This window comes from Vibrio sp. E150_018 (assembly GCF_053544035.1).
In genome coordinates this window covers 1-57,671 of sequence record NZ_JBHGNY010000007.1, presented here as the reverse complement: position 1 = coordinate 57,671, position 57,671 = coordinate 1, and the positions used below count along the sequence as shown (strand labels likewise).

Here is a 57,671-nt window from a genome sequence, read left to right as displayed (position 1 = left end):
ATGAGCGCCTTTGATTTTCAATATACCATCGCCAAACAAAGCTTCTTGTTTGGCGATGAATTGTTATTTATCTATACCTAAGTAACTCTTTCAGTTGATCGACTTTCCAGGTAAGCCCATCTAAACGTTGCTGTAAGATAGCCAATTCTTTTACCGCTTTTTCATTGTCTCCAGCTTTAAGCAATTGTTCAATATATCCAACACGAGCATAAATTGGCGACAAGCTTTTACCTACTTTGGTCACTGAATTCATCTCATCTTTTAAGTTATTTAAGTTGGTTTTCTGAATGCCTAAATTAATATTTGATAGGTGGGTCCGCACGGAATCAAATTTATTCACCATATCATTAACTGATTCAATACTCTCCTTTCGCTCTACCAACCATTGCTGCCTCAATAAAGCAACCAGCTCCTCATCACCAAGCAAAAACTCAAGCTTTTTTATACTTTCATTTTGTCGACTAGGAGTTTCACCTAGCCAAGCTAATGAATTATTAGCCATATTAGAAATATAATAATTTAGCGCTTCTCTTTGCTCTTGATCTAATGGCTTCTCTGGTAAGACATTTGACTGAATATAGCGAGTCGGATCCAATCTGTTCGATGGCAATAAAAACTGATAAGCAACAAAGAAGGTAAGCAATAAGGCTAAAACATAGTAATGCCATTTTACTGTCACTTTTTGTTCACTAGGCGGTGGAATTGCAGCGACCTTTTGTTTGCTTCTATATTGAATTTCTAATCGATCAATATGTTCAAAAATCACATAAGCAATTCCGTCCATATTGGCTACGTATTCAGGTTGCTTTTCTATAAAAATTTGATCTATTTGCTCACAGTAACGCTCACATCGATATAAATGTCGAAGCATTTCATAGTTAGGCTTAAGCAGTTTGATTTCTTTAATAATACAACTATTAACCCAATCCATAAGCTCTTTGCGTTTGTTGGCATTCTTTAGATCTTTTGTAGATACCATCAGTGAAGATAACAGCAACTCTAAACCGTTAGCCAATCCAACGATACCATTAAGTCTTGTCGTAGCGACTGTGTAATAACAACAGAGCAATAAGTCTATTCCCGATTTTTCAGCAAGCAAGGTGCACTTTGTTTTAACCGTCTCCCAATCTGTCCCTCCTGAAAATAGGGAATTTTGCTTATTTATTTCCTCTTTTACATCATCATAAATATGACTTTTTCTAAGAGCACTCGAGTCGCTAACAAGGTTAAAAACACGGTGTTCAATATATACGCAGCTCGACATAATCCACATCCAAAGAAATCAGAGTGAGGCTTCCCTCACTCTCTTCTAGTCAAATAAATATTAAAAATTTATTAATTCGCTAATATAAATTTTCAGATAGCTTAAATGTCCTAAATAAATTATTCGTAAATGGATTGCTATCGTTATTCGAATTCAACCGATATACCATGCTTCCATTATCGACTGAAAACTTATAGTCCACTGATTTTGAACTCGCAGAAACCACTTTTGCCTGATCCAATAAACGGAAGAATGACCAAGATCCTTGAGTGGTGATACTTCTCGGGGAATACCCAGTCTGTGTCGGTACTAATGTCACTTTTGACGATGCCGTTTCTCTTAAGGAATTAGGCCAAATCAATTCAACTACATCTCTCTGCCCATGACTGTAGGTTAAGTACTGACCATCAACATCAATCGCACTACGTCGCTTATTCCCACTGAGAACTATCGGCTGTAATGAGAACTCAATATCAAGAACGCCTTTTCGATTAAAAAATGCTTCCTGTATTTTCTTTGCTTTAGCCAACTCATCGATAACTTGCTGATTAACAATAGAGTTATTGCCATTCTCAGCATCGTCGATAAACACGTTTTCATGAAGAAATAAATCTAGCTGATCATTATAAAAAGTATTTAATATTCCATCTGGAGCAAAAAAGGCTTCAAAATCAGACAGAGATACCTCTTTTTTAGCCGTTAAGGATAATGGATATTTTCCAGCTAATTTTTCTTTATAAGGCTTATATACATCTTCTTTCCAGCGAACCTCTAAGTAACGAATCGCCTCTTTCTTCACCACATACCAGCTTTGATCAGATAGCGTTCTCATCATCTGATTCAGCGGGCTTGGCAAGCCGCTAGACACTCGACGTAATGTATAAATAGGATCAATGCTCTGCAATGTCACCCGCTCTTTTGTGGCACTTAAGGCTGACATTCCGACATTCGGTGAATCTTGCATCGCTTTAAGATAATCACGTAACTGCCCTACAACATCTAACACTTCTGTCATATACGCTGGATTGTCTCCATTAGGGTAACTCAGTGCATTTAGCTCAGAAAAAGGCTCATCAATCTTAGAGGCTACTTTAAATTTAGGGCTTTTCAATAAAGCTTCTTTTGCTGCCTTATCACCTTCTGACGTAGAAGAATTAAATAAATGAGTATTAGCATCAACCGTTCTTAGAAGCCTCTGGATTGGCTCTAGATTGCCCATAATGCTATCAGTAACCGTTACCGCCTCATTGATATCATTAAACTTTTTAATATTAATGTTATTTAAAGCATGACGCCAAGTACTGGTGTAGTCTGCAATATATAAGTTCCGAATTTTTTCTCTTAATACGCGCTTATCTTCTTCACTAAACTCTGCGGTTGAAGATTGGCCTAGTACCCAACTATCAATTAACGCTAACTTAGAAACAGACTCAGATTGAGGCATAAAGTAATTATCAAAGCCTTCTTTAGTGAGTAATTTAGGGATATAAAGTGACTGATCACTTCTTTTTCCTTTTTGATAAATAATATCAAAAACAGGTCCAATTAGATTACGTAGGCTGACAGCTGGACCTAATAAACTTTGTGCGCTTAATTTTAAATTTCGGTACACCCTTTCTTCGTTTGGCATACGACCAAGTTCATTTTGAGCTCGACTAATCAGCAAATCATAAGGACGCATCAATTGATCGGCTAATTCATTACCATTGTTTCGATCTGTAGCGAGATTTGTATGCTCCATTGCATAATCTAGGTGCGCCAATAATTGCTTTTGAATTTTCTGCTGACCTGAAAATTGACGCTGCCAATATTTTGAAAAATAATCTAAAACGAACTCTGAGTGCCGGCCACTCGCATCCACTATCATCCGGTAAACTCTTAATACCGCTAATTTTTTCTCATCTGATTGGGCCAGATTTAAATCATGAATGGTATCAGCCATGAGCAGTGGCAAAAATTTATACTCAAGTAAATTTAAGTACGTTTCTTCAACTTTAGGCCCAATGGTATGTCCTTGATACAGACCTAAATCAGATACATATTTCAACTTATTCCGAAAGAAACCGAATTCTAAGGTTGCTTCACGAATCTTGTTTAAAGGCTCTAATATATCTTTCTGCGACAACATTCCATTATTACCTGAAATGAGCACCTGATATTCATTAACCTTCTGTAAAACATTATCCGCTTGAGTAACATTTATCGAATAGTATCGCTGCCAAGCTGTAATCAATAATAAACTCGCAACACTACAAGCAATCACTGAGGTATATATGATCTTCTGCTTCTTTTTGGCAACTTTAAAATTATCAGAGGCAAGCCCTGCTTCTGGGTAAATAATTTTATTAAATAACTTTTGAGTAAAGTATATTGTCGAGGTTTTTGCATGTTGTGCACTATTGATGGCATGTCTTAATCCATAGCGACGTGAGGTTGCATTATCAAAGGCATTAATGGCAACACCCTGCTGAAATACTGAATTAAAATAGACACCACGAACTAATGCCGAGGTTGAGAATTGATCGCTTCCCAATGTTTCTTCTAGTAATCGGTAAATCGTACCTTGTAAGCCGGCTAATTGACGAGAGAAGCTATAAACCGCATTACGGTCTTCGTTATCCGTCAAGTTCACCATAATATGAGGGATTGCTTCATTAATTCGTACAATAAACTCTTTATAGCTAGCGGTGTACTCGGTTAGCCAATGATCCAAGTCATCCACTGAATCTAATGAGAAAGTGAAACCAAGGACTTCTTCACGCTTTTCTTTGGTGTAATTACGAAAAAAAGGTTCAAAGCCGTGTAACAGATCAAACTTCGTAAAAGAAACGTACACAGGAAGCCGAGTCGATAATGTTTCCATTAATTCGCGTAAACGAGTACGCAATAAATTCGCGTAGACTTTACGCTCCGATTCTGTTGATTTGGCTAAATGTGCAATATCAATCGCTAAAACAATACCATTCAATGGCCTGCGACTACGTGTTTTTTCTAACCAGCGAGTAAAATGGACCCACAAACGACGTGATAACTCAGGATCAACATCATTTCCTAAGCCACCCTGAGTTAATAATTCACCGTCAGGATCAATTAATACTGACTCATCTCCAATCCACCAATCAAAACTATATGGGTTTTCACTTTTAAGATGAGAAGCTCGCATTACCGACGAAAAAACGAAATTTTGTCCCGATCGGTTGATTAAACTGGTTTTTCCCGCATTTTCTAAACCAAACACTAAATACCAAGGAAGTGAGTAAAGATAATTACTCTTGCTTAAGTTCACCTTCATCGTCTGCATGACTTGGTTTAATTCCAGTTCTTGACGTTCTTCAAACTGAAGCAGAGGATCGGTTTTCAATTCAAGTGCTCGTTTCTCTTCATCTCTTATTCGTACCAATTTTCTCCATTGCCATACTCCCCATAAGGAGAAGCAAACTAGCGAAAATAATACGCAAGCAACGGTTCGAGCAGTGAGAGACGACAATGGCTGACTTTTATCTATCGTTAACCAAGGTCCCATCCACCAGATCGCAACATTAATGAGGACAAAAAGGCTAAATAATAAGATTGGCATTGCCGCGGTTAACGCTGGCTTAAGCTTTTGGCCAATCCCTGTTATCATTTTCCACATATAATCACTACCTTAATTATTTAATATTATTAATATGCTTAAGCTTTTCTACGAGTGATGGCTCCCAGTCACTCAAACTCATAGACATAAATTGCTCATACAAACCGCGATATTGTTCACTTGCCACCGCCGTCAACCGACTATCTTCCAACAGATCGGCTAACAAACATTGCCAATAAAACTTGTCTCTTGGATCTAAGGCTCTTTCCAAGCCATCATTAACACTCGATATGGCAACAGTGACGCCCGCTTCTTTTGCCAGCTGTTTAATTTGCTCATATTTTTCCTGCCAGTTACTTACGCCACCTTGAGATTGAGATTTCGCTGAAAATTCAATCCATTGCTGAGTTTCATCGGAAATAAAAGGGGCACCATCTTTAAATTTCAATTCCAGCAACTTAGGTAACCGAGAGATGAATTGTTTCGTCTCATCATGTATCGCTTTTGCCCATTCAGGTTGGTCAATAGATTCAGCAATTCTGGCACTTAAACACTGCCCATCAATCCAATAAGGTGCCAAAGTTAAGCTCTTTTCAACTTTACGCCATAACGCAAGATCAGGATGAGACATTCCATCTGTGTACTCTTTTAGACGCTCACTTTGTATCCCGCGTAACTGGGTTTCACCTACGTTGTTATGCTCTGGGGGCGAATCAATGCCTGCCCATACGGCATAACGTCGAGTCCTGATAGAAAGCGGAGTACCGTAGTCTTGCTCAGATAAAAAATCCGATACTTTTAAAAGCGTCTGCTTCACGGACTGGTCGCTTGAAGTATCAAACGTTAATGGGTTATTCGCTTGAACATTCACAACCGTGGAATGACCAACATCGGAGGTGACAGCAGCAGAGCTTTTCGGTTGTTCATAAAATGAAGATCTTTCTTCACAATCTTTAAGTTTGGTTTTTATTCTTTGCACAAAATACTGTACAGAATCAGAATCTAAGTCATTTTTTATCGCCGCTGCGTGCCAATCTGTCAGCGCTTGCAACAACAAATCTCTTCCTTTGGCATCAAAAAGAGAGAAGTCATACTTATCAGCAAGTAAATCAAACCTCTGCAGAAGTAAGCTAAAAAATTTACGGCGGGGTAACTTTCCTCTCTCTCCTGGAGAAGGGTAACTATCACTCCAGAATTCACGCATGAAATCACCAAAAACAAACAAAGAAAGAGTTAACCTTTCTGGGGTTGCTTGGTGATGCAAACACTGTATAAGGTGAATTAGCAACTTAATATCTTTCGTTTTTTCTTTAAAAATCTGAAGGATACTTTTTTCAACTTCACTCCATTGCACGGAAGCATGCGATAGAGAACCAACCTTCATCATTTGATCATCGATAAACTCGTATAAGGGATCATCGTATAAACGCTCACCTACATGAGATTCTTTAGATATGGGTGTTATGATGGTTTGGCGATATTCTGTGGTATTCATAAAATCCCTTACCAACCACAGCTTTTACGTAACGGAATTAATACGTTTGATAAATTTTCAGTATTAAATTTAAGACCATTAACAAGATCTATATCTGAGCGTAATTGTAAATTGGAAGATGATGCTATTTTCTTCATCATATCAATAGCAAAAATCCCCCTAGAACTGCTGACGACAAAGCCAGAATCATCGGTTCTCCATAAGCTAGATTCGAATGTATTGGCTGATATATTAACTCTGGCTTGCTCAATATTTTTATGAAGTAATAGGTCCAAATGACTAATATTATTGATACAACTCATCATTAGGACAGCACCCTGTCCATCATTACTATGACTTGTCGTGGGTAAAGTTACCCAGATATCAGAATCAGCACTTCCATTTCCGCTTGAAATTAAAGGGAGTAAATCACCTTTTACTCGCTGTTGTTCAACTGCCATACCCCGAGACCAGAGTTCTGGTTTTATTTCTTTTAATAAAGCGATTTCTGGTAAAGATGTTTTGAAAATACGATCAAAACAATCCAAGCGCTCCAGCCGAGCTGTAATATTAGTGCATGCTTTAGCTTCATTTAAAAGTGAACTTTGTTCAGCTCGAACATCACTAATAAAAAACAACTGGAACAAAATCACAGTAAAAATAACGATGCTAAATTGATAATTCATCAAGAAATCTCCAGTTTCTGGCATTTGTAAGTCAGAGTTCTAAGAGGTATTCCTAAGCTTTTTGCAGCTTTCGTTTTATTCCCAGAGTGTTTATTTAATCGCTCTTGGATAACTTTAAATTCAAACTCACCAAGGAGCTCTGTTAAGTTTCCAATATGATTAACACCTTCGTTAAAATCGAATAGCGACAATGCATTTGAGTTGTCTGAAATATAAGATAACGAAATTGGTTGCCCGTCCTCAACTTGAGAACAAGATAATTCAATCATGCTTTTTAACTCTCTAACATTACCTGGAAAATCTAATTTTTTTAAATGCTCCAAAGACTGCTTCGTCAGGGACCCAACATCCCTTTGATAGCTTTCATTATATTGCTCAATAAAATACTCACTCAATAACTCAAGATCTTCTTTTCTATCCTTTAATGCTGGAAGTAATACCGGACATTGCATTAATCGATAATATAAATCTGGACGAAATTCTTTTGATTTAACTTTCTCTTTTAAATTTATATGGGTTGCAGAAATCAACCTAAAATTTGATGTTAGTTCTTTCTTTCCCCCAAGAGGACGAAAGCTTTTTGTCTCAAGTACACGTAACAATTTAGATTGGAGGTGCGTTGGCATATCACCAATTTCATCAAGAAATAATGAGCCACCATCCGCCTGCTCAATCAAGCCTGCATGGTAAGAATTAGCACCAGAAAATGCCCCTTTTTCATAACCAAACAGCTCACTTTCCAATAAGTTTTCAGGTATGGCGGAACAATTAATCGCGACAAATTGCCCTTTGTTATAATCGGATATCTGATGGATCGCTTTTGCAGCAACTTCCTTCCCTGTCCCCGTTTCACCATGGAGCATAACCGACAGTGGTGATTCAGCCGCCACTACGATTTTCTTTTTTACATCTAACATTGCCGAAGAATTACCAATCAATGTCTTAGACAAACTTAATAATTTTTGCCCCCTCTGATTCACCTTCCTTTCTGTCGTCAATGTTTCAGATAAACTTTCTTTTTCCAAGCCTACCTTTTGGAGATCTTTTAATAACTCCCATTGCGTTGCATATGCTTCAATATACAATTTGAATTCAGGTACTACGGCTAATTGCTCTAACTTGATTGCATCACCAAATATAACTAATAAAGAAGGACATGATTCTTTAGCGCATGGTAAAGGATAAATTAAACATGCCTCTCCATTGCCTAATGACGATGTCAATATTTTAAAGTCTTGATTGTTTTGCCAATAAACAAGATCAGATTGAGGTATAAGCTTATACCTACCTTCTTGTAACACATGAGAAAAAGGCACATCAAAATCCACGACTGACCAGTTGGAAATATCATCATTCTCACTTTGATAAATCAATTCTCTACCACTGTCGCTTAATTCAACCGTTAAACACTTGGCTATATTCAACGTTTTTGTTAATGAATTAATAAAAGTATTCGATAGCGTCTTAGCATCTCTCAACTTCATTAATTCTGTTATAGAGATTAACCATGAGTTCATCTTATTCAACCTCACCAATAAACTCACCATCTTGTACTGACATCGAAACATGAGTAATCGCATCTTTGTCGACTAGTTTATTTAACAACGCTAATGAGATTGGTGGTAATAATTGACCATCAATGATCGCCTCTAACATACGCGCACCATTTTCTGAACGGTTAGCACGATTTAATATCTCATCAAATAACTCATCCGCAATCGTAACTTTCGCTCCATAGCGTTGCTTAAATAAATTTTCTAAACGAGATAATTTACCTTTAATGATTTCAGACAGGACCGCTCGAGATAGTGGTAGATATGGAATGGTCTCCATTCTTGCCAATAGTGCGGGTTTAAAGAATGCAGCAAGCTCAGGATATAGCTTCTGATCTAACTCTTCTGGATGATCGGCATAGTCGACAATCGTCTGATAACCTAAGTTAGAGGTTAGAAAAAACACCACATTCTGACAGTCAATTAAGCGGCCTTCACCATCGGCTAACTCACCTTTATCGAAAGCTTGGTAGAAGATATTTAGCACCTCTGGATGCGCTTTTTCTACTTCATCGAGTAACACTACCGAATATGGCATCTTACGAATTGATTCGGTTAAAATCCCACCTTCACCGTAGCCTACATAACCAGGGGGAGAACCAATTAAGCGTGATACGGCATGTTTCTCTTGGTATTCAGACATGTTAATGGTGGTTAGGAATTGCTTCCCACCATAAAGTTGCTCCGCAAGCTGAACCACGGTTTCTGTTTTACCCACGCCACTCGGACCAACAAGTAAGAAAGCGCCTTTCGGACGCCCTGCTCGTCTTAAATCGGCTCGAGCAGTTAGTAAATGCTTATGTACCTGCTTAATCGCGGTATCTTGGCCTTTAATGGTTGCTCCCAAAATATCGACAAGGTGCGTAATTTTATACAGCTCATCTGAATTCATTTGGTTAACAGGAACTCCCGTCCAGTCAGCAACCACTTCTGCAATTTGTTGAGCCGTAACATGTGGATGAACTAAACGGTCATCATGCTCAATAAGATCTAACTGCTGGTATTTTTGATTAAGGCTTGCTTTTAACTCGAGCAGTTCTTCAGCGGGTAACTCGTCTGAAGATATAAGCTGGGTTCGTAATGATAAAATGTCATTAACTAATGCCTGCTGAGTCTGCCACTTATTTTCTAATTCGCTTTTCTCAGCATTTTCAATTTCTTGTTGTGTTAGAAGCTCATCAAGGCGATCTTTATCTGGCTCTTGACCTAAATAAATGGAACGCTCAATCATTTCAATTTCAAGCTGTCTTTGATGAGCAAGCGTAGCAAGAGCAGAAATGCGTTTAGGTGGAACCGCTAAGTTAATCGCAATTCGAGCACATGCGGTATCTAACACATCAATTGCTTTATCTGGCAGCTGACGACCCGAAATATAACGGGCAGATAACTCAGCTGCCGCTTTTAATGCGTCATCAGTAATTAATACTTGATGCGACTTTTCGTAAACCGAGTTTAACCCGCGTAAAATATCAACCGCTTGGTCAATGGTAGGCTCATCCAACTTAACCAATTGAAAACGTCGAGTTAAGGCAGGATCTTTTTCAAAGTACTTTTTATATTCTTTCCATGTCGTCGCAGCAATAGCACTGAGCTCACCACGAGCAAGTGCGGGTTTGAGTAGATTAGCTGCGTCGCTTCCCCCTTCTTGATTCCCCGAACCAATCAAGGTGTGGGCTTCATCAATAAAAATGATAATAGGCTTACTCGATGTTTTCACATCTTCAATCACGCCTTGAAGACGTTTTTCAAACTCACCTTTAACCGAAGCGCCTGCTTGCAATAAACCTAAATCCAAAGACCAAAGATCGACATTTTTTAACTGCTCGGGGACTTGACCACTAACAATTCTCAATGCCATCCCTTCAATAATGGCACTTTTACCTACCCCAGCATCGCCAACCACAATAGGGTTGTTTTTGCGACGTCGGCATAGGATATCAATCATCAAATTAAGCTCTTCATCGCGGCATAACACCGGATCCAACTCACCATTGCGAGCGGATTCAGAGACGTTTTTACAATATCGAGATAAATAATCCGAAGTGGATGAAGTGGCCGATGATGCATTACCTGATTGCGGTGAAACAACGTCCGTCTCACCCGAATTAGCTAAAAGTACATCGAAATCTTTTTTTAAGGTCTCTCGATTAATCGCTTCAAACACAGGAATAATATTCAGTGCTAGGTATCGGTCTTTACGTAAAAGCGCGGCTAAAAACATCGCACCAGAGCGTAATTGATGCTGATTTAACTCAGTAGTAGAAAGTAGCCAAGCTTCTTGTAGTAATTCTACTAAAAGAGGTGAAAAGGCAGGGTAAGTATCTAGTCCACTTTCCGTGTGATAGCTTAAACTGAGCTTTTCTTTTAAAGATAAAGTATCAATATTGGCTTGCTTTAAAATCACTCGTAAATCAGAAATAGGGTTATCAAGTAAAACATTAAAAAGGTGCTCGATCGTGATTTCAGAGCTTTGCTTTTCAATACATAAAGAAGCCGCCTGTTCTAAAGCAAATTTAGTTTGTTCATTTAACTTAGAAATGAGCGTTGATAATTCAATTCGGAGCATAATGATACCTTTAAAGTAACTGATTCAATTGGGTTAACACATCGGAAGACTTATTATTTAGTACGTATAAATACCCAGAAAAAACAACGCACAAGCCCAGAAGAAACATCGCAAAAACAGACCAAACTGGAATTTGTCGACCTAATTTATATTTAGAGTGAACAACATGCTCGGTTGCTTTAGAAAGAGATCTCGGCTCTGAATCGTTGAGCGATTTTAATAATTCATGTAGCTTAATAATCACCCTTTCTCTCTCAGCAAAGCCATTGGAAACCACCTTGTACTTGCCTTCAAAACCCAAGTTCAAGCAGTGAAAAATAAATTCCAAAAGATCTTTATATCTCACAGGATCATTTTCTAAACGAGTGAGAATAGAAAAAACCTTCTCACCACCCCATGTTTCATCATGAAAACGAGAAAGCAGTGAATGTTGCGCCCAAATACTTTTTGCCCCCCATGACGTGCCCATTACCGACTCATCAAGAAAAGCGCACAATACATATCGGTAAGCCATAATGACCGAATGCTCATAGCCATTTTCAGCTAATTCCATTTCAATCGCCGTCACTTCTTTAACCACTTGATGGTAAATATCAGCAATAGACGCGCATTCCGAAAGCTGCTTTACTCTGAGTGCTAAACCAAATAATGGTGTGGCAACATCTATCAATAAGTTTGGATTATCACCACGTAAGGGAAACCAAAAGTCTTGATCTCGGTCTATATTCTCACTTCCCTCATACAGCAACTCATCGACTGCAACATTGGTATTATTGGTTTTCATCATTAACTCCTAATTGCCCAAAATTGCAGGTCAAGATCTTCAAATGCTCCTGCTACATGAAATGCAAACCCGGTTGAATGCTTTAAGCTTTCCCATGCAGGGCTAGTCTTATCAAGCTGATAGTAGGTGTAACCGGCGTGATACGGTAATTGACGCGGAGCAACCGGTAATGCGTTAAGAGGAACACCAGGTAATTGAAGAGAAATAAGCTCTCGTATTTTTTCAACCGATGACACTTTCGTTTGCTGAATAAATAAACGGCGTAACTCATCAACTGGCATCTTAGCCTTCACCGCAATAATAAATTCGGCTTCTTCAATCAATTGAGGATCTTGTACTGGAGCAACCATCAAACCGTATTGACGTTTGTGTAATTGTATTGAAACCGCTCTTGGCTCAAGCACAATGCTTAAACTCTGGCGCAAATGGTGCACAACAGGCCAAAACGATTCAGCTGGATTATCATGGTTATAAGCTGAGATTGAGGGTGGTAAGCGGCTTTCGTTGGTAAACGTTGCTAATTCCCCTGCTATAGAGCTTAAACATTCAAATAATCGTTCAGGGTGCAAACCTCTTAATTCAGATAAATGCTGTAATTGTGGCTGAATTTTATTTAACGCCTGCAGTAGCATGAAATCAGACACATCTGCCACACCACCTTGTGTCGGCGAGGAGATTTGTTGAGCGATATTTTTAGCTCTTTCGCGTATAAGCCCAGCGATTTCACCTACCACACGATGTAAGCCCGCATGACAGAGCACATTGGTATGGCAAGGAATAAAACTCTCATCAAGCATAATGCTGCCATCTGGTCTTTTTTCTCGAATCCGGGCGATCGCCATTGATGCATAAGAGGTTCTGTCTTCCTTTTCTAGCATCAATTGAATTTTAAGCGGTGCAACACTTACGGGCGTTGAGCTCCCCTGTATTGAATGAATATCGCGCTGCTCTTGAATTCTCTGTTGATAACGCCCTGTGCCTTTTTCTTCTGGCCAGTCAATTTCTAACAAAGAATCACTGCGTAAAGGGATCGCCAAATAAATGATTTGGTTGGCTAAGCTGGCGTCTTCAATATCAAGAGGATCAGGTAACAAGTCTTCCTGTGGAATACAAAATATTGAGCCATCGGGCATAATGCCAACCGCTCTCTCAATCGCGATTCGACCAAATGCTAAATACTCAGGATTAAGAGATAGCTCTGTTACCCCGTATAAGTATGGGCTCACAGCCTTTGAACGTTCATCCGCATAATACTCAAGATAACGTTGCTGTTGCTGAAAGTGTTGAGGCTTCATAAAAAGCCCTTCACTCCAAATAACACGGTTACGTGTAAACATGAATTACTCTACCTTTTCTAAGATGACTTCGTAGTCGCGGAAATAAACCAGTAAATGATATAAATGATCTTTATTTATAATTTTTACTGTTTTTTTCCATTCACTATTATCGGGGTCTGAAAAATGGACAACCACGCCGATATAATTAGTCTCATCACTAATTTCAAAATCACTTATAAATTTAAATTGTCCGGGCGTTAAAGCGTAGTCATAGCTTTTTACAAAATTGCTTTTGAGCGCTTTTTTAAAGTCATCTCGAATTTGATGATAATCGGTCGATAACAACATGGAATCATCAACAAGCTCGAAGAGTTGTATCTCAACAGGAGATGCAACCCCTTCTACGTTTGGGTTTACGCCATGATCTGCAAACATGCTAATAGTGATTTTTGTCGGCTCTGGCTCTGGTTTTGGATCAGAACTACATCCCGATAAAAATGCCAACATGATGAGTGCGGAAAGAATAAACTTCATGCTTATTTCTCCAGTTGCATCTCTCGGATCCGGCGATCATAAGACTGTTCAAATATTTCCCAGAATAACTTATCAAAGCCTCGCTGACGGTTTGAGGTTAACTCTGAAAAATAATTCTGATACATATTCCATGCCCAAGACTCGGGAGCATTAGTATCCGTATCCCCTGTACGCTTATAACTATTAAAACGTTTAAGTAATACTTCTGGAGAAAAGGCCATTAAAATATGCTGCAACGCTTCTGATGTTGCTTCTTGCATGGCTTGATTGTGATTGCGAATATTGTTAAGACTTTCCTCAATCGCGGCAGGAGGAGATAAGTGCACCATGCTTTTCTTATTATCGAAGAGAGTTCTCATCGTCTCGGTATAGTTAAGACCAAGCCTTAATGGGTTATCCTCAATAGGCTGTAAGTTGCGGTTAATCACACCAAAACGTCCATTTTCTACTTCGCTATGAATATTCAAGATCCCTTGAATACACGCTTTTAGACTTTCACCAAGCTCTTCTCCCAATTTATGGACATCTTCTATTCCAGAACTATTACCTACTTGAAGTTCTAACCCACTTAACAATGGTCCCATTACCAAATGGCTACTCACCTCGGCGCTTTTATCCTGCATAGAAGTTTGAGCTAATTCTTGCTCTAAAATTTCTAGGTTATTCTCATCCATATTAAAGCTCTCAATATTTTTCGGGTTATCTAAAATAGGGTCACTATTTCCGTTAATATGATTTTCTGAATTCAAGTCCATTTTTTTCTTTCGAACAAATCCCAATATTCTTTTCAATCTCATTGAGGACGTCAGTTCAAACTCACTATCCGCTTGAGGTGTAAGGTCGGATTCTTTTTTAGTTTCATTTTTATTAATTAAAACTTCTAAGTCATTACCAATATGATCATCAGATTCGTTACTGATATTCTTTTCTCTATCTAGCTCTTTAATAGGGTCTAGAAATTTCTCATCATCACATTTTAATTCCTCGGAATTTGGTCTAATATCCATGGACACTTCATCATCTAATAATATATTTCTACTTTTATTTATAAACTCTTCCAATGAATGGCTATCCGATAATTCATCATCTTCCATTAACTTAACTCGAATATAATAATATCCAACCTTTAACACGTCTTTATGTTGTAATTTGGCTTCATTATCGGAACCTAATGGCATATCTGAATCATTAATATAGGTCTGCCCACATAAGTCTCTTACGCAGTAAGCGTTATCGGTATGGAAAATTTCAAAATGATTTTCATAAATATTATTTTCATCATCATATAACGTCCAAACAGAGCGATCATTCGATCCAACAATGCCACCGTCAGCATCAAAGATATGGCTAGGATTCAAACCTGGCTGTAATATTTTCACATTAGAAATGGTTAAAAATAATTTGTTACTTCCTAAAGCCATTTTATTGCCTTCCTTGAATTAACACGCTGCCATTTCTATTATTCTCACCTAAGAAAGAGGTCCATCCCAAAAACATACCTGATGAGCTATTAATCGTTTTTAATGCTTCGTCATCCATAACCAGCTCAATATCATAAGCAAGCTGATCTCGAACTATGAATTCAATAAGCTTTCTTAATGGTTCAAAATTCTCTCCTGATGGCAAAAACTCAGAAAATTTCTCTTTGGTTAAATGAGAAATACAAATCGTAAACTTCCCACTAGCATCTTCAATAAAGCAACCTAATACGGTATCTACCCCTAAGGTCATATTTTGCTTTCCTAAAAATCCCCTTTGCTCTTGCGAAATTCTGACGTCACGAATATTCCACTCTTTGATTTCAACTTTCGATAAATCAAAGCAATGTGCAATAATTCCCTCAACAACTTGAGGTGACCGGCTTCGACTTGCTAATAATCCAGAATAAGAAAGCATCTTACTCCAGTTAATTGGTGTATCTCCTCGTAAAGACACATCAAATAGCCCTATTAAAGCAAAAACTTGAGATGAAAAATCATCTTCTGCACCTGGTCTAAAACGTACGTGATATCGATATTTTCGCCAAATCCGATAAGATAAATTTACAATTCTATTATTAAAAAAATCAAAAAATGGTCTACGAAGTCCACCAGGTTCCTCATTAACAAGTTGTTCCAATATATAACCGGGAAGTGGTGATGATCCGCCAGACAAACCAAGAAAGTTAGTCTCTAAACTCAACTTGCCATCAGGAAAATAGGTTAATTTAGTAATATCTGAAGGAGAAAAGCCTAAACTAGGATTACCAGAAAAAGAGAGTCGACACTCCCTTTCCCAATCACTTTTTTCGGGTATACTCCCTTCAAATAAATGAACCAACTCAATTAATTGATAAAAACTAAAGTCATGCACAGATTCTGATAATCGATGCACCTCTAATTTTTCTAAATCAGTGGTTGCATCCCTACCTGTAAATTCCATGTATATTTCTCATTATTGTTCGTATTAATTACTGTTAATTGATGAAAAGAATTAATACTTGCATATAAAGCAAAAAATCGACTGAGTACGGTTCCAAATAAATACAATTCACCTTCAGAAGAAAATGCACTTTGATTAAGGTACAGCACTGACTCTAAACCTCTAACTGATCGACCACGTATAATTTTATCAATAGGATGAGATTCAATTTTTTCAATTCCATCCAAACGCTTCTGACTTATCTTTTCTGCTTGTCTATCGACTAAAGCTTTAAAGTCATACGCTCTGAAAATACTGCATAGCGCATCTTTCGATAATAGAGATAAATAATTAAGTGATAAATTTGAAATCAATGTCCAAAGTAAGCTCCCATCAAGCACGGGCCTTAATGTCTGTGTAGGAATTGTGATGTTCTCAAAAGACGCAAATATTGGTGATGTATCCGTAGCTTGATCAATATCCCCGATGCTTAACTCAATCGGCAATAATCTATTGGTACAAGTCAGCTTTATTGATACTGTTTCATTGCATTGAATAACTTGCTGCTCATCGCTGCGAACAAAAGACAGCCAATTATCAAAGCCATCATTGCTAAGACTGTCCCTGACTCTTACTCGGTAGTAATTTGCAGAGCGATGATTCGTTCGTTCAATTTCATGCTGAAAACTTTCAAAAGCTGAATACTTTCTTCGTTGCCCTCTGATTCTTCCTTGGGCTTCTTCTTTCGTTTCCAACCAGCCATAAACTTCATTGACACTAAACACTTCATAATGAGAAGTAAGGCGACTAGATGGCGTGATTTTGTACTCTGTAGATTTGCCAGTTAAATCAATAGGATCTGAATCGTGATCGAACAGGTTAATAACCGGTGAACAATACAATTGAAAATGATCATTCGTTACTCGAACATCAGCAGGTAAGGTTTTTGAAAAAGCGATTTTCAGCTTGAAGCCATCTACAATATTTTTAGGTAATGCTTTGTCTAAGCCGTTCAAATCAAAGAAATAAAAAGCATCTTGAAATGTTAAGTACTCTTGTAATATCCGGTAGCCTGAATAAGCATTCTTTGGATACGGGAGTAGCCCATCATCATCAGAAAAACCCACTGAACTCAACGACTCTAAAGGTATATTAAACTCTACACCTTTCGCTTCAACCGTAATGGAATCAATATAGTGATTGAGCCATAAGTAAATCATCTGCGAACTATATTGGTCCGAGCCTAGAAAAAACCGAATACTAGATAAGTTAATGTCACCTAAACTCATCGTTCCCTGAAGTTGGAAATCAAGTTCAATTGTCGTAGCTTTACGCGTGTGATGTGGGAGCACTTTTTCTATCGTCATTGGATAAATAGTAAAATCACGACAAGTCTTAAATTGGCATTGCGTACCATTCACCTCTCGGCTATTAATACTCGTACCTGCAGAGATAATTTGGCCATCGGTTAAATTCTTTTTAGGACAGAATTTAACGATAGACATACTAGGGATAGGCCTTAAGTAATTAGGCCAAAGCATGTTAATAATAGAATGTGTAAATTCAGGAAAGTCATCTTCAACTTTTTCACGTAAGCGCGCCGTTAGAAAAGCAAAACCTTCTAATAATCGCTCAACATCTGGATCAGTATTTTGAGCATGTAAAAAACGTGATAATTGAGGATATATATCGGTGAAATTTTTTCCTTGCTCTTTTAAAAAAGTAAGCTCTTCCCGAAAATATTTATCATGTGCCATTATTAAAACACTCTGTATTTTTTATTATGATCTAGCATTAAATCAAGTTTGACTTTTTTATGTATTGCTTGGTGGTCAAGCTCAGCTAAGATCTGAAAACGTAAAGAAAAAACATCAAAGTTATCAAGTGATGTATACACTGAAATATTCTTTAATCTTGGCTCATATATATCTAAACACTTCTTTATTGCTAATCGGATTGTCATCGAAAGATCGGTAACTTCTAACGTCGCATCATTAAAATCGATTAACCCTAACTGTGGACTACTCTGAGAATCTCCCATTCTAGTATTCAGAATATTTGAAATATTATTTCTGACAGAATTAAGGACCTCACTTAAATTTGGAGCCTGAATAATATTTAAAGGCTTAGCATCAGCTTCCAAACGCTCAAGGAAACTGATACCAAACGCACTATCTTCTGGTGCTATATAGGCCATTACTACGCTTGGTCCAGACGACCGACAAGAGATAGCTCAAAGCTTGCTCCCATATACTTGAAGTGAGGTCGTACAGACATAGAAACCTGATACCATCCAGGATTCCCTTCAACATCTGACACTTCAATTTTGGCTGCACGTAATGGGCGACGACTACGAACGTCTGCTGGCGGATTTTCTTGGTCAGCTATGTACTGCTTGATCCAACCATTCAATTCACGCTCTAAATCTTGGCGCTCTTTCCAAGAGCCGATCTGCTCACGCTGTAATACTTTAATATAGTGAGCTAAACGGTTAATAATCATCATATAAGGTAACTGCGTACCTAGTTTATAATTAGTCTCTGCTTCTTTGCCTTCTTTAGTATTTGGGAAAATCTTAGGTTTTTGGATTGAATTAGCAGAGAAAAATGTCGCATTATCGCTACCTTTTCTCATCGTTAAAGATATGAATCCTTCTTCAGCTAGTTCAAACTCTTTGCGATCCGTCACTAACACTTCTGTTGGAATCTTAGCTTGTAGCGCACCCATTGATTCAAAGACGTGAACAGGTAAGTCTTCAACCGCACCACCACTTTGAGGCCCAATAACATTTGGACACCAGCGGTATTTCGCAAAGCTATCAGTTAAACGGCTAGCAAAAGCAAAAGCGGTGTTACCCCATAAATAATGACTATGAGATGCCGTTACGCTCTCTTTATAATTGAACGATTTGATCGGGTTCTCTGTTGGGTCATAAGGGACTCGTAATAGAAATCTTGGCGCAGTTAGGCCAATATAACGAGAATCTTCTGAATCACGTAATGAACGCCACTTAGTATATTTAGGGCTTTCAAAAATTGATTTTAAGTCTTTCAAGTTTGGTAGTTCTTCAAAAGAATCAATGCCAAAGAATTCAGGGCCGACACTTGAAATGAATGGAGCATGAGACATGGCGCCAATGGAAGCCATATATTGTAATAAGCGCATATCTGGCGTTGATGGTGTAAATGCAAAATTACCAATTATCGCGCCTGTTGGTTCTCCGCCAAACTGACCATAGCCTGATGAGTAAACATGCTTATACAATCCAGACTGAGTGGTTTCTGGCGAGAATTCAAAATCTTCTAGCAGCTCTTCTTTCGTCGCATGCAAAAGATCTATTTTATTGTTCTCTCTGAAGTCAGTTCGGTCGACAAGAAGCTTTAAACCTTTCCATGATGATTCCATCTGTTGAAATGTTTCATTATGAAGAATCTCATCCATTTGAGAGCTGATTTTCTTATCAAGCTCAACCAACATCTGATCCACTAATGACTTATTAACTGGCTCTTCTGTACGGTTCGCACTCACAAGATTTTCAATGAAAGCCGCAATACCTTTTTTGGCAATATCATAGCCTTCTTCATTTGGAGTAATACGAGTTTGTGCCATCACTTCATCTAATAAGCTACTACGCTCTAATGTTGTATTATTAAGAACCTTTTCAACTGTAGACATAATCTTTCCCTAATTAATAGCTTTATATAATTGATTAAACGTCTTTATTAGAACTATCAACAAGCTCTAACTCGGAAAGTAATCGATTACGGTCTTCTTCAGAACCTAACAACTCTTGCATACGTTCACGGAATGCAGGAATATTTCCTAAAGGACCTTTTAGTGCAACAAGAGCCTCACGTAATTCAATTAGCTTATTTACTTCTGGCACCTGCGAAACAACAGAGTCTGGGGAAAAATCTTCAAGTGATTTAAACTGTAATTTAATTGATAGGTCATCACCTTTATCAGCGGATAATTTATTATCTACAGAAGTATTAATACTGAGATTATTTTCTCGCATTACAGATTGAAAATTATCTTTATTAATTGAAATGGCTTTTCTTTCTTCAATTGAAGTATCTTCTGCATGCCCTTTAAAGTCACCAACCACTAAAATTTTAAATGGCAATTCAATTTCAGACTGGGTATCACCAGTAGCTGGAATATACTTAATGTTAATTCTCTCTTTAGGAGCAACACTTCCTTCCTTTGACATAATAACCTCAATCATGGTTTTAAATTAAAACTAAAAACTGCTAGACAGCAGATAATGGCGATCATTATGTATTATTTGAATCAGGAAAAAGGTTAAAAACAAATATTTGAGATTAATATCAAAAATTAAATAGCAACAAATGAAATATTTATATTAATTAATAACATGCAAAGAAAATATCTAAAGGACAGGCAGGAATAAATTTACAAAATAAAGAGGGTTGAATTTATATTCATATCATTAATAGGGTAATTATAGTTGCTAATTTAAAATATGCGTTTAAAAACCATCAATACGTGAACTATTTAAGTTTAAATCGAAAGGGGATGACAAACTATAGGGAACTAATATTTAAGAAAGGAACCTAAACAGATTGTTTCTAGTTCTAATCGTATGGTTGCAAAGAGATGAATACCAAAGTAACTTAAAGTGAAGAATCAGGTGAGTAAAACGGTGAAAATTGAGAATAAATGGGAAGTCGGTAACCTTAAAAAATCAGACATAAAAAAAGAGAGCCTAGGCTCTCTTTTTCTTAATCTTAAAGACTGGTTCTAATTAAAGAGCAGCTTTTGCTTTTTCAACTAGTACTGCGAAAGCAGCTTTGTCGAATACAGCGATATCAGCAAGGATCTTACGATCGATCTCGATAGATGCTTTCTTAAGACCGTTGATGAAACGGCTGTAAGATAGACCATTTTGACGAGCAGCAGCGTTAATACGAGCGATCCATAGTTGACGGAACGTACGCTTTTTATTGCGACGGTCACGGTATGCGTATTGACCAGCTTTTGTAACTGCTTGGAAAGCTACGCGGTAAACACGTGAACGTGCTCCGTAGTAACCTTTAGCTTGCTTTAGAACTTTCTTATGACGTGCACGAGCTTGTACACCACGTTTTACGCGAGGCATTATGCTTCTCCTAAACTATTTGATTAAACTAAAAAATTAAGCGTATGGAAGCATACGAACAACACCTGCTACTTCACATTTTGGAAGGATGGCATTTGGACGAAGCTGACGCTTGTTTTTAGTAGTACGTTTAGTCAGGATGTGACGTTTAGTTGCGTGCTTGAATTTAAAGCCGCCACCAGTTTTTTTGAAACGCTTCGCAGCGCCTCGGTTTGTTTTCATCTTAGGCATGATGAATAACTCCGCATTGTATGTATTAATCGTTCTACGTGCTAAGTAAATAGCTTTTAAGACGCAGTGTTAATAAACATATCGGTTAATATTATGTAATTAGGGCGAATAAAACCTCATCAATCACTGCATAACAGCGAATGACGAGGTTGTATTACTTGTAAGGCCGTTAATTACTTCTTTTTAGGGGCTAGCATCATGATCATTTGACGACCTTCTATACGCGTTGGGAAAGATTCAACCACTGCTAACTCTTCAGTGTCGGCTTTCAAACGGTTTAGAACGTCAACGCCAATTTCTTGATGCGCCATTTCACGGCCACGGAAGCGAATAGTTACTTTCACTTTGTTGCCGTCTTCAAGGAAACCAGTCAGGTTGCGTAGTTTTACCTGATAGTCTCCGATATCAGTCCCAGGACGGAATTTAATTTCCTTAATCTGGATCTGCTTTTGCTTCTTCTTCTGCTCTTTAGCAGCTTTGCTCTTCTCAAAGAGGAATTTACCATAGTCCATAACACGACAGACAGGTGGTTCAGCGTTTGGACTGATTTCTACCAGGTCCATACCAGCTTCAAGAGCCGCTTCCATAGCTTCATTGATTGAAACAACACCTACGGCTTCGCCGTCTGCACCTGTTAAGCGTACTTCTTTAACGCCTCGAATTTCATCGTTTAAACGATGCTGGTTTTGCTTGGCCGGTTGTTGGCCTTTTCTTCCGCCTTTAATAGGTTATTCCTCCAGATTGAGCTTACGGCTTGAAACATCGGCTTGAAGATAAGAAATGAAATCTTCAACTTTGAATTTACCGAGGTCCTTACCTTTACGTGTACGTACTGCAATTTCGCCAGCTTCCATTTCTTGGTCGCCACAAACGATCATGTAAGGCACACGCTTTAAAGTATGTTCGCGGATTTTAAAGCCAATCTTCTCATTTCTCAAGTCCGCTTTTACTTTAAAGCCAGATTTTTGCAATTTTTGTGCAACTTGTTGCACATAATCGGCTTGTTTATCTGTGATTCCGGTAATAACAGCTTGTTCCGGCGCTAACCAAGTAGGGAAGAAACCGGCATATTCTTCGATTAAAATACCGATGAAGCGCTCTAGTGAACCTAAAATTGCACGGTGAATCATCACTGGAACTAAACGTTCGTTATTTTCACCAACATAAGTTGCACCTAAACGGCCTGGTAAGTTGAAATCAAGCTGAACCGTACCACATTGCCATGCACGATCTAGACAGTCGTATAATGTGAATTCAATCTTAGGTCCATAGAACGCCCCCTCACCTTCTTGGATTTCGTATGAAATATCCATCGATTCCAATGCCAGTTTTAGATCGCTTTCTGATTTATCCCAAATTTCATCACTACCTACACGCTGTTCAGGACGAGTTGACAGTTTCACAACGATATTTTCAAAACCGAACGTGTTATATACATCATAAACCATCTTAATGCATTGCTTCACTTCGTCTTGAATTTGATCTTCTGTACAGAAAATATGCGCATCATCTTGAGTAAAACCACGAACACGCATAATGCCGTGTAAAGCACCTGATGGCTCATTACGGTGACATGAACCAAACTCAGCCATACGTAGTGGCAGATCACGGTATGATTTCAAACCTTGGTTAAAGATTTGCACGTGACCTGGGCAGTTCATTGGCTTAATTGCATATTCACGGTTTTCAGAAGAAGTCGTGAACATCGCATCAGCGTACTTATCCCAATGACCAGAGCGTTCCCAAAGCACGCGGTCCATCATTAGTGGACCTTTTACTTCTTGGTAGTCGTATTCTGTCAATTTCTCACGTATAAACACTTCCAGTTCACGGAAAATAGACCAGCCATTATGATGCCAGAACACCATACCTGGTGCTTCTTGTTGCATGTGGAATAAATCTAAGTGTTTACCAATTTTACGATGGTCACGTTTCGCTGCTTCTTCTAAACGAACAAGGTGCTCTTTTAGTTGTTTTTTATCAGCAAATGCTGTGCCGTAGATACGTTGCAGCATTTTATTGTCGCTGTTACCACGCCAGTATGCGCCCGCTACATTCAATAGAGTGAAATGTTGGCAGAAGCTCATATTTGGTACGTGTGGACCACGACACATGTCAATATATTCTTCATGATGATAGAGACCCGGACGATCGTCACGTGCCACATTCTCATCTAAAATTTCGATTTTGTAACTTTCACCACGTGATTCAAACGTATCACGCGCTTCTTGCCAACTAACGTTCTTCTTGATGACTTGATATTTGGTTTTCGCAAGTTCTTTCATACGCTTTTCAATCGCGTCTAAATCTTCTTGCGTTAAAGAATGCTCAAGATCGATGTCATAGTAGAAGCCTTTATCGATCGTTGGACCAATCGCCATTTTAGCTTCAGGGAAAAGTTGCTTAATCGCATGACCAAGCAAGTGAGCACATGAGTGGCGAATGATTTCTAAGCCATCTTCATCTTTAGCAGTGATGATTTCTAAGCTCGCATCATTTTCAATAAGGTCACACGCGTCAACACGGTTACCATCAACACGGCCTGCGATGGTTGCTTTCGCAAGACCAGGACCGATTGATAAAGCAACATCCATAGTTGAAACAGCGTTGTCGAATTGGCGAGTACTGCCATCAGGAAGAGTAATTACAGGCATGATATATCCTATTTCCAGTGGTGCCACATACCAAGTAGCACATGAGTTTAAATTTAACCTACATAATCAGTAGGTTATAAGAAGAGAGTAAATTGTTTTCAAAGATTTGGTACAAGTTTTAGTACTAATTCAAACTTTTCCAAATATGAAAGTAAGTATTCTAAAGAAATTCACTGGAATTGAAAGATTACAACGCAAAATAATATCCATTGGCTAAAGTTAAGGTGTAGGCCTGTTATTTGATATTACCTTTACAAACTTATGATCTATCCGCAACGATACACATTTGCCGTGGAGTCCATATTCAAGAAAAGCTGTGAGGAATTACACTATGGTCAGCGCTAAAGATTTTGCCTCGTGGTTAAAGGATAAATTTATCAATGAGACACAAGGCGTCACGTTAACTCGACGTGATATTAACCAACTGACAGGGCGTCAGGGCTTTAACCTTGGGTTCGTGCACGATACTCATTACGAGCTGATGCGATATGGTATTGCCTTCGTCACAGATACGGCACGTGAAAATTTTTATCTCATCCCAGTCAATGATTGCAAGCACTGGCGCTCAGCACTTGAAAGTCAATTTGAGAAAGAGCTTTACTGCAATATCTACCCTATTGAGCGCTCTTCTGGTTAAGCTTTAATCTACTAACCTTATAACATGCAAAAGAAAAGCAATTTATTTTCACTGGACTGACCAATTATGTTCGATTGTCATATATAATCTCGGCTGTTTTTTCTATTAGTAGTGAATTATGTTTCTAACACCTTATTTCTCAACTCAAGATAGCGCTTTCCAATTTACTCGTCAGCAAGCAAGCCATTTTGCTAAAAAAGTGGCGGGTGACTTTAACCCTATTCATGATGAAGACAGCAAACGTTTCTGTGTTCCTGGTGACCTTTTATTTGCCGTTTTATTGCAACAGGAAGGTATTAGCCAAAAAATGAGCTTCCGTTTTTCTGGCATGGTCTCTGATGGTGTTGCTTTACATATAGAAGAGAAAGGGCCTCAAGACAGTGCTTTAGTTGATGAAAATGGTAAAGAATACCTACTCATGCATCACGAAGGCGAAAAAAGCCAAAATCAAAACTTTATTGAACATGTCGTCACAAACTACGTTCAGTTTTCTGGTATGAATTTCCCCCACATCATGGTTCCTCTAATGGAAGAAGAACAGATGATGATTAATACTCAACGCCCTCTCGTGATCTACGAAAGCATGGATGTTGAGTTCTGCCGCTTAGATCTCTCTCATCCAGAAGTCGAGTTTACTGGTGCGACGTTTGATGTCACAGGTAAGCGCGGTGTAGTAACGTTGAACTTTGCTTTTAAAGAAGATGGTGAAGTCGTTGGTAAAGGTGTGAAAAAAATGATCGCGAGTGGCTTGAAGCCCTATCAACAAGAAGATATTGATGAATTCGTCAATCGCTTTAATGCATGTAAAGCCGCTTTTACTGCCGAATATAATTCATAATTTTTCAGCTCAGCAGTCACTCCTTACTACAGCCTATACATAAAAAAAGTGAAGCCCTCTGAGCTTCACTTTTTTATGTTTAAAAGACTATTTCAAACCGATATAAACTCAAAATCTATATCAACTCATCGCTTTAACGGTTTCACTAGGCTATCTAACCCTTCCACTTTTAACGCTAAGCATAATTTCAATAAATCCCCTAACTCTCCTTTAGGAAATTCCGCTTTATTTTGAAACCACAGCAGATACTCTTCAGGCAAATCAATCAACATGCGCCCAGCATACTTACCAAATGGCATGGGCATACGAGCCAGCTTTATCAGGTTTTCTTTTTCTAACACTGTGAGTTCCATCTAAGATAATGAAAATACTAAAAAAACGCCTGCAACTAAAAGGCAGCGTTTATTCAGTCGTTTAACTCAAAGCAGATTAATGCACTGGACGCGTATCATTATCATTAAACTTACCAAAGTGCTCTTCAAGAACTTCAGGAGTTAATTTACCTTCTGCTTCTAGCTGCTTAAGTTTTGCAACAATTGCTTTTTGCTCTTCAATGCTTGGTAATGGTGTTTCTGGAGCTTCTGTCATCTCCGCCGACATTTGCTCTAGCTCTTTTTCAATATCATTACTCATGATCTAATTCCCAAGGTTACAATTTATAAAATCAATTGCATTAATTCTAACGATTTTGGCTCACAACTGCCAGAAAACCATCTTGAAATGACAATAGCGAACCTTATTTATACCCAAGTGACTTCAAGGTGCAGAATTCAGATATATCATCCAAACCTTTATACTTCGTTAAATTGAACACAAATAGAATGACTATGATCATATTCAATTTGTCTTGCCCAAAGCTTGTTTTATTCTTGCTGAAACTCGCACCTTAAAGTGATTTGGGTATATAGCTTACTTTTAATTTGTCATTAGAGAGAACTTTTTCACTCTCTCATGGTCATAGAACTCAAGTTACAAATTGTCACATTTGACGACATTTCATAAACGTATTAATCAGACACATCAGGAGATATTTTGACCATGCATTCGGACACTTTTGCCCAGCTCCAGCAATATTTGAATTCTCAAGTGATTGGCCAAAATGAACTAGTTAAACAATTATTAGTGGCACTACTCGCCGATGGACACATTCTAGTGGAAGGTCCTCCAGGACTGGCTAAAACCCGTGCAGTTAAAGTATTAGCCGATTGTATTGAAGGTGACTTTCACCGCGTGCAATTTACTCCCGATCTTTTACCAGCTGACTTAACGGGTACGGATATCTTCCGCCCTGAAACCGGAGAATTTACCTTCCAAGCGGGTCCAATATTTAACTCATTAATCTTAGCCGATGAAATTAACCGTGCACCAGCTAAGGTACAAGCGGCAATGCTCGAAGCGATGGCAGAAAAGCAAATTACGGTTGGACGAGAATCTTATAAATTACCCGACTTGTTCCTAGTGATGGCCACCCAAAACCCGATTGAACAAGAAGGCACTTACCCTCTTCCTGAAGCGCAGTTAGACCGTTTCTTGCTGCACCTTGAAGTAGACTACCCAAATGCGGAAAGTGAGTTAGATATTTTGCGCCTTAACCGCGGTGAAGCTCAAGGCCAGCTTGCCAGTCAGCCGGTGAAGCTATCTCAACAAACCATTTTTGATGCTCGACAAGCAGCACTTTCGATCCACATGGCAGAAAATGTTGAGCAATACATTATTCGTTTGATCATGGCCACGCGTCAGCCATCACAATACAACCCACTGTTAGCAGAATGGCTACAAATGGGAGTGAGCCCTCGCGCCACTATCGCACTTGATCGTTGTGCTCGTGCGCATGCTTGGTTGGCAGGTCGCGATTTTGTTAGCCCTGAAGATGTTCAAGCAATGGCCTTCCCTGTTCTACGTCATCGTTTATTACTTAGCTATCAAGCACAAGCAGAAGGCATAACTTCTAACCGCGTGATCGCAGAATTACTGGCACAGGTTGGCAGTGCATGATGGAGCAAAAGTTACCCCCTTTTGCCACGGGCGTAGAATTAAGCTTAAAAGAATTGCTGTACTACAAAAGCCATACCGTGCATTGGCAGCCGCCAAGTAAAAGCCTATGGTCACAACTGAACGGCAGTCATACTAGTAGCCAGAAAGGTCGTGGTATGAATTTCTCAGAAGTTCGTCAATATCAAGCGGGCGATGATATTCGATCTATTGATTGGCGAGTCACTGCGCGTACCGGAAAAGCGCATACCAAACTGTTTACTGAAGAGCGTGAACAGCCCGTGATCTTATATTTAGATCTCAGTGCAAGCATGCGTTTTGGCTCACAATTGTTATTTAAAACGGTTCAATGTGCGCATCTCGCCAGTTTATTAAGCTGGCTCGCAGTAGAGCAAAAAGATCGCATTGGCGCCGTGATTGATATGGGAGACCGTTTGATTGAGCTAAAACCGACCGCGCGTCAACAAGGTGCATTACATATTAGTCATCAATTAGTTGAGCTTAATAATGAGTCAATTAAACAGCTACAAGCCCAGCAAAAAACCAATACAACACCAACTAAAGAATTACCATTCCAACAAGTACTTCAAACCCTGCACCGTATGTGTCCGAAAGGCAGCGATATCGTTTTCATTAGTGATTTTAAACGCTTAAATTTAGACGGAAAACCACTACTGAATCAACTCAGACAACATAATCGCTTGCAGTTTATCCATATATTCGATCCTCTAGAAATGGGGAATACTGATTTTCGTGGCAGTGAATATGTCAGTAATGGTGAACAAACTCGCTGGTTGAACTTTGGGCAAAAAAATACCCGAACACAACTAAAAAACCGCTATATTGAACATCTCAATCAAATAGAGAAAATCTGTAAAAGCCTCGCTATTCCGATGCGTTCTTTATCATGCTCAGAACCTTTATTATCTCAACTAGGTGCACCTTCATCATCCGCACCAAATTCAGGAAATATCAATGAATAACGCTCCATTATCCGCGGTATCACAAGCTCAACCGGCGTTGTCTGAGTCAGGCTCTCAAACGCTTTCTTTAGCACCGTTACATTTACCAACAGAACCCGGTTTGTGGCCTATTGCTTGGGGATGGTGGGCTTGTGCGGCCATCATTATTCTGGCGATCATCATTGCGCTAATTATTGCCTCTCGTTATAAAAAACGCCGTTTAGCGAAAAAGGCTGCCCTGCGGTTACTGGCGCAAAACAGTAGTAAACAGCAAGGCCAGAAAAAAGTCGCCACAGCCAATGACCTACTTCGCCAAGTCTGCTTCTCTTATTATCCAAGACCGATGCTTGCCAGCTTACATGGTGAACGTTGGTACACATTTTTAGATGAACAACATCCATCGAATAAAAACAACTTCCAATCCAACCAGAAAAACTGGCAGACTGCTTTATATGAAAAACAAGATGTTTCACAAGATCTTGCAAACCAACTTTACCAACAAGTAGAGGAATGGATCACCCAATCACTACCGCCAAGCAAAAAGAAAATCAAAGCCGCTCAACAAGCATTTAAGCAATCGGCCAATGCTCTGAATGATGGTATGGTTTCAGCGGCTCGCCCGGCCAACCCATCACCAAAAGTACGACAAGCTCCAAAGTCATTAATTGAAAAAGAACGAGTTCTCAACGAACTTGAGTCCAAAGTTCAAAACCCAACAGATAAAGGTTCCAAAGACGATGTTTGAGTTTCATTGGGTGTGGGTGTTTCTCGCCTTACCACTGCCTTTGATTGTTTATTGGTTTGCTCCAGCTCATAAACCTAGGGCTGCCATTATTTTACCTACCTTACCAACAGAAGATAATGTCCAACAAAAACAACATATTGGACTTAAAGTTCTCGCTATCATTATCTGGTTATTATTAGTCACCGCTGCGGCAAGACCAATATGGTATGGCAAACCTGTCGAATTCCAACCGAAGCATCGCGATATGATGTTAGTCGTCGACTTATCCGGTTCTATGGCACAAGAAGACATGAATTCACCTTCAGGCTATATCGACCGTTTAAGCGCGGTAAAACAAGTATTAACCGATTTCATTACCAAGAGAAAAGGCGACCGTTTAGGATTAGTGTTATTTGCTGATCACGCTTATTTACAAACCCCACTGACGCTTGATCGCACCACTGTTTTGCAGCAATTAAACCGTGCCCAATTAAATATGATAGGGACTCAAACTGCGATTGGTGAAGGCTTAGGTATTGCCACTAAAACCTTTATCAAAAGTAAGGCTGAGCAACGCGTTATCGTACTACTCAGTGATGGTAGTAATACCGCGGGCGTCATTGATCCAATTGAAGCGGCTCATATCGCCAAAGAAAATCACGCCATTATTTATACCGTTGGCGTGGGTGCAGGTGAATTACAAATAGATAGCTTCTTTGGTAGCCGTACCGTAAATACCGCTCAAGACTTGGATGAAAAAACACTCACTCAAATTGCACAAATGACTGGCGGAAAATATTTCCGCGCTAGAGATCAAAAAGAATTGAACGAAATTTACGACACCATTAACCAATTACAACCGGTCAGCAATGCGACTCAAACATGGCGTCCACAAACTGAATGGTTTACTTATCCACTCGCTTTAGCGTTGATTTTGTCATTTATCCTTGCCGTATTAAGGAGACGACATGTCTAATTTCCAACTTCTTAATCCTACTTGGTTATATGCGATCATTCCTGCCCTATTACTTAGCGTATGGTTGTATCGAAAACCGAAAACTACCAGCTTAATTGCTAACCACCTAAGTCAACAATTAGGGTTAGACCAAACCAAAACACACAGCTCAGTAATTGGAGTATTACTCTCTGCTTGGCTGATTGCCATCATCGCTCTAGCAGGGCCAAGCTTTCAGAAACAGCAGGTTCCAAGTTTTGGTGTAAATAATGCACGAGTGATAGTGATGGACATGACTTTATCTATGTACGCCACCGATCTGGCTCCAAATCGTTTAACCCAAGCTCGCTACAAAGTCATGGATTTACTACCAGCATTGAAAGAAGGCACCACCGGGCTCGTCGCCTACTCGGCCGATGGTTATATGATTAGCCCATTAACCCATGATGCCAACACGCTGAAAAACTTAATTCCAAACTTATCTCCCGATATCATGCCGACTCATGGCAGTAATGCGGGTGCTGGCGTGAAAAAAGCCATTGATATGTTGACTCAAGCTGGCCACCAGCAAGGTGACATTATTTTAGTTGCCGATGGGTTAAGTTCTGCGGAATCAGACAACATCGCGACCCAACTTAAAGGTACGAATTGGAATTTATCTGTAATGTCAGTTGGCACAGCACAAGGCGCACCGATTCGCCTACCAAGTGGTGATATGTTTACTCATGATGGTGTCACCGTGGTTGCGAAAGCCGATCTCAACGCACTGCAATCATTAGCCCAAACGGGACATGGTGTTTATACCGCGCTTCGCACTGATGATGTCGATATTCAAACGCTTGCCCAAGCCCTCAATCATGTGGAATTAAACACCAGTAAACAAAATAAAGGATCGCCAGAATTGGAAGTACATATTAATAATGGTTTTTGGCTATTACCTATCTTGCTTATTTTTGCTCTTGGTTCGTTTCGCCGTGGTGGAATTTTCAGCCTAGCACTTTTAGTCAGCCTACCCTTGCTGCAACCTCAAGATGCTTTCGCGGCACAAGAAGCCCAACCAAAGACGACGCTTGAATCTAGTTTTGACATTACATCAGCATTTAAAACACCCGACCAGCAAGGTTACCAATCTTATCAAGCCAAAGATTATGCAAAAGCCGCCACGCAATTTGAAAACCGTGCATGGCAAGGCGCGGCTCAATATCAGGCAGGCAATTACCAAGCGGCGATTCAATCTCTACAAGGCTTAAAGGATGAAGACTCTCGCTACAACTTAGCCAATGCACAAGCCCAAGCAGACCAGTTAGAACAAGCTAAACAAGGTTATAAAGACATCTTAAAAATCAATCCAAATCATGCGGATGCGAAAAAGAATTTAGAGATCGTCAATAAAGCTTTGCAGCAACAAAAGCAGCAGAACAACCAACAACAAAACCAAGACAATAAAAATAACAAACAAGACGATCAGCAAAAGAACGACAAAGACTCGCAAGAACAGCAGTCTAAAGATCAACAAAGCCAAGACTCGAAGGGAAATAACGCTCAAGATAACTCGTCTCAAAGTGACCAATCTCAAAAGAATCAGTCACAAGACTCACAATCGCAAAACAACCAAAACAAATCTGCTCAAAAGCAAAAGCAAAAGCAAGATTCTCAACAAAATCAGAATCAATCTGAGCAAAATGAGCAAGAGCAAGAGCAAGATAATAAAGATCAGCAACATAACTCTCAGCAGAACAGCGAAGAAAAGTCTAAACAGCAGCAGGCTCAAGCCCAACAACAAGCAGAGCAATCAAAACAAAAAGAAGATCAACAAAAACAACAAGCGATGGCTGCGAGTCAGCAAGATAACAACAACCCAGCAGGTAACACGGTCGCGGTTGATCCAAAACTCAATAAACTAGAACAGATCCCTGATGATGCAAGACGCTTACTACAAGCTCAAATGGCGCTTGAAGCCCAGCAAAATCCGCAACCAGAATCTAACGGTCAGCAATGGTAAATCGACGAATGGAAAACACAATGTATTCAATCTTTTCTCAACTATTGTCTCAGTTAAGCGCCTCAAAACTAAAGCGTGCTTGCCATAAACAATTCGCCCTATTAAGCGCTGTTTTAATGTCACTTGCGATAAGTCATAGTGCATTTGCCAATGATATACAGGCGACCGCTTCCGTCTCACAAACCCGTTTAAGCACCAATGAAGTATTTAATCTACAAGTGGCGTATATGGGCGCAGCTCACCGAGAAGATTTCGACCCAAGCGCACTAGATAAAGACTTCACTCAAGGAGCGGTACAATTTGGTTCATCGCGTTACAGTGTCAATGGCAAAGTCACATTAAGAAGTGAATGGAACATCAGTCTGGCGACCAATAAATCTGGTAACGTTATCATTCCGAGTTTTGAAATCAATGGCGTTAAAACCGATCCCATTACCTTGCATGTCAGCAACGATCCAAGCACGCCAAAACAAAGCGACCTAATTAGCTTTGATGACAGCATTTCAAAAACCACTTTATACCCAAAAGAGATGGCGACTTTCACTTCTCGATTATTGGTGAAGACCGACCCCCGTGGTTTGCAAAACACTAAGCTCACGCCACCTTCAGGTGATGGCTTAAGCATCAAGCCGATCGGCCAGCCTAACCAATATCAAAAAATCATTAATGGCATTGAAACGACGGTTGTAGAACAAGAGTATCGTGTAACCGCCGAACAATCTGGAACGCATCAGCTTATCCCTACTCGCCTACAAGCCTCTGTGATTAGTATCAACCGCACAACCGGCATCCGTCGCATTGTGCCAGTCGATGTGCAACCAAAGCCTATCACCATAACGGTGAAGGAGAAACCTTCTTCATACCAAGGCGCATGGCTGCCTACTCAATCACTAACCTTGCAACAAGGCTGGCAAGACAGTGAAGGTAACATGCTAGATTCATCTACCGCTATAGATACCACAGTTGGTCAACCGATTACCCGAATTCTCGCCCTAGCCGTCCAAGATGTGAGCGCAGAAAGTTTGCCTGAACTTAAAATTGACTACCCAAATTCAGTACGTGTTTACAGCGAAAAACCAAAATTTGGCCAAGATGAATCCGGCAATACTGTCATGACACTAAAGCAAGTCATCATGCCGAAAAAATCCGGTGATATCGCACTACCTTCCGTAAGCGTGCCTTGGTGGAACTCAAAAGCCAACCAAGCAGAAACCGCCAAGGTAAATGGAATCACTCTAAAAGCGAAAGTAGATGAGAATGCGCCACAACCATCGCAAGCGTTAAACGTGCAGCCTGAAAGTACAACTAACACTACCGAAAGTGATAACGCCGCTGAACCTAAAGCCGCACCGGCAATTAATAGTACTAAGGCAAGTTTTTGGCCATACACGACTGCTCTATTTGCCGCTTTATGGTTAATAACACTAGTATTATTCGTGCAGCAAAAGCGCAAACAACCTCAACTACCAACTGAGGAAATCACGCCAAGTAAAGCACAACCAAATAGCTTTATTGATGCGGTTAAATCCAAAGACGGTGCAAAAATTCAAAGTGCTTTTGCTCAATGGCAAGCTCAACATTCAAATGTAGCCGCCGATCTCAAACACAGTATCCAGTCAGAAATCAACGCATTGATGGCAAGCTTATACGGCCCTCAACAGCAAGATTACGACACTCAAACCTTGCTAAAATTAATCAAGCAAGCAGAAAAACAAAGCAAGAAAAAGCTAAATAACAAACAAGATGAGATCGCTAAGCTGTAGGTAAAAAGATAGCCAAAGCCGGAAACGAAACACCCCATTGATATTTGATCAATGGGGTGTTTTTGTTGTGAAGCGATAGGTTGGGGTTGAGAGGTAATATGATTTTTGCTGGTAGATGCTAAAAGTTGGGACTGGGTTTGGACATAAATGAATTACTCCGGCCCAGTCATCCCGCACATGAGCCTAAGCGAAGAAGATGCGGGATCTGGCTTTTAAACATAAAATTGAGCTAGAGAGATGGATAACTCAACGTTGGACAATTCCGATTTACAGTGCTGCTGTAGTTTTAATATTTTGGATAGGACTTCTCATCACTGACAAAGGGAAGACTAAAATAGTTTTGCATTTGAGGAAGTGACGTCCTACTAACCCTGCATAAATCAAGCAACATCAACTGAAATTGGTAGAGATTCTGCTGCTGCCTATCAGGAAACCCATATATATACACATTTTCGAGTTCAGCAGTACTGGTATGAGAAAAATTAAGTCAATTGACACGTTGGTGAGATGTAATATTGGTCAATATTAGCTCACTTTGGGGCATAAATAAGTCATTCACATCAACCCTCCCCCGCCCTCCCTTGGCTGTAAATCTTTATACCAAATATTTTCCATTGGTAAAGAGGGAGTTATTTGTGATCGCTTGTTGTGTAATGGTATTAGCGTAAAAAAACACTGTAACTATTCAGCGCGTGATAAGTAGATTCCTGCTCTCGCTTAGGCTCGGCTGGAATGACGCTCTCATAATGTGCGGTGAATATTGAGTCGATATTGCAACTACAAGCGACAAAGACCAGCTCTTCCCTTTGATAAATTAATCCACTTGGCAACAGAAGTTGATATAAGGGGAAGCGGGGATGAGGTTTATTACGCCAAATCCTTTTGGAGCAAATATGCTTATTCCCCAGCTGTCACCCCGCACATGAGCCTAGGCGAAGAAGATGCGGGGTCTTGCTTACGTAACTTTCATTGGTGTGAGAGATCCCGGATAACTCATCCCTCGTTTCCGGAATGACGAGCTTGAGAGGAGCTAACACTTTGGATCATTAACTGATTTTGGGAAATAAATATTTATAAAAGGCAGCTGACCAATGTGAAGTGATCGCTGCCTTTATGGAAGAAGAATTTATTATTCTCCGTGGATTTTTATTACGATTTTATATTATAAGTGGCGTAGAATTACTTATGATATAAACGGCTTTGTAAGCGAGTTTTCAAAGCGCCATCCGTTAAACCTGCCGCATGGACTTCCAAATCATGCCAATCTTGCGCAGTAAACGCTTGGTAGGTCTTATCGATTAAACCTTGCTTCACATCATCCGCAACAAAAGCAGCTTCTAGAGCACATAACGTAACATCCAATAATTCGATACGATTAAATCCAAATACCGTTTCTGCAATGTGGTATTCCTTAGCGACATCGGTACCAAATAAGCCCGCATCATCAGTATTAATCGACAAACGCACGCCCTTTTCATATAAGCAACGTAAAGGGTGATTATCGAGCTTTTGTTCAAACTCCGTGACTAGAATTCGGTTACTGGTTGGAGCCACTTCTAAGGTAATGTTTTCTGCAATCAATTGCTCAATCAAAGCGTCATCTTTAATGGCTGCAATACCATGACCAATACGTTTTGCACCAAACTTTAAAGCATCACGCATACTTTCAGGGCCACGAATTTCACCCGCATGATAAGACTTAGGTAATGGGATATTATCCACCAAATCATGAACGTAGATGAAATCTTCAAATTCACCCGCCATTTCGTTACCGGCAATATTGAAACCTGTGACAATTTCACGCGAGTTGTTCGCGATAAAATCTACACTTAAATTCAGATGCTCTAGGCTTAAGTGGCGCACACCACAGCCTTGCAGACGCGTTTCTGTGCCATATTCATCTTTTACTTCATTAATCGCACGCTCAATGCCATCCATAAATTCGTGGTATTTATTCGCATTCAACGACACCGCGCCATGAGCATCTTCTTCACAACATAAGTGGAAGGCAGATGTGATCATTTCACAGTAGATCATCCCCTGTTGCGCATTACGGCTCAGGTAGTCTTTCATGATCAGGTAGTAATCATCGGCATCACGAACGAGATCGGCCACAACATCATACGCTTTTACGAATTCACCAAAGTCAGTTTCATCGTATTGATAACGACCATTCGGAAACTCCGCTTTATCATAAGCACCATCGGCATAGAGAAAATCATCAGGTAATGACACCTCATGTTTTTTAGCTAAGATCAAAGCCATTTCAGGCGTTACAGAACCTTCAATATGTTCATGCAAAATTACTTTAGGAAGCGTAGCGGTCATGATTTTATCTCTATTGATTAATCTATTTATGGCACCTTACCGTTCCATTTTATTAATGCAACAGTAGAGTATTAAAAATTACGTACTGAAACACAGCAAACGTTTTCGCTAGGTCGCACTGCTAACCTGCTCTACTAACTGTACAGGTTAATCGCTCAACGCTATACTTGTTCCATTAAATGTACATGTGGAGATTATTATGAAAATCGTATCGTTTACTGAAGCTAGAAATAGCCTCAAAACCGTTTTAGATGGTGTCGTTAATGATGCCGACACTACCGTAATTACTCGCAGAGATTCTGAAGATGCTGTGGTTATGTCTCTAGACTATTACAATAGCCTAATGGAAACCGTCCACTTACTTCGTTCCCCTAAAAACGCAGAGCATCTAAACCGCTCAATCGAGCAGTATCGTTCTGGAAAACCAACTGAACGAGAGTTAATTGATGACTAGTCAGCAGCGTTTATTATCGTGGACTGATGAAGCTTGGGGTGATTACGTATACTGGCAACACCAGGACAAAAAAACACTAAAGCGCATAAATAAACTCATTAATGATGTAAAGCGCTCTCCATTTGAGGGCATAGGTAAACCTGAACCGTTGAAAGAGAACTTATCTGGTTTTTGGTCTCGCCGCATTGATGATACAAACAGACTTGTTTATGCCGTAGACGCTCAATCTATTACGATAATTTCGTGTCGCTATCACTACTAGGTTTGGCTGTATCATAATCAAAAAGTGTGGATCGTGCTTTTCGTTTATATATCCTTAATCGTGTTTAAAATGCTTTGCAATGTAATTTGTGCGTATAATAATTATATAAATGATAGTTTTCACGTTGTATACGGTATTGAATGATGTTTGTGAAAAAAATGGAAGCACCCAAAGATATGCAGATTGGTTCTATTTTTGAAACCAAAAAGCATGGTCCTGTGGTGGTGGTTGAATATTACAATACTCATACCGTCATTATAGCCTTTGAAAATACGGGCAATATTAGATCCACAACAGCAGCAAAACTTCGCAATGGGCAAATCATCGACCGCTCTGTGCCTGCACAATCCTCTATGGTTGGTAAGCAATATGAATCACAAAAGCATGGCCTATTAACGGTAAAGCAAGTTGATTCAGGTAATATTGTGGTGCTAGAAGATAATAATGGCACTGAAATTAGACTAATACTTGCTGCGGTTCAAAAGCTGCGAGAACGAGCAGCAGAAGACAGTAACACCAATGCAGAATTAGAACTCCCTACATCACTTAGTGCCTTAACAAAAAGAAATAAAAAAACTAAAGACGTAAACTCCCTTCTTAAGAAAATGCTTACCGACTATGGTAAGTAAATCCCTCCCCGTGTTTATGATTCCCCCCAATCTATAACGTTGATCAATGTCACGTTAAGTTATTCATTTCGAATGTCATACTAATTTAGCCTTAAATTGCGTGATCTGATTCACAAGGTCATTTTGACTTTGTGAGGGAGATCTATATTGATTCGAGACAATTTCGCTAACATCCTCCCATCAACACAATAAACCCTATAAGAGATAATAATTATGAAAAAGATTATGGTTGTATGCGGAAATGGTCTTGGTACTTCATTAATGATGGAGATGGCAGTAAAAGAAGTGGTTAATAAAATTGGCTTTTCAGCAGAAGTAGAACACGAAGATTTATCCTCAGCGACATCCACTAAAGCCGATATTTGGGTAGCAGCAACAGATATTGCAACTCAATTAAAAGAAATGGGTAAAGAGAACGTTGTAAGCCTTTCAAATATCTTTGATAAAGAATCAATTGAAGAGCAATTAAAAGCATTCATCTGAGGGGGAATATAATGGAAAACTTTTTTGAATTTATGCTGGGCTTATTAAAAGAGCCAGCAATCATGGTCGGTTTAATTGCTTTTATTGGTTTGGTTGCTCAGAAGGCTGATGTTTCAACAGTTCTTAAGGGTACAATAAAAACCGTAATGGGCTTCCTGATTTTAGGGTTTGGTGCCGGAGCATTAGTTGGCGCTTTAAATAACTTTTCAATCGTATTTACAGAAGCATTTGGTGTCAGTGGTGTCATTCCCAATAACGAAGCTATTGTTGCTATAGCACAAGAAGCTTTTGGGTATGAGATGGCATTGATCATGTTTTTCTCTTTCATCGTCAATATTCTCCTCGCTAGATTCACACCGTTAAAATATATTTTCTTAACGGGTCACCATACTATGTTTATGTCTATGCTAGTTGCGGTGATTTTATCTACCGCTGGTATCACTGGAACATTGTTGGTAGCCATAGGTTCAATTCTTGTTGGTTCACTGATGGTGATCATGCCGGCACTTGCTCAAAAATATACAGAAAAAGTAATGGGAACCGACCAACTAGCAATCGGGCACTTCTCTACTTTCTCTTACTTAATATCTGGCTTTATTGGTAGTAAATTTGGTGATACTTCTAGAACGACTGAGGACATGAATGTACCAAAGAGCTTGATGTTCTTACGTGACACTCCAGTTGCAGTAGCCGTAACAATGGCTATTTTCTTCTTGTTTGCCTCTCTTTTTGCCGGTGGGGATTTTGTTGAAACCGTATCTGGCGGTCAAAACTGGGTAGTATTTACTTTTATTCAATCACTTACTTTTGCTGGTGGTGTATACATTGTTCTGCAAGGCGTGAAGATGTTGATTGCGGAAATTGTTCCTGCATTTAAAGGGATCTCTGACAAGTTAGTTCCTGGTGCAAAACCTGCACTAGACTGCCCAATGGTATTCCCAATGGCACCTAATGCTGTATTAATTGGTTTTTTATCATCATTTGCAGCCGGCATTGTCGCTATGGGTATACAAGGCATGTTTGATTGGACAATTATTGTGGCAGGTGTGGTTCCTCACTTCTTTGTTGGTGGTGCTGCCGGAGTATATGGTAATGCAACAGGCGGTTTACGAGGTGCGATTTTAGGTTCCTTTACACAAGGATTATGTATTTCTTTCTTACCAATGCTTCTACTCCCTGTATTAGGAAACATCGGCCTAGAAGCCACTACTTTTGCAGATTTTGACTTTGGTGTTGTTGGTTTAATTCTTGGGTGGATTGTGTCATGAGCTTATTAAGTTTAATTGGCGATAATATCGTTATCTCAAATGAAGAAAATCTGAGTGTCAATGCTGCTCTTGATATCACTTGTCGCAAGCTTCTTGAGCAAGGAAGTATTGAAGCAACATACCTAGAGGCGATTAAGCAAAAGCATAAGGAAATTGGTGCTTATTATGTATTGGCCCCGAAAATTGCGATGCCACATGCTAGGCCAGAAGATGGTGTTAATAAAGCATCTCTTCAGGTAACCGTATTTAAAAATGGTGCTGATTTTGAATCCGAGGACAATGGAATGGTTTATTTTGCCGTGACACTTGCCGCAATGGATTCCGATAGCCACATACAAACGATAATGGCACTGTCAGAGCTGTTTCAAAATGATAATGACATTGACGCAATCATTTCAGCTAATACGGTAGAGGAAATTACAGAGATCTTGAAAAAATACTAATGCTAGGTTGAAAAGTCTTTCCATATATTAAGAATACTTTACTTCCTCAAAGAGCATAATTAAGCAGTAGTAGCAAAAACTCAAGCCTAGAGATGAATTTTTCACTCTAGGCTTGAGTTTATTCGGACTATTTACACTGTAAAATCAGCGCTTAGATTGACGTTGTTCTGCTTTCTTCTGAAGCTTTAATTGACGCTTTTGCTCCATCAGTTTTACCGCATCACCGCCAACATGCTCTTCACCGCGTTGCTTTGCTAATTGAACTTGTTTTTCACGCTCGCGGAAACGTTCAATTTGTTCATCAGAATGAGTACCAAAACATTTAGGGCAACTTACGCCTTGTTCAAACTTCTCACTTTGTTTATCTTCATCGGTGATCGGTAAACGACAAGCATTACAAAGCTCATATTCACTTTTTTCTAATTGATGGTTTACGGCTACTCGACCATCAAATACATAGCAATCCCCTTTCCATAAGCTGTCTTCTTCAGGGACTTCTTCCAAGTATTTCAGAATGCCGCCTTCAAGGTGATAAACCTCATCAAAGCCTTGCTCTTTTAAGTAAGCAGTCGACTTTTCACAACGAATCCCACCTGTACAAAACATCGCGACTTTCTTATGTTTTTCTGGATCGAGGTTTTCTTTTACATAATCTGGAAACTCTCGGAATGTCTCGGTATTAGGGTTAACCGCACGTTCAAAGGTGCCAAGTTCAATTTCATAGTCATTACGTGTATCCACCACAAACACTTCCGGATCTGCGATTAAATTATTCCAATCTTTCGGCTTAACGTAGGTTCCAACGACTTGTTTCGGATCGATCCCTTCAACCCCCATCGTGACGATTTCTTTCTTCAACTTCACTTTAGAGCGATTGAAAGGCATCTCTTGATGATAAGACTCTTTATAGTTAATGTCGGCTAAGCGATCATCTTGACCAAACCACGCCAGCAAAGCATCAATACCCTCACGTGAGGCCGCCACCGTGCCATTAATCCCTTCATGAGCCAATAATAACGTACCGCGAATAGCATACTTTTCCATCAACTCTAATAATGGTGATTGCAGCGATTGATGGTCCTTAAGCTCGACAAACTTATACAGAGCACAGACAACAAATTGACTCATGGAATTCCTTACATAACTAAACAGATACAATTTGGCATCATTGTACTTGAGAAAGATGGTGAAAAATACTGACAGTTTATAAGTCTATTAGGTAATTTTAACCACTTAAGTAAATTCGATGTCATGTGCTGTTATAGATTGGTTAATTTCATCAACTTAACATCGTAATAATTTATAAATAGGCTAGAGTGAATTGGTACACCACATTTAAGTAACAAATTTTTGAGATTTTTCCCTTACCATATCTCACACACTAAGGAGTGAATATGACTAAAACAAATTGGTTGAAACCATTCGCAGTAGCCGCTTTCTTTACACTTGCACTTGCCGCTTGTGACAACAATACGGCAGAAAAAGCTGAAGAAAAAGTGGATACTGCCGTCGAGCAAACTCAGCAAATGACTGACGATGCAGGACAAAAAATGGATGAAATGGCAACTGATGTACAAGAGTCAGCATCTGAAACTTCTGATCAAATGGGTGAGCAACTAGACCAAGCCAACGATGCAATGTCTGACCAAGCCGATGCAGCAGCTGATAAAGTTGATGAAATGACCAACGACATATCAGATCATGCCAATGATGTTCAAGACTCAATGGATGATATGGCAACAGATGCTGGTAACGCGATTGAAGATAAATGTGAAGACATCAAAGAAGGCATTAACGCTGAAGATACGGATTGTTAATCAGTCTCAAGTGAACGTATTCTCCCTATAAATCCCCTGGATCAAAAAAGCCACTGTATGCTGTATTTAGCATCAGTGGCTTTCTAGTATTTATACCCGTCGTACTTGAAGCTGCAGCTTTGTTGCCAGCGTTCATTCGCCCCCCTATCTTTTTTATAAAGAAAGGCATAGACAAGCGATGCTCATGGGGCCTCATTCACTTGTCACCTCACTGCAACTCCAATTACTTTGGGTATATAAATCAGAAACACGACAGCTATTGGAAAATTACCTCTTGCTCAGTTTCTACCAACATCAACCCCGCTCTTAAACCTGGTCTCACTTTAGGATTAGGAAACAGTACCCACTCTGTCGATTGTTGCACTCGGTAAATTGTATCACCATCAACGGCTAATACTTCTCCCTGTTCGAAAGCGGTAAAGTTTTTTACATCATCACTGAAGTTCATTACAAAGCTTTCAGATAACTTGGTTAGTTGCTGGGAAACTTGGTAAACCTTAATGTCGGATTGACTCGATTCTGTGCCTGTTAAGCCTTTAGAAATTAATTGCCTTAACCCTGAATCAATAGCGGTAAATTGCGATAAATCATTCTGACCAAATGGCTTCGCTTTTCCTAGCTCTAAAGTACAGCTATCTGCCCCACAATGTTCGCTTGAATAATAAGAGAATGTGGCGCTCGGCGCTTGGTTTAATACAATGGCTTCAACGCCCGAACACGACAACCAATCACACATTTTTTGACTATATTGGCTACTCTCTTTATATGGCAATAATGCAAAGCGAACATGGTGCGACTCTCGAATCGCAGTATGTAAATCAAAGTGAAGCTTGCGGCATTTAGCCGGCTCAAAAAACTGCACGGTTAACGCTTCAAGCCGCTCCGCTCTCAAGGTTTCAGCGCACGATGGGTAGTTTTGATGATGCTCGCTAAATAATCGATTCAAATCAATATCGTTGTAACGCTCCCCATTGCGCATTGCCTCTGGATTACCCAACATCAACATCAGTTTTACATTGAGTTTTAGCCTACCATTGAGCAAATCATTCACTAACTGATCGAGCAGTTCTATCGGTGCAGTTTCATTACCATGCACACCAGCAGACAACAAAACATGCTCTCGGTCGCTCACTTCACCCTCGTTTGGCTCAATCACCATGACGCCATGATCAAGCCAGTGCCAATTAATTTCCCCTATCGTTCCATTAGTAATAAGAGGCGCTTGTTGATTTAAAGTACTTGCCAGAAAGTTATCCATAACACTTACACCTTTTATTATTGTTGAAATGGATAAATGCTGCCAAGTGCGAGAATTTGCGTCAGCTCATCTAATGCCTGACGGTTTTCATTCAACAATTGTGGATCAGCCAAATCGGTTTCGAGTAGTCGGTCTCGATAAAAACGGTCTACCCAAGTATTTAGGAGACTAAACAGATCATCATTCATTAGCACTTGTGGCGTCACCGCTTGCAGCTCAGCTTCGGTTAACACTACCCTTTGTCGTAAACATGCCGGCCCACCACCGTTACGCATGCTTTCTCGTAAATCGAACACTTTCACTTCATCAATTGGCCCGTTCGAGTTAAGTAATTCCGTAAGGTAATTCCACACATTGGTGTTTTGGCGAGACTCTTCCGGCACTACCAGCATCATCTTGCCGTTGGGTTTCGTTAATAACTGACTATTAAAAAGATAGGTGCTGACAGCATCTTGTACCGACACTTGCTCTGTTGATACTTCAATGGAAATAAAATCGGTTTGTTGCAATGAGAGTTTTTGTTTAATTTCATCAAAAATCGCAATCTGATTTAAAAAAGCTTGCTCATGATGAAACAACACATTGCCGTTGCTGACCGCGATAACATCATTATGAAAAACGCCTTGGTCGATAACCTCTGGGTTTTGCTGCACAAATACGGTTTGTTGTTCAGATACCCCATGTAATCTTGCGACGGCTTGGCTGGCTTCTAAGGTTTGCCTTGCTGGGTAACGAGTCGGTTCAACTTGGCCACCGTAGGCTTGTCTGCCATAGACAAAGACTTCAACGCCTTTCGCACCGTATTCACTGCATAAGCGATTATGGTTAGCAGCGCCTTCATCACCCATTACCGATTGCTGCGGCAAAGCATCGTGGTGAGCAAAGTATTGTTCGTTGTTAAACATAGCTCGAAGCGTGGCACTAGTCGTATCCGCTTCAATCGCACGGTGGAATTTATTATTGAGATTAGCGACGGTAAAATGTGCTCGACCATCCAATGTATCTGCCGATGGCGACATAGTGGCGGCATTGGCTGTCCACATTGAAGAGGCTGAACTGACTGCCGACAACAATTTCGGTGCTTGTTTTGCAACACTGGCAAGCACTTGTTCGTCAGTTCCGCTAAAGCCAAGCTGTCTTAACGTCGGAATATGAGGACGCTCTTGCGGCGGTAACACGCCTTGCTTAAAGCCCATATCACTCAAGGCTTTCATTTTCAGCAAGCCTTGTTTGGCTGCCAGCTTAGGGTTAGATACGGCATTTTGATTGCTGGTTGACGCCACATTACCAAATGACAAACCTGCATAGTGGTGAGTCAGCCCCACTAAACCATCAAAATTGACTTCATACGCTTTCATATCGACTTCCTTACTTAAACGTTAAGCCGGGAGATAATTGCTCAGGTAACGCAATGCTGTCACTTTCAAGTGATGCCATTGGCCATGCACAATAATCCGCTGCGTAATAAGCACTAGGACGATGATTTCCCGATGCTCCCGTACCACCAAATGGCGCAGCACTTGAAGCGCCAGTTAACGGCTTGTTCCAGTTGACAATACCAGCACGCGATTCAATTAATAGTTGCTCATAATGATCTCGATTTGGCGAAATCAATCCCATCGATAAACCGTAGCGTGTGTTATTGGCAATGTGCAGCGCTTGGTCGAAATCTTGATAGCGAATGATGGTCAGCAACGGGCCGAAGTGTTCTTCATCGGCAATGCCCTCGACACCGGTAATTTCCATGATCCCCGGAGTCAAAAAGGCCGCTTGATCATCGACTTGCGTCATTTCTAATAACGAAGTAGCACCTTTCTTTAGTAGATCTTGTTGAGCCGCGAGTAATTGTTTTGTTGCATGTAGAGAAATCACACTACCCATAAATGGCGCAGGTTCAGCATTCCACTCACCAACGCCAATATCTTTACTCACTTCAACTAAGCGCTTAATAAAAGCATCCCCTTGCGCGCCTTCTTTCACTAGCAAGCGACGTGCACAGGTACAACGTTGACCTGCTGAAATAAAGGCCGATTGAATCGTTAAATGTACGGCTGCATCTATATCTTCAATGTCTTCAACAATCAGCGCATTATTACCGCCCATTTCGAGTGCCAAGACTTTCTCTGGCTGACCGGCCAATTGACGGTGTAAGTGATAACCGGTATTCGCACTACCTGTAAACAATAATCCATCAGTGCCGCTATGTGAGGCTAAGGCTTCACCAGTGGTTCTACCGCCTTGTACTAAGTTAATAACGCCATCAGGCAAGCCCGCTTTTACCCACAGTTTTAGGGTTTCTTCGGCTGTCCAAGGCGTCAATTCACTAGGCTTAAATACAATCGTGTTACCAGCTAACAACGCAGGAACAATGTGTCCATTCGGCAAATGCCCTGGGAAGTTATAAGGACCAAATACCGCTAGCACACCATGTGGACGATGACGTAGTACCGCTTGTCCATCTGGTATATCCGTCGATTTTTCACCGGTTCTTTCATGGTAAGCTTTCAGTGAAATGGCCACTTTGCCGACCATCGCACCAACTTCTGTTAAGGTTTCCCAATACGGCTTACCGGTTTCTTGTGAGATCACTTCAGCCAAATGCTGTTTGTTTTCAGCTAGTAATTGAGAAAAGGTTTCTAATAACTCAATACGTTTCTCAAGTGGCGTTCTCGCCCAACGAGGAAAAGCAGTTCGCGCGGCATTAATCGCCTTATCTACATCCTCGGCTGTCGCTTCTTGACCTTGCCAAATCACCGCATTATTTGCAGGATTGGTTTTATCAAATGATTGACCCGTTGCATTGCACCACTGGCCATTAATGAATAGATTTGGATGAGACATTACGAATTCTCCTTTGGAAATAAAGTGACAGCGCGGATCACATCGCCCGCTTTTACGCCTAATGCTTCGGCAGTATGGAAAGAAATATAAATAGATCGGTTTTCAAATGACACTTGGCCTATTACGGCTCGGTAATTTAAGAAATCTTGATTGGCAAGTAAGTAAACAGGGCTATCTAGCGATACCGTTGGAGATTGAATAGAAACAGACCACAGCTCACTGTCTCTGACCGCACGAATATCTTCAATTCTCGCCTCTAAGGTTGGGCCTGCATCGAAGATATCGACACAATCTTCATATTTCATCCCTTCACTATTTAATATAGCGGCTGCCGGTTCAGTTTGAGGGTGGACTTTGCCAATGACCTCTTTCGCTTCTTGAGTTAAGAACTCAACGTACATTGGGTGTTTCGGCATAAGTTCGGCAATAAAAGCTTTCTTACCCATGCCAGATAGATGATCAGCCTCAGCAAAATCCATACTGAAAAAATGTCGACCTAAGCTTTCCCAAAATGGTGAGCGGCCTTGCTCATCAGAATAACCACGCATTTCAGCGATTAATTTGTCAGAAAATCGGTCTTGGAAGTTCGCCATAAATAGAAAGCGAGCTTTAGATAATAGGTAGCCATTTTGACTGTGACGGTAGTCAGGATCTAAGAAAAGTGTACACAGTTCACTATAACCGGTGTGATCATTACTGAGGAAAAGCGTTGGCATGCTGCGATAAACACCCAACTTTTTGGAGGCATGTACTGTCGTGCCTACACGATAGTTATACCAAGGTTCATCTAGGCCAATGGCCACTTCAATGCCACTCACCCCCACGACCTTGTTCAATTCGGTATCTTCTAAAACAAACAGGTAGCCTTGTTCTTCAAGCTGAGCATGTTGATGCCAAGTATTAAGCATCCGTTCAATTCGTTGCGCAACTCGTTCTTCATTTTGTGGAAGTGACGTAAAACCGACTCCCGTTTTACTGGCAAGCTCTACAATTGCGGCTCGGTCTTCCAATCTGACCGGTCGAATTATCATCATATTAATATCCTTTTACTGCCCAAATTCTATTTTAAAATACAATGGTTCTATTTGTTGTAATTCCTACTTTTAATATCTCTATGCCAAAGCGATTAATTAGTCACAAATGTCGCATAAAGAATCAAATTGCAAAATATACTATCTACAAAATCCTTATTTGCAGAATTTTAAACATATTTATAACATCTTTTATAAACAGAAAAACCAGAAAAACATGATCGCAAACACAGATCAAAACTTTATATTTTTAAGTATTAAAGAAAGAAGGAATGACTACCAAAAGGAAAAGTAGATATTAATTTACAATAAATGAATAAGATTTCGTTTTATGAGATTTAAAGGCAAGATCAATAGAATAGCTTGCCTTTTATTGGGCATCAATCAGCAAAAAAACGAACAGAGAAAGCCTAACAAGCAAAGCAAGTAATACGATGTTATGCACCAAAGCGTGTCGCTTCGAAACGATTTAAAAACTTATGCAAGAAAAAGCACACCATTAACGTGATCACAATCGCCACACCAATACTACTCATTCTATATAAAGCGCTGAATATCAAATCACCATTAGGGCGTAAATACTGACCAAATAAGATCCCTAATGTGGTCATGGCGCCAAAACCAGCACCAGAACCACTCGCTTCTTTGACATGAGCCTGGCTGAAAATCATTAGGCCAATCCAAAGAAGTGGTACCACGAAGATCAACATGTTTGACCAATCATATAAAATCACTTGTACAACAATGCCAAAAGTCACACCAAGAATGGTACCTATAGCACGCTTGCGCGCATAACCTAACATTCCATCCCAATTCATAGGGAACAGTAGTAATAAGCTGGTCGCTTGAGCCGACATTGAATCTTGTAAATCAAGTACTTGAAAAACAATAAAAGACAAGGTAGCCATGATAGATCCTAATAAAGCTTCATGACGCATTCGATTGGCACTTTTTTCAACTACAGGCCTTGCGGATCGAGGTTCGATATCAGGCCATAAGTACATCATTAAATAAGCAATCATTAATGAGGTACAAGACGAAACAATATTATCTGAAATCAGCACCTCGATATTGGTACTCGGAAAACTAGCAAAGTGCAACATGATACTTAGGTTAATGACCCCAGTAGCACCAAATAAAAATAAGCTACCTTTGCTCATCGCCATAAAGCGGTAGAGAAACATCAAAAAAGCCATAAGTGCCATCATGACAGGATGATCTCCAAGCATGCCCGCGATCAATCCAACTTCAACCGCTGAAACACAAGCAGAAGCCAAAACCTGACGCACAACATGCATATTGACCTGTGGTATCAAACCTAATAATAAGATCGGTGTAACGGTATAAAATACACCGTTTTGCCAACCGAATATTTTACAGATCAAAAAACCTAATGTTGCTCCTGTGGCGATACGTAAACATTGCCTAACATCATTGGCGTTCAATGGGTGATGGCGAAGTAACAACATACTCAACCGCCCTTAATAAACGTAGTGCAATAAACTAATGAATTTAATTTGCGCCTTAGCTAATAAAGCAAAGACAGTATTATCAGGGATCAATTGAGCCGTGGAACGAGCCCCTGCAGCAGCAGGAAAGTCCAATGTATTTACTAATTTCAAATGTAGACGTAAGCGCTGCGCATCTCGTACCCAGCGATCTGAAGACGTTGGAGTGGCTAACTGCCCATTCGCATCAAACTGACCAGAACTTACTCCTGCATCAATACTTTCTACTATGGCATCAAATAACTGCCCTGGACGACCATCAAAAGCCACAATCGCATGATCGCCTTGATGTGTATAGGCAATATTCTTTTCACGGAAATCGGCAATGACATCCACTTTCTGTGATACCAAAGCTAATGCTGGGCTACCAGCACTTTTAAAACTGCCTTCCTGTAGATGTAAATTAGTGACTAAACCATCTTTCTCCGCGGTTACTCGAGTATAAGAAAGATTTAATTCCGCTTGCTTTAAGTGATTTTGAGCCTGACGAATACTTAAATTATCTTCACCACCAAGTCCGCGACTGACTTTGATTTTTTCAAGCTCAGCTCTTGCAGCAAGTAAATTAGCTCGTGCCGAACGAGCACTACTCACTGCCTGATCTCGTTCTTGTTGTGACACACTATGATTCTTCAATAAATTGACCATACGGTTCGCTTCTCGGTTTCTCTGCTCACTGATACTTTCTGCGGCATGAATATTCGCTTTCGCAGCCTCAAGTGCCGCATCTAATTCTTGGTTGTTTTGTCTCGCTTGCTCGAGTGATAAACGCGCTTCATCAACTGCCAGTTGAAAAGGCGAAGCATCGATTTCAAATAACACATCACCTTTTTTTACTGTCTGATTATTATGAACATTGACATGCTCAATACGTCCACTGACTTGCGGGGCAACTTTGACAATCGCTCTCGTCGCCATAGACTCAGTAGTCACTGGCATTTTCAAATCAGCAACTAAGAAATAAATGAAGATAAAGGCAAAGCCAAACATGGCGATACGTACAAGGCGTGCAAATTGTTGATCTGGGGACATAACTCTCTCTAATTTGTTAAATATTTTACTCTCGAACTTTTAGTTGCTCTAACGCATTATGGCTAATATGTTCAATCACAAATTCAAATTCTTGCAATTGCTTCTCTGACACCCCTGATAATATTTTTTTACGAACATCGTAAATTCTGGTCTCCATCTGCTTCAAGATCGTCTCTCCTTCCTTGGTCAAGCAGACTAAACGGGCTCGCTTATCATTTGGGCATGTCTTACGAACAACCAGTTGCTGCTGCTCTAATTGGTTAAGCGTTCGCATCAATGAGGCCAATTCTATTTCTAACCCTTCAGCTAAGCACTTTTGACTAATGCAATCACCGAGTTGACGCAACTTCCATAAAGCGCTCCACCTAGGATAAGTCAGTCCTAAAGGGCTTAATTCAGTATCAGCAACCATGCGCCATAACCGAGTTAAACGACCTAATCGCTCTGCAAGAGGTAAATTGTGAATATGTTGCGTATCAGAAGAATTCATAGCACCCATACCAAGTAAGATAAAATCAATTTAGTTAGCATGCTAACTATTAGAAAGTTGATATTATAAATAGTTAGCAAGCAAAGTAAATAGGCAGCACAAAAAAAACACACAAATCATTAACAATCATTTAAATTATAATGGCTTGATTTATTGACATATCTCACACCTTGTTACACTTTGTATTAAGTTGTTTTGATATTGTGAACTTTATTTGTACAGGGAGTTTCTATGAAATATTTCTCATTGCTACTTATATTGATTGGTCTATGCCTTGCGATTGGTGGTGTATGGCTAGTGTCATTAGGTGGCAGTTTCTATTATTTATTCGCAGGGTTCGCGTTACTTGTCTCTGGCGTATGTGTTTGGCAGCAAAAGCGCACAGCCTCACATTACACTTATGCAATTTTTCTAATATTAACGACCTTATGGGCACTATTAGAATCGGGAATAGATTGGTGGCCACTAGCAACCCGTATGGGTTTACCATTGTTACTGGCAATTCCATTATTAGTCACATTTAAAAAAGCAAACCGCCCTTCCACTCTTTCTCTTTTAGTTATTTGGTCTGTCAGTTGTGTGATTACCCTAGGCTCAATTTTTAATACCACGCACGATATTGAAGGCAATTTATCTACTGAGATTATAAATGCCAATCCAGACATGGGTGGGATCAACAATGGTGCATGGACAAGCTATGGTCGAAGTAATTATGGCCAGCGTTACTCTCCCTTAAAGCAAATCACTCCCGAAAATGTTGATCAACTTGAACCTGCATGGCAGATCCAAACTGGAGATGTAAAGGGGCCAAATGACATCGGTGAAACAACTTATCAAGCTACACCCCTTAAAGTCGGCAATACTCTTTACCTCTGCACACCACATAACTGGCTTGTTGCATTAGATGCAGATACAGGTAAGAAACAATGGATTTTTGATGCTAAAGTACCAGCTGAAAGTCAACGTCAGCATCAAACGTGTCGCGGTGTGTCTTATCTACCAGCGGAAAAAGCATCGGAAAGCATAACAGTGACCGCAAAAGAACCGAATATGAGTACTCAGGATCGACCAAGTACTCAATGTGATGCCCAGCTATTCTTACCCACGTCAGATGCACGATTGATTGCCATTGACCCTAAAACTGGCGCTCGTTGTAGTAACTTTGCGAAAGATGGCGTACTGGATCTCATGGCAAACATGCCATATAAACAAGATGGCTATTACTACTCGACCTCCCCTCCTATAGTGACTAACGGTGTGGTTGTGGTTGCAGGCGCAGTTAATGATAACTATGACATCAACTCACCATCTGGTGTGATCCGTGCATATGATGATAAAACCGGTAAGCTAATTTGGAATTGGGATTCCGCCAACCCGGATGACACAGCACCAATTGGTGAAGGTGAAACGTATTCAGTCAGCTCTCCAAATAGTTGGTCTGTTGCCAGTGCCGATGAAAAGCTTGGCTTAATTTATTTCCCAATGGGGAACCGTACTCCGGATCAACTCGGCATGTATCGTAATGAGAGTGAAGAAAAATACTCAAGCTCTGTGGTTGCGCTGGATGCCAAAACTGGACAAGCCAAATGGGTACAACAATTTGTTCACCATGACTTATGGGATATGGATACCCCTGCCCAACCAAGCCTAATCGACCTCAACACTAAAGATGGTGTACAGCCTGGTTTAGTGGTTCCAACCAAGCAAGGTGATGTGTATGTATTAAACCGAGCCACTGGTGAACCGATTCAACCAATCACTGAGAAACCTGCGCCACAAGGTGCAATGGAAGGTGATTTCACATCAAAGACTCAACCAGTTTCAGCGCTTAGTTTTAATCCATCCGAATTGACCGAATCAAACATGTGGGGTGCTACCTTAATCGACCAGATGATTTGTCGAATCCAATTCAAATCATTGCGTTATGAGGGTCGTTACACGCCACCATCAGAACAAGGTACCATTGTTTACCCGGGTAACTTTGGGGTATTCAACTGGGGCGGTATAGCCGTCGATCCTCAGCGTCAAGTAATGTTTGGTATGCCACTTAACCTCGCTTTCATTTCTACCGTGGTAAATAAAAAAGCGTCTGAGTTCTCAGAAGAAGGCAGTAATACAGGTGAACATGGCGTTAATGCTAACCATGGCGCGCCGTATGCCGTAGAATTAAAACCATTCTTATCACCACTAGGTGTGCCTTGTCAGCAGCCACCTTGGGGCTATGTGGCCGGTGCAAATTTGGTAACAGGAAAAACGGCATGGCAGCACAAAAATGGAACCATCTATGATATGACTCCGCTACCGCTTCCAATCAAAATGGGCGTACCGGGAATTGGTGGGCCAATCATTACTGGTGGTGGCGTCGCGTTCTTAGGCGCATCGGTTGATAATTACCTTCGTGCCTATGATCTCACATCTGGAGAAGAACTATGGAAAGGTCGACTGCCGGCAGGTGGACAAGCAACACCAATGACTTATCTAAATAGTAAAGGTGAGCAAATGGTAGTGATTGTTGCGGGTGGACACGGCTCAATAGGAACAAAATCAGGGGATTATGTGGTTGCTTATAAATTAGCAAATTAAGTTTAAGTGTAACTTCTAGTTAACTAACGATTAAGCAGCCTTCGGGTTTCTTAATGTTTTACCTCTACTTGCACCAACTACCATAAAAGTCGATAAAGCGGAGAAATTACGTCAAGTTATTGAAGACCTCACTATTAAAATTAACAATGAAACGAGTGTTTCCATCACCGTTTCGGTTGGCAGTTGTCATCAACGAGCAGATAAAAGTGATATTGACCAGCTCATGCATCAAGCTGATACCGCACTGTATCAAGCAAAAATTGCAGGTAGAAATCGAGTTGCTTTGCACCAATAAAACAAAAAATCGTTGTACCCATTCAGGTGTCAACAACCTTAATGGGTACAACGGCATTAAGGTATATCAATCGCTCAAAATTTATTTAAAAAATAACGATCCACATAAACAAACTTCACACTATCTAACTGAGAAAGAGTCAGAGTTTCATGCTGTTTACGTTCCGCTTCCGTTAACGTTTCAAATGCTCGGTCATAGTTATCTTTTGCTTTATCATACGTCGAACCCATACGATCTTGCCCTGCAAAGGTTATATATAAGCTGAGATACTCTAAGCCTAACCTTTCATCAACAAACTCATCATAACCTTCAGCAGAATGTCCTAATAAAATATTTCCCATCGATGCTAGAGACAATAAATCACCTTGCTGTAATAATGTCACTCGCCATTGATATGCCGTTTTATAATCATCATCTAGCTCATAATTTTTGATCAACTGTCTATAAGCAGGAATGTAGCCTTTATTCGCCGCTTTGATTAACCACTCGTTCATCTCTTCAAAACGATTCGATTGAAAGAAATAAAAGCCCTCACCTTTTTGCAAATTAAGCGCTTGTTCATACATAGCTAATGGTTGCTCAGCCTTTAAAGCTTGTTCAAAATATTCTTCGGCTTTTTCTTCATCACCATGGTCTTGGTTATAAAATTGATAAAGATAAAAATTAGCATCACTCGGTTCAGTTTTTGCCAACTCTAATAACGATTCTAGATAACGTTGTTTCCATTCAGTCTGTTCAGCACGGCTCAATAACTCGGGTTGGTTATAAAGCTCAAACATTGCTGATCGATAACCACTTTTAGCCGCTTCTAGTAAATATTGAACCGCCACAGGTTGATAGCGTGATGATGGGTGATAGGTTAATAAACTAATGGCATACAAATACTGGGCATTCACATTTCCCTCTTCTGCTGCATATTGTAGATAGCCTCTTGCTTCTTTATCTTTAAACTGAGCTCTCAGCAACTCACCTTTTTCAAAAGCCGCCTTTGGTGTCAATTGATCAATATCGAATGGCTGCTGAGCGACAGCGCCAAAAGAGCACACGATTGAAAGTAGAATGCTGGCACCTAATCTAACCGATATTAACACTTGAACCTCCAATAATAACGCCACCACAATCGACAGCATCCCCGACTCTCGCGGCAGGTTTGCCATCAATCATCACAGTAGAAGAACCGCCTTTTATCGCCCTAGGATGTGGTGGATTTTTAGGTTTATCGTGTGGCGCAAGTGGATCACCTTGTCTCGCCACCGCTTTACCATCAATTTTGACTGTTGGTGACCCTGCAATAATGGGTGTCGCAGGAAAACCATCATGATCAGAGCCTAAATCTCCGATTAACGCTGCATTTGGCATATTATTTCCTTTTAATTAAATAGCTGATTTATTACACATCTCAGCGAGGTATTACCTCAATGGCTGAGTTCCTTCCTGATTGAAAATCAAATACTTAGATTCATTACACATAAATTTAATTTGTCATTAAAAGTCTCTTTATCAATATTCTTTTTTTGCCCGTTATGAAATGAAGTAGCTAATCCAGACTTATGCTCAAGCTTATATATTGATGTATCCTTTTCTCTATATAAGTAAGTCACTGTAGACTCACTATCATTACTAGTTGCAGAGCAAATATATTTCTCATTCTCTTTCACTCTCAGGCCTGATGATTCAAAAAAAGAAGCCATTAACTTTTTATTCATAACCCTAAGACACCTTTAGTGTAATTTAATTAACTAGTTAAATATTCCTAGCAACTAGTATGCCTACTTTTTATACGAATCACACACATCAGTCTTTGATGAAATAGCAACATATTCTTGACCATACTTTCTTATAATCATTGGCCCTTGAGTATCATAGGTTCCATCTTTTGATACATCTAAAAAACAAATATGAATATCTAATTTATTTTCTCTCATTACCTTTATAGAATAAATCCAATACTCATCTTCAATTCTTATCTCATTATTTTTTATAATTGGACTAGGTAGCTGAGAAACTTCAGGTAAAAATCTTTCATTATCAGTTTGCATTGGACGTAATGAGCTATTAAAACTAGTAATATCAAGGTGTTTATAGATATCATTTAGGTCTGCCGCACTTGCAGAAACTGACATAAACAGTAAATATACAAAAACCCAAGATTTCATAATCCCCCTTAATTAATAACACTTCTTTCTTCTCGATGAATAGTTACCTTTAAAACCCATCAAGTTCTAAGCCTAAAAAACCAGAATCATCTCGCTCAATCAACTTTATTGCTTGTTTAAAGTTTTCATTAAACACTTCATCGCAATATTCCGACTCGTCAGATGGACGAATTACTCCATACTGATAGCTTTCACTCAGTAATGAATCAAAACTGACATCATCTTCAAACATGAACATTAACTTAATACTCAACCTCTTGTTTTTCAATAGTTAAACTTTGGACTGAATCTCCCAAGCCAAACTTTGAACCTGGCATTATCACTATTTCAGGAAATTCTTCTAAAGAATGATATGAATAAGAAAAGTCACCATTAATTGTACCATTATCAATTTTAACAGACGCATTATCTATAAAGGAAAGGTCATTTGTGCAAATGTTATCGCAAGGATTGTTTATCTTTTTAATTACCCATTGTTCATTTTCTGGGACAATATAAGTTTTATGTTCTTTTATAATTAACACTTCACTTTTTGAAAATGATGAAAACATCAATAAAAACAAAAGTAAAAACTTTTTACCTAGCATATTAACAAACCTATCCACATCTATATTTTATTTGAATACAAAAATCACCCACAACAATTGACTAAAAATGGAAGTCCGATTCAATTTGAAATAACAGTGCTCTTCTTAATCCATCCTATATGACCATCATATTCAACCTTATACCACGTTTTACTTTCATTTAAAGTGTCAATGTAAACAACATCACCATCAGACAAGCGAATTGAATGCGCTTTAGATTCTGATGGTTCAGAGTATAAAAACACTTCATCTTTAACAATAACCCCTATAGTCCTCACCTTCTTTTTAATTAAAATCGATTTAATAGGTGCGTAATATTTATCATCAATAACATTAGGTCGAGTTAACAATTTCCAACAAATATTCCCATCAATCAAAGTCAAAAAAGCCCTACCAGGCATATTTAAACTTGAACTATCAAATGATGATGAAAATTCAATCTCATATTTATGATCACTTAAATAGAAACCATTAAAACTATTATCACAATCAATCCAACGCCCTCCACGAGAAACGATACATAAATCACCTTCCATTGAACCATCTGAAACTTTTTTTATAAATAGAGTCAATGTTGTGTGATTTAAATTGCTTTCAGTTCCTATCGATTTTGATTCCCACTCCCATGTACCTAACCAATTAGCTTGGGAAGCACTCACTGAAAAAGGCAACAACAAAAACATTAATATAACTATATTTTTCATATAACAGCCTCCAAGCAGTCATTAACACGATTTAACCACCCTTTTAAAAAAACAGAGTTAGATGGTTTATTTAACACTAATTTCCGATAATAATCCTTTCTTATCTCAGCTAAATTTTTAAGCAACGTAATTTGATCTGATATTGAATTTATAGTATTTATTGTATCCACACCAATAACGCCATCTATAGATATATTTTTATTGTATTTATCTTTTAAAAGTTTTTGTACTTGTTTTCCTGCTCCCCCAGATGTAATTGTCCAATCATAAATCATCAATCCAACCATATCATCAAGAACAGAGCAAAAACCTTTAGGTTGCCAATAACGTTTTCTGTAAATAATTTCAGCTTCTTCTTCTGTTAATTTTTTTAAATTATCTAATGTTGGCTCAATCCCTAAATCACTTTTCGCATACTTTAGCCATGTGTTCCATGCAATACCTTTATTTGTTGCACCACCTTCATCGTTAGGGTTATTAACATATCCACCTTCATGTCTAAATATAATCTTTGATATTCTATTAAACTTTTCAGTGCAAATATCAACTTTATAACTCCACTCACCAACAACAGCCTCATCTAGCCCCAAAATTGTTCCTTTACCTACGATACCGTCGACTTGGCCTACTTGATAAGAAATATGTGTTTCGTGAGTTGCTTGATAATTTTGTTGAAAAGCTTTCACTTGGCGTTCTGTTGTACTACCAAAATCTCCATCGGCTCCGTATTTCCCTAAATCAAAGCCCAGCTTCATTAACGCTTGTTGAATCAATTTAATTTCTGCGCCTTTATCGCCTTTTCGATAAGCGGTAAAAGAACCTTCAGCTAATTGATTTAACGTCGCTGAAGGTTTCAGCAAGTCTGATTGTAAAATATTTTCTGCTTGTTCTTGGTTGTCAGCTTTCGCACTATCCGTCTCATTACTCAACACAGCAGAAGTACTAGAATTTGTCGCCAACGGACACGGCTTCACCGTACTCACACCTGCGGTTTCAGCAGCTATAAAAGATCTTGCTGCAATTGGTCGTGGTGGCTGCGGAGGAGCAACCGGTTCAATACCTTTAGGAAGCATGGTTGATTGAGCGCTGTATTTCGAAGCGGAGCCTGCACTACCTCCAGAATTGATATTCACGCTTGCGCCAACTAAATGAACCCCTGCGGCATCCACTTTTACAAAGCTACCACCGACTTTTAAAGTCACCTCTGATCCAGCCTCAACAACTAGCTTACCACCGCTGGTTAAGCTCACTTCTTTTCCCGCTTCCATAACATGAATTGAGCCGACTTTTTGTTGTATTGAACCTACAACCTCTCGAGACAAATCACCTTTTACATAAGTTGTGCTTTCACCCTCTACCGTTAGGTTGTGATTGTTTTTGATCTGAGTAAATTGGTCGTTCTCAACCGTTAAATGCTGGTCGTGGTTGACGTCAGTAATGTGGTCATTGAGTGTTTCAGACCTAAAGTCTTTTTGCGCGTGCAGGTAAATCTCTTCTGAGTCCGACTGGT

The 57,671-nt window shown here is 39.7% G+C and carries 56 protein-coding genes (1 of these 56 running past the window's edge); 18 read left to right on the top strand and 38 right to left on the bottom strand.

What is annotated here, in order from left to right; translation table 11 throughout:
* Window positions 1-14, top strand: the 3' portion of a protein-coding gene (locus ACE3G9_RS08955) for a methylglyoxal synthase (protein WP_417879874.1). Its footprint begins 442 nt before the window's first position; the window shows 14 of its 456 coding nt (coding positions 443-456); its start codon lies off the left edge, out of view; it ends in the stop codon at window positions 12-14.
* Window positions 15-67: 53 nt separating this feature from the next.
* On the opposite strand, the gene ACE3G9_RS08950 is transcribed toward ACE3G9_RS08955, so the two are convergent.
* The 19 genes from ACE3G9_RS08950 to thrS all read right to left on the bottom strand — a co-directional run bounded on the left by ACE3G9_RS08950 (window position 68) and on the right by thrS (window position 24,119).
* On the bottom strand, window positions 68-1,273 hold the full coding sequence (locus ACE3G9_RS08950; protein WP_449218961.1) for a type VI secretion system ImpA family N-terminal domain-containing protein: 1,206 nt from the start codon (window positions 1,271-1,273) through the stop codon (window positions 68-70).
* A 70-nt stretch (window positions 1,274-1,343) separates the two neighbouring features.
* Window positions 1,344-4,898: a type VI secretion system membrane subunit TssM gene (tssM, locus tag ACE3G9_RS08945; protein WP_449218960.1), complete on the bottom strand. Its 3,555-nt coding sequence runs from the start codon at window positions 4,896-4,898 to the stop codon at window positions 1,344-1,346.
* 16 nt (window positions 4,899-4,914) lie between these two features.
* Entirely contained in the window at window positions 4,915-6,333 is a 1,419-nt protein-coding gene (tssA, locus tag ACE3G9_RS08940) for a type VI secretion system protein TssA (RefSeq protein WP_449218959.1), read from the bottom strand.
* Window positions 6,334-6,341: 8 nt separating this feature from the next.
* Complete coding sequence (gene vasI / locus ACE3G9_RS08935) at window positions 6,342-6,998, bottom strand: type VI secretion system-associated protein VasI (RefSeq protein WP_449218958.1); 657 nt, start codon at window positions 6,996-6,998, stop codon at window positions 6,342-6,344.
* A complete protein-coding gene (locus tag ACE3G9_RS08930) occupies window positions 6,998-8,515 on the bottom strand; it encodes a sigma-54 interaction domain-containing protein (RefSeq protein ID WP_449218957.1) in 1,518 nt (505 codons plus the stop codon). The genes vasI and ACE3G9_RS08930 overlap by 1 nt, the downstream gene beginning before the upstream one ends.
* 1 nt (window position 8,516) lies before the next feature.
* Complete coding sequence (gene tssH, locus ACE3G9_RS08925) at window positions 8,517-11,117, bottom strand: type VI secretion system ATPase TssH (RefSeq protein WP_449218956.1); 2,601 nt, start codon at window positions 11,115-11,117, stop codon at window positions 8,517-8,519.
* Window positions 11,118-11,127: 10 nt separating this feature from the next.
* The gene (gene icmH, locus ACE3G9_RS08920; RefSeq protein WP_449218955.1) at window positions 11,128-11,901 is read right to left on the bottom strand and encodes a type IVB secretion system protein IcmH/DotU; all 774 of its coding nucleotides are present in this window, start codon (window positions 11,899-11,901) and stop codon (window positions 11,128-11,130) included.
* Between the two features lie 2 nt (window positions 11,902-11,903).
* Entirely contained in the window at window positions 11,904-13,238 is a 1,335-nt protein-coding gene (tssK, locus tag ACE3G9_RS08915) for a type VI secretion system baseplate subunit TssK (protein WP_449218954.1), read from the bottom strand.
* Between the two features lie 3 nt (window positions 13,239-13,241).
* Complete coding sequence (gene tssJ / locus ACE3G9_RS08910) at window positions 13,242-13,712, bottom strand: type VI secretion system lipoprotein TssJ (RefSeq protein ID WP_144388359.1); 471 nt, start codon at window positions 13,710-13,712, stop codon at window positions 13,242-13,244.
* Between the two features lie 2 nt (window positions 13,713-13,714).
* Window positions 13,715-15,133, bottom strand: a complete 1,419-nt coding sequence (tagH, locus tag ACE3G9_RS08905) for a type VI secretion system-associated FHA domain protein TagH (protein ID WP_449218953.1) — start codon at window positions 15,131-15,133, stop codon at window positions 13,715-13,717.
* A 1-nt stretch (window position 15,134) separates the two neighbouring features.
* Window positions 15,135-16,133, bottom strand: coding sequence for a type VI secretion system baseplate subunit TssG (gene tssG, locus ACE3G9_RS08900; protein ID WP_449218952.1), 999 nt, complete (start codon window positions 16,131-16,133; stop codon window positions 15,135-15,137).
* Entirely contained in the window at window positions 16,097-17,869 is a 1,773-nt protein-coding gene (gene tssF / locus ACE3G9_RS08895; protein WP_449218951.1) for a type VI secretion system baseplate subunit TssF, read from the bottom strand. Before tssF ends, tssG begins: the two co-directional genes overlap by 37 nt.
* Window positions 17,870-17,871: 2 nt before the next feature.
* Window positions 17,872-18,309, bottom strand: a complete 438-nt coding sequence (tssE, locus tag ACE3G9_RS08890) for a type VI secretion system baseplate subunit TssE (RefSeq protein WP_449218950.1) — start codon at window positions 18,307-18,309, stop codon at window positions 17,872-17,874.
* Between the two features lie 2 nt (window positions 18,310-18,311).
* The gene (tssC, locus tag ACE3G9_RS08885; protein ID WP_449218949.1) at window positions 18,312-19,787 is read right to left on the bottom strand and encodes a type VI secretion system contractile sheath large subunit; all 1,476 of its coding nucleotides are present in this window, start codon (window positions 19,785-19,787) and stop codon (window positions 18,312-18,314) included.
* A 34-nt stretch (window positions 19,788-19,821) separates the two neighbouring features.
* A complete protein-coding gene (gene tssB / locus ACE3G9_RS08880; RefSeq protein WP_449218948.1) occupies window positions 19,822-20,325 on the bottom strand; it encodes a type VI secretion system contractile sheath small subunit in 504 nt (167 codons plus the stop codon).
* 555 nt (window positions 20,326-20,880) lie between these two features.
* Window positions 20,881-21,234, bottom strand: coding sequence for a 50S ribosomal protein L20 (gene rplT / locus ACE3G9_RS08875; protein WP_027695678.1), 354 nt, complete (start codon window positions 21,232-21,234; stop codon window positions 20,881-20,883).
* 36 nt (window positions 21,235-21,270) lie between these two features.
* Entirely contained in the window at window positions 21,271-21,465 is a 195-nt protein-coding gene (rpmI, locus tag ACE3G9_RS08870) for a 50S ribosomal protein L35 (RefSeq protein ID WP_027695677.1), read from the bottom strand.
* A 173-nt stretch (window positions 21,466-21,638) separates the two neighbouring features.
* Window positions 21,639-22,190 carry a translation initiation factor IF-3 gene (infC, locus tag ACE3G9_RS08865; RefSeq protein WP_089124061.1) on the bottom strand — a complete coding sequence of 184 codons (552 nt, stop codon included), beginning with the start codon at window positions 22,188-22,190 and terminating at the stop codon, window positions 21,639-21,641.
* A 3-nt stretch (window positions 22,191-22,193) separates the two neighbouring features.
* Entirely contained in the window at window positions 22,194-24,119 is a 1,926-nt protein-coding gene (gene thrS, locus ACE3G9_RS08860) for a threonine--tRNA ligase (protein WP_449218947.1), read from the bottom strand.
* A gap of 331 nt (window positions 24,120-24,450) precedes the next feature.
* On the opposite strand from thrS, the gene ACE3G9_RS08855 reads away from it, so the two are divergent.
* Both ACE3G9_RS08855 and ACE3G9_RS08850 read left to right on the top strand, forming a co-directional pair.
* A complete protein-coding gene (locus ACE3G9_RS08855) occupies window positions 24,451-24,756 on the top strand; it encodes a hypothetical protein (protein WP_449218946.1) in 306 nt (101 codons plus the stop codon).
* A 118-nt stretch (window positions 24,757-24,874) separates the two neighbouring features.
* Window positions 24,875-25,594 carry a DUF3581 domain-containing protein gene (locus ACE3G9_RS08850; RefSeq protein ID WP_417879869.1) on the top strand — a complete coding sequence of 240 codons (720 nt, stop codon included), beginning with the start codon at window positions 24,875-24,877 and terminating at the stop codon, window positions 25,592-25,594.
* Window positions 25,595-25,719: 125 nt separating this feature from the next.
* Here the strand turns inward: ACE3G9_RS08850 and ACE3G9_RS08845 are convergent, their stop codons facing one another.
* Both ACE3G9_RS08845 and ACE3G9_RS08840 read right to left on the bottom strand, forming a co-directional pair.
* Window positions 25,720-25,935 carry a DUF3820 family protein gene (locus ACE3G9_RS08845; protein ID WP_027695672.1) on the bottom strand — a complete coding sequence of 72 codons (216 nt, stop codon included), beginning with the start codon at window positions 25,933-25,935 and terminating at the stop codon, window positions 25,720-25,722.
* A gap of 88 nt (window positions 25,936-26,023) precedes the next feature.
* Window positions 26,024-26,227: a restriction endonuclease subunit S gene (locus tag ACE3G9_RS08840; protein WP_449218945.1), complete on the bottom strand. Its 204-nt coding sequence runs from the start codon at window positions 26,225-26,227 to the stop codon at window positions 26,024-26,026.
* Between the two features lie 405 nt (window positions 26,228-26,632).
* Here ACE3G9_RS08840 and ACE3G9_RS08835 point away from each other — a divergent pair, with 405 nt between their 5' ends.
* Genes ACE3G9_RS08835 through ACE3G9_RS08810 form a run of 6 tightly spaced genes read left to right on the top strand, consistent with a single transcriptional unit; the run spans window position 26,633 to window position 33,992 of the window.
* Entirely contained in the window at window positions 26,633-27,589 is a 957-nt protein-coding gene (locus ACE3G9_RS08835; RefSeq protein ID WP_449218944.1) for an AAA family ATPase, read from the top strand.
* Window positions 27,589-28,569, top strand: a complete 981-nt coding sequence (locus tag ACE3G9_RS08830) for a DUF58 domain-containing protein (RefSeq protein ID WP_417879952.1) — start codon at window positions 27,589-27,591, stop codon at window positions 28,567-28,569. Before ACE3G9_RS08835 ends, ACE3G9_RS08830 begins: the two co-directional genes overlap by 1 nt.
* Window positions 28,562-29,293 (top strand): DUF4381 domain-containing protein, encoded by a 732-nt coding sequence (locus ACE3G9_RS08825; RefSeq protein ID WP_449218943.1) that lies wholly within the window; start codon window positions 28,562-28,564, stop codon window positions 29,291-29,293. The genes ACE3G9_RS08830 and ACE3G9_RS08825 overlap by 8 nt, the downstream gene beginning before the upstream one ends.
* On the top strand, window positions 29,286-30,248 hold the full coding sequence (locus tag ACE3G9_RS08820) for a vWA domain-containing protein (protein ID WP_449218942.1): 963 nt from the start codon (window positions 29,286-29,288) through the stop codon (window positions 30,246-30,248). Before ACE3G9_RS08825 ends, ACE3G9_RS08820 begins: the two co-directional genes overlap by 8 nt.
* Window positions 30,241-32,229, top strand: a complete 1,989-nt coding sequence (locus ACE3G9_RS08815) for a vWA domain-containing protein (RefSeq protein ID WP_449218941.1) — start codon at window positions 30,241-30,243, stop codon at window positions 32,227-32,229. Before ACE3G9_RS08820 ends, ACE3G9_RS08815 begins: the two co-directional genes overlap by 8 nt.
* A gap of 20 nt (window positions 32,230-32,249) precedes the next feature.
* Entirely contained in the window at window positions 32,250-33,992 is a 1,743-nt protein-coding gene (locus tag ACE3G9_RS08810; protein WP_449218940.1) for a BatD family protein, read from the top strand.
* Window positions 33,993-35,171: 1,179 nt separating this feature from the next.
* Here the strand turns inward: ACE3G9_RS08810 and add are convergent.
* On the bottom strand, window positions 35,172-36,320 hold the full coding sequence (add, locus tag ACE3G9_RS08805; RefSeq protein ID WP_417879862.1) for an adenosine deaminase: 1,149 nt from the start codon (window positions 36,318-36,320) through the stop codon (window positions 35,172-35,174).
* A 199-nt stretch (window positions 36,321-36,519) separates the two neighbouring features.
* Between add and ACE3G9_RS08800 the strand changes: the two genes are divergently transcribed.
* From ACE3G9_RS08800 to ACE3G9_RS08775, 6 genes are all read left to right on the top strand, one after another.
* Window positions 36,520-36,774, top strand: coding sequence for a type II toxin-antitoxin system Phd/YefM family antitoxin (locus ACE3G9_RS08800; RefSeq protein WP_449218939.1), 255 nt, complete (start codon window positions 36,520-36,522; stop codon window positions 36,772-36,774).
* On the top strand, window positions 36,767-37,036 hold the full coding sequence (locus ACE3G9_RS08795; protein WP_417879860.1) for a Txe/YoeB family addiction module toxin: 270 nt from the start codon (window positions 36,767-36,769) through the stop codon (window positions 37,034-37,036). The genes ACE3G9_RS08800 and ACE3G9_RS08795 overlap by 8 nt, the downstream gene beginning before the upstream one ends.
* Window positions 37,037-37,179: 143 nt before the next feature.
* Window positions 37,180-37,665 (top strand): hypothetical protein, encoded by a 486-nt coding sequence (locus tag ACE3G9_RS08790; RefSeq protein WP_417879951.1) that lies wholly within the window; start codon window positions 37,180-37,182, stop codon window positions 37,663-37,665.
* A 213-nt stretch (window positions 37,666-37,878) separates the two neighbouring features.
* Window positions 37,879-38,148, top strand: coding sequence for a PTS sugar transporter subunit IIB (locus tag ACE3G9_RS08785; protein WP_237293988.1), 270 nt, complete (start codon window positions 37,879-37,881; stop codon window positions 38,146-38,148).
* A gap of 11 nt (window positions 38,149-38,159) precedes the next feature.
* Entirely contained in the window at window positions 38,160-39,416 is a 1,257-nt protein-coding gene (locus ACE3G9_RS08780) for a PTS ascorbate transporter subunit IIC (protein ID WP_417879859.1), read from the top strand.
* Entirely contained in the window at window positions 39,413-39,859 is a 447-nt protein-coding gene (locus ACE3G9_RS08775) for a PTS sugar transporter subunit IIA (RefSeq protein ID WP_417879858.1), read from the top strand. Before ACE3G9_RS08780 ends, ACE3G9_RS08775 begins: the two co-directional genes overlap by 4 nt.
* A gap of 144 nt (window positions 39,860-40,003) precedes the next feature.
* On the opposite strand, the gene trhO is transcribed toward ACE3G9_RS08775, so the two are convergent.
* A complete protein-coding gene (gene trhO / locus ACE3G9_RS08770) occupies window positions 40,004-40,987 on the bottom strand; it encodes an oxygen-dependent tRNA uridine(34) hydroxylase TrhO (protein ID WP_417879857.1) in 984 nt (327 codons plus the stop codon).
* 266 nt (window positions 40,988-41,253) lie between these two features.
* On the opposite strand from trhO, the gene ACE3G9_RS08765 reads away from it, so the two are divergent.
* Window positions 41,254-41,676, top strand: a complete 423-nt coding sequence (locus ACE3G9_RS08765; RefSeq protein WP_449218938.1) for a hypothetical protein — start codon at window positions 41,254-41,256, stop codon at window positions 41,674-41,676.
* Window positions 41,677-41,932: 256 nt separating this feature from the next.
* Here the strand turns inward: ACE3G9_RS08765 and astE are convergent, their stop codons facing one another.
* The 7 genes from astE to slyA all read right to left on the bottom strand — a co-directional run bounded on the left by astE (window position 41,933) and on the right by slyA (window position 49,836).
* Window positions 41,933-42,934, bottom strand: coding sequence for a succinylglutamate desuccinylase (gene astE, locus ACE3G9_RS08760; protein WP_449218937.1), 1,002 nt, complete (start codon window positions 42,932-42,934; stop codon window positions 41,933-41,935).
* A gap of 17 nt (window positions 42,935-42,951) precedes the next feature.
* Window positions 42,952-44,292, bottom strand: a complete 1,341-nt coding sequence (gene astB / locus ACE3G9_RS08755; RefSeq protein WP_449218936.1) for an N-succinylarginine dihydrolase — start codon at window positions 44,290-44,292, stop codon at window positions 42,952-42,954.
* A gap of 10 nt (window positions 44,293-44,302) precedes the next feature.
* Window positions 44,303-45,775, bottom strand: a complete 1,473-nt coding sequence (gene astD / locus ACE3G9_RS08750; protein WP_417879853.1) for a succinylglutamate-semialdehyde dehydrogenase — start codon at window positions 45,773-45,775, stop codon at window positions 44,303-44,305.
* Complete coding sequence (gene astA, locus ACE3G9_RS08745; protein WP_449218935.1) at window positions 45,775-46,809, bottom strand: arginine N-succinyltransferase; 1,035 nt, start codon at window positions 46,807-46,809, stop codon at window positions 45,775-45,777. The genes astD and astA overlap by 1 nt, the downstream gene beginning before the upstream one ends.
* A gap of 434 nt (window positions 46,810-47,243) precedes the next feature.
* The gene (locus ACE3G9_RS08740; RefSeq protein WP_417879950.1) at window positions 47,244-48,272 is read right to left on the bottom strand and encodes a DUF2955 domain-containing protein; all 1,029 of its coding nucleotides are present in this window, start codon (window positions 48,270-48,272) and stop codon (window positions 47,244-47,246) included.
* Between the two features lie 15 nt (window positions 48,273-48,287).
* Window positions 48,288-49,346, bottom strand: a complete 1,059-nt coding sequence (locus ACE3G9_RS08735) for an HlyD family secretion protein (RefSeq protein ID WP_449218934.1) — start codon at window positions 49,344-49,346, stop codon at window positions 48,288-48,290.
* Window positions 49,347-49,371: 25 nt separating this feature from the next.
* On the bottom strand, window positions 49,372-49,836 hold the full coding sequence (gene slyA, locus ACE3G9_RS08730; RefSeq protein ID WP_449218933.1) for a transcriptional regulator SlyA: 465 nt from the start codon (window positions 49,834-49,836) through the stop codon (window positions 49,372-49,374).
* A 231-nt stretch (window positions 49,837-50,067) separates the two neighbouring features.
* Here slyA and ACE3G9_RS08725 point away from each other — a divergent pair, with 231 nt between their 5' ends.
* Window positions 50,068-52,419, top strand: a complete 2,352-nt coding sequence (locus ACE3G9_RS08725; protein WP_449218932.1) for a membrane-bound PQQ-dependent dehydrogenase, glucose/quinate/shikimate family — start codon at window positions 50,068-50,070, stop codon at window positions 52,417-52,419.
* Window positions 52,420-52,501: 82 nt separating this feature from the next.
* Window positions 52,502-52,714 (top strand): GGDEF domain-containing protein, encoded by a 213-nt coding sequence (locus ACE3G9_RS08720; protein WP_449218995.1) that lies wholly within the window; start codon window positions 52,502-52,504, stop codon window positions 52,712-52,714.
* A gap of 74 nt (window positions 52,715-52,788) precedes the next feature.
* Here ACE3G9_RS08720 and ACE3G9_RS08715 read toward each other — a convergent pair whose 3' ends face one another.
* The 8 genes from ACE3G9_RS08715 to ACE3G9_RS08680 form a co-directional block, all read right to left on the bottom strand.
* Window positions 52,789-53,805: a hypothetical protein gene (locus tag ACE3G9_RS08715; protein ID WP_449218931.1), complete on the bottom strand. Its 1,017-nt coding sequence runs from the start codon at window positions 53,803-53,805 to the stop codon at window positions 52,789-52,791.
* Window positions 53,789-54,073, bottom strand: a complete 285-nt coding sequence (locus ACE3G9_RS08710; protein ID WP_449218930.1) for a type VI secretion system PAAR protein — start codon at window positions 54,071-54,073, stop codon at window positions 53,789-53,791. The genes ACE3G9_RS08715 and ACE3G9_RS08710 overlap by 17 nt, the downstream gene beginning before the upstream one ends.
* 86 nt (window positions 54,074-54,159) lie before the next feature.
* Complete coding sequence (locus tag ACE3G9_RS08705) at window positions 54,160-54,420, bottom strand: hypothetical protein (protein WP_449218929.1); 261 nt, start codon at window positions 54,418-54,420, stop codon at window positions 54,160-54,162.
* Between the two features lie 63 nt (window positions 54,421-54,483).
* The gene (locus ACE3G9_RS08700) at window positions 54,484-54,870 is read right to left on the bottom strand and encodes a hypothetical protein (protein WP_449218928.1); all 387 of its coding nucleotides are present in this window, start codon (window positions 54,868-54,870) and stop codon (window positions 54,484-54,486) included.
* A gap of 49 nt (window positions 54,871-54,919) precedes the next feature.
* Window positions 54,920-55,102, bottom strand: coding sequence for a hypothetical protein (locus ACE3G9_RS08695; RefSeq protein WP_449218927.1), 183 nt, complete (start codon window positions 55,100-55,102; stop codon window positions 54,920-54,922).
* Window positions 55,103-55,112: 10 nt separating this feature from the next.
* A complete protein-coding gene (locus ACE3G9_RS08690) occupies window positions 55,113-55,457 on the bottom strand; it encodes a hypothetical protein (RefSeq protein ID WP_449218926.1) in 345 nt (114 codons plus the stop codon).
* A gap of 80 nt (window positions 55,458-55,537) precedes the next feature.
* Window positions 55,538-56,161: an SH3 domain-containing protein gene (locus tag ACE3G9_RS08685; protein WP_449218925.1), complete on the bottom strand. Its 624-nt coding sequence runs from the start codon at window positions 56,159-56,161 to the stop codon at window positions 55,538-55,540.
* Window positions 56,158-57,671, bottom strand: a 1,514-nt coding sequence (locus ACE3G9_RS08680) for a glycosyl hydrolase 108 family protein (protein WP_449218924.1), incomplete at its 5' end; no start/stop codon positions are given. The genes ACE3G9_RS08680 and ACE3G9_RS08685, both read right to left, overlap by 4 nt.

What these genes read in the sequence shown, in the direction of transcription:
- tssC (WP_449218949.1), bottom strand. Translation starts at nt 19,787, where the DNA reads ATGTCTACAGTTGAAAAGGTTCTTAATAATACAACATTAGAGCGTAGT.
- ACE3G9_RS08825 (WP_449218943.1), top strand. Translation starts at nt 28,562, where the DNA reads ATGAATAACGCTCCATTATCCGCGGTATCACAAGCTCAACCGGCGTTG.
- tssF (WP_449218951.1), bottom strand. Translation starts at nt 17,869, where the DNA reads ATGGCACATGATAAATATTTTCGGGAAGAGCTTACTTTTTTAAAAGAG.
- ACE3G9_RS08855 (WP_449218946.1), top strand. Translation starts at nt 24,451, where the DNA reads ATGGTCAGCGCTAAAGATTTTGCCTCGTGGTTAAAGGATAAATTTATC.
- tssJ (WP_144388359.1), bottom strand. Translation starts at nt 13,712, where the DNA reads ATGAAGTTTATTCTTTCCGCACTCATCATGTTGGCATTTTTATCGGGA.
- ACE3G9_RS08795 (WP_417879860.1), top strand. Translation starts at nt 36,767, where the DNA reads ATGACTAGTCAGCAGCGTTTATTATCGTGGACTGATGAAGCTTGGGGT.
- tssH (WP_449218956.1), bottom strand. Translation starts at nt 11,117, where the DNA reads ATGCTCCGAATTGAATTATCAACGCTCATTTCTAAGTTAAATGAACAA.
- tssB (WP_449218948.1), bottom strand. Translation starts at nt 20,325, where the DNA reads ATGTCAAAGGAAGGAAGTGTTGCTCCTAAAGAGAGAATTAACATTAAG.
- icmH (WP_449218955.1), bottom strand. Translation starts at nt 11,901, where the DNA reads ATGAAAACCAATAATACCAATGTTGCAGTCGATGAGTTGCTGTATGAG.
- ACE3G9_RS08850 (WP_417879869.1), top strand. Translation starts at nt 24,875, where the DNA reads ATGTTTCTAACACCTTATTTCTCAACTCAAGATAGCGCTTTCCAATTT.
- ACE3G9_RS08780 (WP_417879859.1), top strand. Translation starts at nt 38,160, where the DNA reads ATGGAAAACTTTTTTGAATTTATGCTGGGCTTATTAAAAGAGCCAGCA.
- ACE3G9_RS08820 (WP_449218942.1), top strand. Translation starts at nt 29,286, where the DNA reads ATGTTTGAGTTTCATTGGGTGTGGGTGTTTCTCGCCTTACCACTGCCT.
- thrS (WP_449218947.1), bottom strand. Translation starts at nt 24,119, where the DNA reads ATGCCTGTAATTACTCTTCCTGATGGCAGTACTCGCCAATTCGACAAC.
- ACE3G9_RS08690 (WP_449218926.1), bottom strand. Translation starts at nt 55,457, where the DNA reads ATGCTAGGTAAAAAGTTTTTACTTTTGTTTTTATTGATGTTTTCATCA.
- slyA (WP_449218933.1), bottom strand. Translation starts at nt 49,836, where the DNA reads ATGAATTCTTCTGATACGCAACATATTCACAATTTACCTCTTGCAGAG.
- ACE3G9_RS08930 (WP_449218957.1), bottom strand. Translation starts at nt 8,515, where the DNA reads ATGAACTCATGGTTAATCTCTATAACAGAATTAATGAAGTTGAGAGAT.
- ACE3G9_RS08840 (WP_449218945.1), bottom strand. Translation starts at nt 26,227, where the DNA reads ATGAGTAATGATATTGAAAAAGAGCTAGAGCAAATGTCGGCGGAGATG.
- tssA (WP_449218959.1), bottom strand. Translation starts at nt 6,333, where the DNA reads ATGAATACCACAGAATATCGCCAAACCATCATAACACCCATATCTAAA.
- tssG (WP_449218952.1), bottom strand. Translation starts at nt 16,133, where the DNA reads ATGGAATTTACAGGTAGGGATGCAACCACTGATTTAGAAAAATTAGAG.
- tssE (WP_449218950.1), bottom strand. Translation starts at nt 18,309, where the DNA reads ATGGCCTATATAGCACCAGAAGATAGTGCGTTTGGTATCAGTTTCCTT.
- add (WP_417879862.1), bottom strand. Translation starts at nt 36,320, where the DNA reads ATGACCGCTACGCTTCCTAAAGTAATTTTGCATGAACATATTGAAGGT.
- ACE3G9_RS08835 (WP_449218944.1), top strand. Translation starts at nt 26,633, where the DNA reads ATGCATTCGGACACTTTTGCCCAGCTCCAGCAATATTTGAATTCTCAA.
- ACE3G9_RS08800 (WP_449218939.1), top strand. Translation starts at nt 36,520, where the DNA reads ATGAAAATCGTATCGTTTACTGAAGCTAGAAATAGCCTCAAAACCGTT.
- ACE3G9_RS08695 (WP_449218927.1), bottom strand. Translation starts at nt 55,102, where the DNA reads ATGTTTGAAGATGATGTCAGTTTTGATTCATTACTGAGTGAAAGCTAT.
- astD (WP_417879853.1), bottom strand. Translation starts at nt 45,775, where the DNA reads ATGTCTCATCCAAATCTATTCATTAATGGCCAGTGGTGCAATGCAACG.
- ACE3G9_RS08790 (WP_417879951.1), top strand. Translation starts at nt 37,180, where the DNA reads ATGTTTGTGAAAAAAATGGAAGCACCCAAAGATATGCAGATTGGTTCT.
- astB (WP_449218936.1), bottom strand. Translation starts at nt 44,292, where the DNA reads ATGAAAGCGTATGAAGTCAATTTTGATGGTTTAGTGGGGCTGACTCAC.
- astE (WP_449218937.1), bottom strand. Translation starts at nt 42,934, where the DNA reads ATGGATAACTTTCTGGCAAGTACTTTAAATCAACAAGCGCCTCTTATT.
- ACE3G9_RS08775 (WP_417879858.1), top strand. Translation starts at nt 39,413, where the DNA reads ATGAGCTTATTAAGTTTAATTGGCGATAATATCGTTATCTCAAATGAA.
- tssM (WP_449218960.1), bottom strand. Translation starts at nt 4,898, where the DNA reads ATGTGGAAAATGATAACAGGGATTGGCCAAAAGCTTAAGCCAGCGTTA.
- ACE3G9_RS08815 (WP_449218941.1), top strand. Translation starts at nt 30,241, where the DNA reads ATGTCTAATTTCCAACTTCTTAATCCTACTTGGTTATATGCGATCATT.
- ACE3G9_RS08705 (WP_449218929.1), bottom strand. Translation starts at nt 54,420, where the DNA reads ATGAATAAAAAGTTAATGGCTTCTTTTTTTGAATCATCAGGCCTGAGA.
- rplT (WP_027695678.1), bottom strand. Translation starts at nt 21,234, where the DNA reads ATGCCTCGCGTAAAACGTGGTGTACAAGCTCGTGCACGTCATAAGAAA.
- ACE3G9_RS08700 (WP_449218928.1), bottom strand. Translation starts at nt 54,870, where the DNA reads ATGAAATCTTGGGTTTTTGTATATTTACTGTTTATGTCAGTTTCTGCA.
- rpmI (WP_027695677.1), bottom strand. Translation starts at nt 21,465, where the DNA reads ATGCCTAAGATGAAAACAAACCGAGGCGCTGCGAAGCGTTTCAAAAAA.
- ACE3G9_RS08710 (WP_449218930.1), bottom strand. Translation starts at nt 54,073, where the DNA reads ATGCCAAATGCAGCGTTAATCGGAGATTTAGGCTCTGATCATGATGGT.
- ACE3G9_RS08785 (WP_237293988.1), top strand. Translation starts at nt 37,879, where the DNA reads ATGAAAAAGATTATGGTTGTATGCGGAAATGGTCTTGGTACTTCATTA.
- vasI (WP_449218958.1), bottom strand. Translation starts at nt 6,998, where the DNA reads ATGAATTATCAATTTAGCATCGTTATTTTTACTGTGATTTTGTTCCAG.
- ACE3G9_RS08765 (WP_449218938.1), top strand. Translation starts at nt 41,254, where the DNA reads ATGACTAAAACAAATTGGTTGAAACCATTCGCAGTAGCCGCTTTCTTT.
- ACE3G9_RS08685 (WP_449218925.1), bottom strand. Translation starts at nt 56,161, where the DNA reads ATGAAAAATATAGTTATATTAATGTTTTTGTTGTTGCCTTTTTCAGTG.
- ACE3G9_RS08810 (WP_449218940.1), top strand. Translation starts at nt 32,250, where the DNA reads ATGTATTCAATCTTTTCTCAACTATTGTCTCAGTTAAGCGCCTCAAAA.
- trhO (WP_417879857.1), bottom strand. Translation starts at nt 40,987, where the DNA reads ATGAGTCAATTTGTTGTCTGTGCTCTGTATAAGTTTGTCGAGCTTAAG.
- ACE3G9_RS08830 (WP_417879952.1), top strand. Translation starts at nt 27,589, where the DNA reads ATGGAGCAAAAGTTACCCCCTTTTGCCACGGGCGTAGAATTAAGCTTA.
- ACE3G9_RS08735 (WP_449218934.1), bottom strand. Translation starts at nt 49,346, where the DNA reads ATGTCCCCAGATCAACAATTTGCACGCCTTGTACGTATCGCCATGTTT.
- tssK (WP_449218954.1), bottom strand. Translation starts at nt 13,238, where the DNA reads ATGTTTACACGTAACCGTGTTATTTGGAGTGAAGGGCTTTTTATGAAG.
- tagH (WP_449218953.1), bottom strand. Translation starts at nt 15,133, where the DNA reads ATGGCTTTAGGAAGTAACAAATTATTTTTAACCATTTCTAATGTGAAA.
- astA (WP_449218935.1), bottom strand. Translation starts at nt 46,809, where the DNA reads ATGATGATAATTCGACCGGTCAGATTGGAAGACCGAGCCGCAATTGTA.
- ACE3G9_RS08725 (WP_449218932.1), top strand. Translation starts at nt 50,068, where the DNA reads ATGAAATATTTCTCATTGCTACTTATATTGATTGGTCTATGCCTTGCG.
- ACE3G9_RS08950 (WP_449218961.1), bottom strand. Translation starts at nt 1,273, where the DNA reads ATGTGGATTATGTCGAGCTGCGTATATATTGAACACCGTGTTTTTAAC.